We start from the raw sequence: 56,176 nt of genomic DNA, 5'->3' as shown, positions 1-56,176 counted from the left end.
CGACGATCGCGATGCGCCAACTCCACTGCGCTGCCACAAGGCGGCAGCGCAAATTTCGACCCAAGGAAATGTTCCGTCACGCGACCGGCGGAATTTCCTTAGAAGATTATCAGACAGATAGGGCGGGGACAATCGCCGCCGCCCCATCCATTTACCTTATCCCGCTTCGGCTTCCGACATCGTGTCGACGAGGCGGTTGAGCTGCGGCGAGCAGCCCTTCGCCATCAGCATGTCGACCGATCCTTCGACCGTGTCGGGCGCGTTTTCCATCGCGGCGAAGCGCACTGTTACCGGCTTGGCGAGGCCGCCGCCCGACAGGCGATAGTCGGTGCCATATTGCACCGGCAGCACATCGGTCGGCCATTTGCGGAAATTCGCGCCATCGACGATCGCGACCGTCGTCTTTTTGCCGGCGCTTTCGATCTCGAGCGCGGTGTCGCCTTCCATATTGGGGCGCCACAGCATCAGCACGGCGGGATCGAGGACGCAAAAAGTCCCCGCCTCGCGATAATCGAGCAGCCAGAGGTTCGGCGCGCGGACATTGGCGGGGGTTTCATCGCCCGGACCGCGCGAGAACCCACCGCGCGACCGCATCGTCGGCCCCTTGGCGAGCATGCGCGTGACGTTGCCGCCGAGCGACTGGCTCGCCTGCACGGTGCCGGTGGCGCCAAAGGTGCCTGGCCCCGACAGCGTGCGCGTCTTGCCCGCCTGCATCAGCACGATCTTGTCGCCCGCGACGAGGGTCAGCTTGTCGACGGACTTGAGCTTGGCACCGGCGGGATATTTGCTCGCCGACGGGCCGGTCGAGCGGACGACCATCGATTGGGCAGCAGCGGTGCCGACGCAGGCGATGGCGGCGATGGCCGCGGCGGCGGTGAGGCCGAGGCGGCGCATCCGGAAATCAGGAAAGGACATAGCTTTCTCCCTCTTTTGTCTCGTTAAGGCGTTCTATCAGAAACATGATGGCTGCATCCTGACCGAAATCCGCCTGTATTGCTGTGGCACAGGTCACATAGGTTTTTTTGTCGCCCGCAGTGTGTGCGGCGACCAGCGCGGCGATGCGCGCGCGCTGGTCGGGGGCAAGGTCGGGGCGCGGAGTGAAGACATCGACGGGTTGTGCGCGGCCGCGCAGCGTGACGCGGCCCATCGGCACAAGGTCGTCGCGGCCCGAGCGCGCGCCGGCCTCGGCGGAGATCAGCACGCCGGTTTTCAGCCCCTTGTTCGCGGCCTCGAGCCGTGACGCGGTGTTCATGCTGTCGCCGAGCGCGGTGTATTGGATGCGTCCTTCGCCGCCGAAATTGCCGACGATCGCGTCGCCGACGTGGAGGCCCACGCGCGTCATCCCGATCGGCGGGACGTCCTCGCCGGACAGGTCGACGCGATATTTCTCGCCCGCCTGATACATGGCGAGCGCGGCGGCGGCGGCCCGCGGGCCATCGTCGGGGCGGCTGAGCGGCGCGCCCCAGAAGGCGACAATCGCATCGCCGACGAATTTGTCGATCGTCCCGCCATGTTCGAGCACGATGTCGGACAGGCGATCGAGATATTCGTTGAGCAGCCGCGCGACGGTTTCCGGCGTCACCGCGTGGCTGAGCTTCGTAAAGCCTTCGAGATCGGTGAAGACGCAGAAAATATTGCGCCGCTCGCCGTGGAGCGAGAGCTGGTCGGGGTCGCGCATGATCTGCGCGGCGACGTCGGCGGGCAGATATTTGCCAAGCGCCGACTGCGCAAAGGCGCGCTGGCGCGACCCGATGGTGCGTGCGGCGGTGCCGACCGCGGCGTAACCGAACAGCCAGCCGACCGCCCAGCCGAAGGTCGGCAGCGTCGTCGTGTCGATGCCGCGTCCCTGCAGCCAGAAAGGGAAGGCGATGAAAAAGGCCATTTGCCCGAGGAAGGCGAGCGCGACCCAGCGTGCGCGCAGGTCGATAAGGCTCGTCAGCCCGCCCGCAAGAACGATCAGCACCGCGAGCACCCAAAGCGCCGGCGCGGCGATCGGCCGCGTCCATGCCTTGTCGAGCTGCTGCGCCAGCATATGCGCGTGGACCTCGAGCCCGATCATCGTTTCATGCTGGCCGGTGATCGCGTCGGGAAAGCGGCTGAGCGGCGTGTTGAACTGGTCGTTGTCGATGATGTCGCCGCCGATCAGGATATAGCGCCCTTTGACCAGCTCCGAAAAACCGGCGCGCATCTCGGCATCCATCGGCATCGCGAAGGTGTCGATCGGGATGTTGGCGAAGACGGGTTCCTCCTGCCCCGCCGCGGCGCGCGCGGGGACGAGGAAGCGGATATTGCCCTGGAAATTCGCATGCGCCGCGTCGACGGGAGCCATCGCATTGGACATCAAGGGCGGCAAATTCTTCGGCCGGTCGGGCCAGTTGCGGATCACGCTGTCGTCGTCGGTGCGGAACAAGACACTTGTCGGCTTCGTCTTTGCGGTCGTGACCTCGGCGATATAGGATTGGAGGAATTTCTGCTGTTCGTAGAAGATCGTGTTCGGGTTGCTCGCCTGTTCGGCATAGGCGAGCCAGGTCGGGGTCTTCATCGCGCGCAGCTGCGCCTTCAGCAGATCGTCGTCGGGGCGCGGCGAGTCGAAGGCAATATCGATGCCGATCGCTTTCGCGCCCATCTGGTCGAGATTGCCGAGCGCATTGGCGAGCAAAGTACGGTCGAGCGGCGAGCGGATGCCCGTGTTGAACAAGGTCTCGTCATTATAGGTGACGAGCGTGATGCGTTTATCCTGCTCGACATGCGGCGCCATCAGCGTCGCGCGCGCGTCGTAAAGTGCGCGCTCGGCGGCGTCGATCAGCGGCATCTGCCAGCTGAAACGGGCGATCAGTATTGCGACCAAGAGGAAGACGATTGTCGCCGCCATCCGCGACGGGCCGAGCTGCATGATCAGCCGGCGGACGCGCTTGCGCAGCGGCACCGCGGCCTGCCGGCCGTCCTGCGCGGGCGCGTCGGCCGCGGGAACAAGAACGTCGGGTGCGTTCATCGATTTAGCGGGCGGCGCGCCCGGCAGCCTCGCCGTTTCGGGCGGTCGTCGCGCCGTTGTGAAGCAGCGCCTGGCCGCCGTCGCCGATGATCGCAAAGCCCGCCCAATAATAGGGATGCGACGTCTGCTGGTCGTCCATCAGGCGCAGCTGCGTTCCCCACAGGGCGTCGGCGACGCTCGTGCCCTGATTGGCGGCGAACAGCCCGCCGATCAGCCGCTGGGTCGCATCGAAATCGTCGGGCGCGGGCCAGTGGCTTGCGATCACCGACCGGCCGCCCGCGCCGATGAAGCTGCGCACCAGCCCGTCGAGCGCATTGCCGCCGCCCGAGAGGCCGGCTTCGCGGGTCGCCGCGACGCTCGCCGCGCCGGCGGTGTCGCACGCCGACAGGATGACGAGGTCGGCGTCGATCTTGAGGTCGAAGATTTCCTGGAAGGTCAGCAGCCCGTCCGAATCCTGCCCGCCGAACGAGGTAACGAGCGCGGGGCGCGCAGGGCAGGCCGGGCGCGGCGCGGTGACAAGGCCGTGCGTCGCGAAATGGATGATGCGATAGTCGCCAAGGTCGGCGCGATTTTTCACCGCGGTGTCGGTGAAGGCGCCGCCGGTGAGCAAAGTGCCCGCCTCGCGGCCCATCGCGTTGCGCGCGGTCACCAGTTCGTCGGCCGAGATCGGGCGGGACCATTGCGCGACATCCCACAGGCAATCGCCATCGACGCCGCCCGCCACGGCGCCGCGGGTGCCGAGTGAGGGCAGCCGTCCACTGACCGGCAGATTCTCGCCGAGCCCGAAATATTGGTTGGCCGCCCTCGACGGTGCGGCCTGCCGCGCGTTGCGGAAGCCGAGTGTCGACACCGCGGTGCTCGGCCGCGACGTCCGGCCGAGCCAGGCGATCTGGCGCATGTCGAACGGATCGGCGTCGGGATCGAGCAGGCGCTTCTCATAGGCGGCAAGCCCGGTGTCGGTGGTGACGAGCAGGTTGATCGGCAGCCGCAGCATCGCGCCGTCGGGCTCGAAGATCAGGTGCGCGATGGTGGGAAGGCGCGCCGCTACGGGTGCGAACAACTGGCCATAAAGCTTGTACGAGGTGGCGGCGTCGAAGGGATAGGTGACGCGGCGGCCATTCTCGACGAGCGAAATGGTCGAACGGATCGTGTCGACCGCGGTGTCGAGGTCCGACGCGCTGATGTCCGATTTCCACAGCTGCGCCCCGCCTTGCTCGATCAGCATCGCATAAACGCCGTCGCCGACGACGAGCATCTTCAGATAGGCTTCGCCCGGACGCAGAACCTGCTGCAACTCGGCAAGGTCGAGCTTACCCGATGCAACGACGCGATATTGCGGAAAGGCCGACAGCGCGGCGACGGTTTCGGCCTGCTGGACCGACAAATTATCGAGTTGCGCCTTGATGTCGGCGCGCAAGGCGTTGACTTCGGGCGATTCCGGCAGCTGGGCAAGCCGGGCATCCTCGATCCGTGCGCGCTCCAGATCGCGATTTAGCGTCGTCGCCTGGCGGAACAGGCGGGCGCCGTCGCTGCTGCCGCTCGACAGTTCGCGCGCGAGCACCGCTTGCGTATCGGCGACGCCCGGGCGGATCTGGAGCTGGCTGGCGACGAAGAAATCCTCGATCGCCTTGGGTTCGGTCGCCGAACGCGCGGCGAGCAGCCGGTAATAGGGCGCCATCATGTTCGCCATGCCCGCGGTCGATCGCTGCGTGCTGGCGAGCGCGGTGACGACCTCGCGATAAATGCCCATCGCCTTGTCGTCCTGTCCCTCGCGGGTGAGGAAGGCGGCGTAGCGCGCGCGCGCCGAGGCGAGCGCGTTGGTTTCGGGATATTCGACGGCGAGCAGGTTCACCGATTCACGGAATCGTGCGTCGGCGGCCGCCTTGTCGCCGCTCGCCTCTTCGGCCAGCGCGAGCTCGCCGAGCATCTGCGAACGCAGGCGGATGATCGAGGTGACGCGGCCTTCGCGCACCGCGATCGCGTCGGTCAGCCCCTTGAGCTGCGCGGTTTTCGACGCCTGCGCATTGCCGCGCAGCCGCTCGACGGTGCCGAGCAGGTGGATCGCCTGCGCATCGATGATCTGCGCGCGTTCGAGCGGCGAAAGCCGCTCGCGATCGCCGGCCTGGCGGATGACGCGGGCATTGTCGCCGCTGTTGACCCCGGCGACGATCTGCGGCGTCAGCGTCACCGCGGTGCCCGCGACCGTCACGCCGGTCGTGAGCGGCGGGATCGGCGTCTGGAGCCGCGTGGCGGCCCCGTCATAATCGCGCTGGTTGAGCGCGTTGATCGCCCGGAAATTGCGGCGGAGGCGCAGCTGGACCGGGTCGCCGGTCGGGATCGCCTCGACCTCGGCGAACAGCCGTTCGGCTTCGGCGAATTCGCCAAGGTTCGAACGTTGCAGCGCGCGGTTCAGCGTGACTTCGGTCGGGTCGATGTCGGCCGCCGACTGTTCCTCGGCGGCGCGGCGCGACAGCGCTTCGAAAAATTCGGCCGCCTCGGCATAGTCGCCGCTGTGGTTGCGGCGGTATCCCTCCGCCAGCGCCTTGTCGACGTCGATCGTCCCGGCGATCGTCCGGGCAAAACCGTCGTTGCCGCCGACCGAGATGGTCGCGACCTTGATGACGCCGGGCACGACCTTGCGCTGGCGGATCGATTCGAGCGCGATGTCGAGCGCGTCGCCATAGGCCTCGAAGCCCTCGACGGCATAGGTCGTCTCGCCCGCCGCCTCGATCCGCGTCTTCCATGCGATATTGGTGTCGTGCACGGTGCAACCGCCATCCTTGACGCACGTGATCGCGCCCGTCCGTCCAATGGCGTTATTGATGCGCGCGCGCGCATCCTCGGGCGTGGCGCGCAGCATCCGGACATAGCCGACCGGCTGGCTCGCATCGCGGCAGACGATCGTCCAGGCGCGGTCGAACATGCCCTTGACGACCTCGTCGCGAACGGTGGCCTGCACCTCGCAGAGCGAGCCGCCCTGATCGCCGATCGAAAAACTGTCGCGCAGCGTCGGGTCCATGCCCTGCGCGAGTGCGGTTCCGGGCGCGGCGAAAGCCAGCAAGCCCAGAATCGACACAAGTTGCGGACGTCGAACGGTCATCACAAATCCCCCAAACACAGACGCAGAGACGCCATGCCGATTCGACGCCGGCAGGGCGGAAACTTTATTGCTGCGGTGCGACCCATTCCCTTGGGACGAAACCCTAAACCCTTCGTAAGCGAAAGGGAAGTGATCTGCCGCACAGGCGGCTTGCGCCGCGGGGACGCGCGACCTATCTGCAAGGGGACTTTCCCTTCGCACGAGGACAAAATGAGCGGATTCGACGATCGTGAACGCGCCTTCGAGGCAGAATTTGCACGCGACCAGGAGGTTCAGTTCCGGATCACCGCGCGCCGCAACCGGCTGGTCGGCGAATGGGCGGCCGAGCGCATGGGGCTGACCCCCGAGGAAACCGACGCCTATGCCAAGGCGGTGGTGCAGGCCGATTTCGAGGAAGCGGGCGACGAGGACGTCATCCGCAAGCTCGCGGGCGACCTCACCGCGGCGCAGGTCGAGATCAGCGATGCCGAGATTCGCGCGGCGCTGAACGACAAGGCGGTCGAGGCGCGGCGCCAGTTCATCGACAGCCAGAACTGAGGCGATAACGATGGGTATGCGCGAAGATGATTTGCGGGCGATGATCGTCGCGGCGTTTCCCGATGCCAAGGTCGCCATCACCGACCTTGCGGGCGACAACGACCATTATGCCGCGCATGTCGTCAGCGAATCCTTTCGCGGCATGACCCGTGTCGCGCAGCACAAGGCGGTCTATGCGGCGCTCGGCGGACGCATGGGCGGCGAACTTCATGCCTTGCAATTGACGACCGCAATCCCCTCATAAGGGGCATGCTTATTTGGGGCGCCAACGCGCCTGCCCGGAGACTGACAATGACCGACCCGACCACCCACGACCGCATCGCCAAGCTGGTTGCCGACAACCCCGTGCTGCTCTTCATGAAGGGCACGCCTTTGTTCCCGCAGTGCGGCTTTTCCTCGCGGGCGATCGCGATGCTCGACCGCCTCGGCATCGAATATGAAACGGTCGACGTGCTGCAGGACATGGAAGTCCGCCAGGGCATCAAGGAATTTTCCGACTGGCCGACGATCCCTCAGCTTTATGTGAAGGGCGAATTCGTCGGCGGATCGGACATCATGATGGAAATGTGGGAAGCGGGCGAGCTTCACACGCTGATGACCGGGATTCCGGCGCGCGCCGAATAAGCTGCGCGGCTTTCGAATGCAAAAAACCCGCCGGCGCTCAGGCTCCGGCGGGTTTTTTATTGGCTGAAGGGTTCAGGCCGCCTCGGCACCCTCATACGCCTGCGCTTCGGCGGCGATCAGGATGTCGGCGAGCATCCAATAGGCTTCGCCCCACGCCGCGAGCACCTCGTCGGTCGCGACCTCTTCGCCCAGCACGTCGCGGATCGCGGGCAGCAGGGCTTCTGCAACATGGGGATAATGTTCCGGCTTCACCCCGGTTTCGATATGCCGTGCGACCATGCGCGCCACCGCGGTTCCGAGGTTCTGCAGCTTGTCGATATTCTTCGCATAGGCGAGGATCGCCGCCGCGAGGCGCTTCGGCTGTTCGCCGCTCGTCTGCGCGGCGCGGTCGAACATCGCCTCGATGTCCTTATTCTCGAACAGCCGCGCGTACATCGCAGTGGTGATCGCAAGGCCATGCTTTTCGAGCGCCGGGGCGGTGGCCTTGACGATCGTCATCGCGTGGGCGGGAGCAGTACGCATGTCTTTTGGATTCCTCTTCTGGACGGTGGATGAAAAAAGGCGACGTTCAGGCCGCGCGGCGACCGGCGGGGTCGCCCAAGCGGAAGAAAAGCGCGAGCTGGAGGCTTTCGGCGATGCGCGCGGCCTTCGCCTGCAAAGCGGCCGCGGCGGCGGGCGCCAGAAACTCGTTCGTGGTGTCGGCCCAGATCGCGAGCCAGCGGTCGAACATCGCGGGATTGATCGCGGCCTTGTGCTTCAGATGCTCGGCAACCGGGCTGCCCTTGTAGCGGCCGCTGGTCAGCATCACCGACGACCAGAAGGCGACGAGCTTTTCGAGATGGTGGGGCCAGTCGTGCACCGCGGCGTTGAACAGCGGGCCGATGTCGGCGTCGGCGCGCACGCGGTCGTAAAAGGCCGGGATCAGGCGCTCAAGCGCCGCTTCATCGATCTGGTCACCCTGCGTCACGACTCGCTCCAATCATGCATTTGATGCGCATGTATGATCGCAATTTGAAACATGCAACAAAAATGCATATTATGGGATGGCGGACATTTTCGAAGGATCAGGATGCGCCTGACGCGCTACACCGACTATGCGATGCGCGTGCTCCTCTATGTGGGCGCGCAGGATGACGCGCGGCTGTGCCCGATTTCGGAGATTTCGCGTGCCTACGGCATTTCGCAGAACCATCTGATGAAGGTCGTCAACGACCTGGTGAACGCGGGTTATCTCGAAAGCGTGCGCGGGCGCTTCGGCGGGATCCGGCTGGCGCGGCCGGCGGCCGAAATCAACGTCGGCGCAGTGGTGCGCCACACCGAGGAAGGCTTCGACCTTGTCGATTGCGCCAGCTGCATCATCGCGCCCGCGTGCGGGCTGACCGGCGCGCTCGCCGAGGCGCTGGCGGCGTTTATGAAAGTGCTCGACGGCTACAGTCTCGCCGACCTGCTCGCGAAGCGCGCGAATTTCGCCGCGCTGTTCGGCATCGATCAGCCGGCCGGCATCTGAAAGATCGTCAGCGGCGCGCCCAGCCCTTGTCGCGGGCCTGCCGTTCGGCCGCGGCATCGAGCGGATCGCCCGCCATCATGGACGCCGCGGCGGCCGCGAGTTCTCCCGACGACGCCTGGCGATATTCGGTGCCCGCCTGTCCCTGCATCGTTCGTTCAAGGTGCCAGCCGCCGTCGTCCCGGCAGCCGATGCCGTCCAGCGACCGGCTTTCGAAACTGCGGCAATAGCGGCCGGCCTTGTCTTCAAAACTGAGACCGATCCGCACCGCTGTGTTTGTGGATTGACTGGAGGCAAGCTGCGTGTCGAGCGCCGCCGCAAGCGGACCCGCGGCGATCATCGTGCCATTGGCTTCGGTGACGCTCGCGGGGGGCATCCATGGCTTCAGCCCAAGCGCCAGCCCGAGCGCGAGCGAGGCCGCGATCGCCCCCCAATGGATCGGCGCAAAACGCATCCGCTTTGCCTCGCGGCGCCCGGCGAGGCTGGCATCGACCTTGTCGGACGGCGCAAGCAGCGCGCGGAGCCGTTCGGGCACCGCCTCGTCGATCACGGGGGCATAATGCGCCGTCAACTGCGCCTTCAACGCACGGTGCCGCGCGATTTCGGCGGCAAGCGCGGGGTCGCTTGTCGCTTCGCGTTCGATGCGGCGTGCGGTGAGGTCGTCGAGTTCGCCGTCGACAAAGGCGGCGACGGTGGCGGGATCGAAACTCATGCGGCCTCTCCCAGCAAATGCATCAGTGTTTCGCGGCCGCGGGCGAGGCGCGAGGTGACGGTGCCGATCGGCACTTCCAATATTTCGGCGGCCTCGCGGTACGCATAACCTTCGACGAGGACGAGCATCACGACCTCGCGCTGTTCGCCCGGCAGGCGCGCCATCGCGCCGTCGACATCGCCGCGTAGCGCTCCCGCCTCGACTTCGGCCGCGCCGTCGCCGGCGACCTGCGTGGCGGCCTCGTCGATCGGGGTGTGAACGCCGCGACGCCCGGTCGCACGGCGATCGTCGATCCAGAGGTTGCGGGTGATGCGGTACATCCAGCTATCCAGTCTCGTTCCTTGTTGCCACTGTTCCTGCGACTTCAGGGCGCGTTCAATCGCCGCTTGGCACAAATCGTCGGCGTCGCTGGCATCGCGCGCCAGTCCGCGCGCAAAGCGGCGCAGACGGGGCAGCAATTCGACCAGTTCCTCTTCGAAGCGCATTGTCGCCTCAGGGGCCGAACCCATCCATTGCGCATTCGAGGCGTCGAAATGGCGAAGATATCGGTTTCGCGTGGCCGCCGCGGATGGTGGTTCCATCTGCAAGGCCGCGCGGGGCCGAGATCGAAGCCATTTCGGCGTCCCTTCGGGATTTGACCGATTTTGCCCATGGCTGCGTCAGCGAGCCTTGGAATATATTCATATGCCTGCGCCTCACTTCCTTGCCCTGAACAAAATCGCTTCAAACCTCGAATGCGCAATGGATGGGTTCGGACCCTCATTGTTCGAGGAAGAAACGTCAGGCTTCTATCGTTTCTTCCGTACGATGCTAAATTTTTTCGGGAACCGGCCGCCGTGCCGGCCCTTGTGAGACTGATGATGCGATTCTGGACGATTTTTCTGGCGATGCTCTGCCTCCTGCTCAGCGGGACCGACGCGCGTGTCGCGGCGCAGATTGCGCTGCCGCAAGTGCAGCTTCCCGATGCCGCGCGCACGCTGCCGTCGCTGTCCGAGGTGGATACGGGGCGGCTGGCCGGGATCGGTGACCGGTTGCTGGATGTCCGGCTCGACCGCATCACAGCACTGGTCCGCCGCAATCGCGACAGCATCGAGCTCGACGAGCGCGGCGAACCCGCGGTGCGCGGCGTCCTTGTCGCGAGCGGGGTCGATAGGGCGATGATTGCGCGGGCGGGCGAGGCGGGGTTCGCGCTGATCGACCGCGAGCGCATCGAGGGGCTCGATCTCGATATCGCCCGCTTCCGTGTACCCGAGGGGCGCAGCCTTGGCCGGGCGCGCAAACAGCTTGCGAAGCTGCTTCCCGGTGCCGAGGTCGATGCCGACAATCTCTATTTTGCGAGCGGGCCGGGCGGCGCGTTGCCCGGGGCGATGCTCGCGGCCGCCCAAGGCAGCGGCAAGGCGAGCCTCGGCCTGATCGACGGCGGCGTCGCGGCGCATCCATCGGTTGCAGGGCGGGTCGAACAGCGCGGCTTTGCGAAAGGCGCGCCGTCGGCGAGCCGTCACGGCACCGCGGTCGCCTCGCTGCTCGTCGGGAGCGGTTCGGTGCAGGGCGCGGCCCCGGGCCAGCGCCTGCTCGCGGCCGATGTTTATGGGACCGACCCCGCCGGCGGCAACGCCAGCGCGATCGCGCGTGCGCTCGGGTGGCTCGCCCAAAACGGTGCCGCGGTGACGACGATCAGCCTCGTCGGACCCGACAACAAACTGCTTTCGACAGCCGTTTCGCGGGCGCAGCAGCGCGGGATGCTGATCGTCGCGGCGGTCGGCAACGACGGGCCCGCCGCGCCGCCCGCCTATCCGGCTTCCTACAAGGGCGTGTTTGCGGTGACCGGGGTCGACCAAAAAGCGCGCGCGTTGCCCGAGGCTGGGCGCGCGCTGCATGTCGATTTTGCTGCACCCGGCGACGCGGTGCTGGCGGCGACGGGGGCAGGAAGCAGCGACCGGCTGCGCGGCACGTCTTTTGCCGCACCGCTCGTCGCCGGACGGCTTGCGCTTCGCTATCCCGCCCCCGCGATCGATCGCATCGGGCCCGCCGTCGCGGCGCTCGTCATGGAAGCCCGCGATCTGGGCAAGAAGGGGCGCGACAAAATCTATGGTCACGGCCTGATTTGCGCGACTTGCGCGGGCCGCTGACCCCTCCCTCGAAATTATTCGGAAGAAAATCGAACGCGCCGTCGTTCTCTCTCCAGGCCCACCCCCTCCGGGCCGAAAATTCAGGAGAAGACCAATGGCAAATCGCATCTTCATTTCGGCCCTCGCGCTCGCCGCGTCGGCCATGGCTTTTTCGGCTCCGGCCAACGCGCAGCTGCTTGGCGGCGGCGGTGGTGGCGGTCTGGGCGGCAACCTCGGTGGCACGCTGGGCGGGACGCTCGGCAATCCGACCGGCCCCATCGGCGGAACGCTCGGTTCGGCGGGCGATCTGACCGGCTCAGGCCGCGGCGACGCCCAGGTCGATCGTCGTTCGGGCCGCGTCCAGGGCAAGGGCAACGCCGATGCGAACGGCAAGGGCTCGGTTGACGGCAACGGCAATCTGCTCGGCAACACGATCGGCGGCAACGCCAATGGCGCGGGCAATGCTTCGGGGGGCGGCAGCCTCGACGCGCAGGCGGTCGGCACCGATTTCGTCGGCAACACCGCGCGCGGCACCGTTGCTACTGCACGGGGCGCGGCTTCGACCGCAACCGGCACCGCGCGCGGTGCGGTCGGGACTGCCCGTGACCGGACCGGCGCCGCACTGTCGAACGTCTCAGGCAGCGCCAGCGGCGCCGGATCGGTTGCGGGCAGCTTCCAGGGCAGCCTCGGCCAGCTCGCCGCTGCGGGTAGCGGCGCGGCCAATGGCGCCGGGACGTTCGCGGTCGAACCCGGCATGGCGGTGACCGACGCGCGTGGCAAGGTGATCGGCCATGTCCAGGAATTGCGCCAGACGGGCGGCGGTGTCGTGCAGGCGGTGACGGTCGAGGTCGGTGACCGCGTCGCGACGCTGCCGGCGGCGAGCTTTGCCGGGTCGGGCGACGTCCTCGTCACCGGCATGACCAAGGGCCAGCTCAAGAAAGCGGCCGAACAGCAGGAAGCTGAATAAGCAAGATGGGGTGGCCGCCGTGCGCGGCGGCCATATTCTGGGCGGGCCGCCTTTGCGGTCCGCCCTTTTTTCGTTCGGGTGAAAAGCGTCCGGGGGGCGGGGCCTTTCGGCCGCTCCGCCCCCCGTCTGCATCAGGGGTAAGTGGGGTTTTCCCGGGTGGGGGCAGGGGACATCAGGGACCAGACTGATGCCCCCCACCGCTCCATTTGAGCGGAACACTCGGGAACATTTGGATACTATACAATTGCCGTGCCAATTTTCGGCATTTGCGGAATCCGGCGCGAGACGCTGGTTAGCGATTCCTTACCGGGATCGCGCACTGTCAAGAATCCCGACACTTCGCCCTGTTTCCTCCCGTCATTCCCGCGAAGGTGGATCCGTTCAGCTTCGTTCAGGAAGCGTTCAGCCCTTTGACTACATTTGTAGTCGCATCGGTGACGACGACGCCAATGGGAGGGGTCCGCATGGCAGAACGAGCAAGCGATTCGGAGATGCAGGTGCTGTCGGCGCTGTGGGAAAAAGCCCCCCAGACCGCCGCCGACCTGACCTCGCGCATCGGCAAGATCAACGGCTGGACGCAGGCGACGGTGAAGACCTTGCTCGCGCGGCTGGTCCAGAAGGGCGCGGTGACGGCGGAAGCCGACGGTCGGCGCTATCTCTATAGTCCCGCGATCGAACGCGCCGACGCCGTCGGCGAGGAATCGCAGCGCTTCGTTGATCGCCTGTTCGGGGGGCGAGTAAGCCCGCTGATCGCGCATCTCGCCGACCGCGAGGCGCTGACCGACACCGACATCGCCGAAATCGAGGCGCTGCTCAAGAGGCTGAAGTCGTGAGCGCCGCGGTGCTGCTCCAGGCGTGGGCCGATACGCTCGTGACCACGGGCCTTCTCGTCCTCTTGATCCTGATCGTCCGCAAACCCTTTGCGCGCCATTTCGGCCCGCGGCTGACCTATGCCTTGTGGGCGGTGCCCGCGCTGCGCCTGGTGCTACCGCCGCTGCCGTTTGCCGATCCGGTGGTTATCATGCCCGAGCCTGCGGCCGACATGGCGGTGATGGTGCCCGTTGGCCTGCCCATCGCAGCACCCGCTGCAGCCGAACCGCTCTGGACGCTCGCCGAGCTGGTGCCGCTCTTCTTCGCGCTGTGGGCGGCGGGCATGATCGCCGTTATCGCGACCGCGATGGTGTCGCATCGGCGGTTCCGCCGCGCGGTGCTGGGCGAGGCGGTCGAGCTCGAGCCGATCGGCAACATCCGGCTGGTGATGTCCGATGCGGTCGACGGTCCGGTAGCTTTCGGCCTGTGGCAGCGCTACGTCGCCGTCCCGCACGATTTCTTCGCGCGCTATGTCGCCGAAGAGCGTGCGCTCGCGATCGATCATGAGCTGTCGCACCACCGCCACGGCGATTTGTGGGCGAACAGCGCGGCGCTCGTGTTGCTCGCCGCCCAATGGTTCAACCCCTTCGCCTGGCGCGCGATCCGTGCCTTTCGTTTCGATCAGGAGGCGGCGTGCGATGCGCGCGTGCTGACGATGACCCATTGCGACGAGCGGCGCGAGCGGACCGCGCGTTATGCGACCGCGATCGTCAAGGCGGCGGTCGGGCCGCGCCTGTCGCTCGCCGCGCCGATGGCGGTCCACGATAATCTGCAGGAGAGGCTGACGATGTTGACGCAAGGGGATATTTCAAAGAAGCGCGGCCTTGTCGGCCGGTTGCTGATCGGCGGCGCGACGCTCGCGGTGCTCGGTGCGACCGCGACGCTCGTCCCCGCGGGGATCGTCGTGGCAAAGGCGCAGACCGCCGATCTCGGCGAACCGCCCGCGCCGCCGGCGCCCCCCGAACCGCCGCTGCCGCCCGAGGCGCCCGACGCGCCCGGCACGATGGTCTTCACCGAGCATAGCGACGACGCCGCGACCGACGACGGCAAGAAGAAGCGCGAGGTGCACCGCATCGTCATCCGCCGCGACGGCGACAGCGAAGGCAAGGCACTAGCCGAGGGCAAGGACAAGATGCGCCGCATCGAAATCCGGTCCCCAGGCGGCCTGTCGCGCGACGATGTCATCGCGACGCTGAAGGAACAGGGCATCGCCGGCAAGCGCGCCGAGGCGATCGCCGACAAGCTCGAGGCGAAGCGCAAGGAGCGCATCCGCACCGTCATGGCCCCGATGCACCCGATGCCGCCCATACCCCCAATGCACGGCACCTGGAGCACTCACGGCAAGGCGATGGTCCTGGGCAAATGCGGTGACGGCAAGGCGGCGCCGATCGTCAACCGCGACGAAAATAGCGGCAACAAGCGCAGCCACGTGATGATGTTCGCGTGCAGCGACGGACCCGAAACCAAAGCGGCGCGGCTCTCGGCGCTGAAGAAGGCACGCGAGGCCTTTGCCGATGGCGAACGCGCGCGGAGCCTGTCCGAAGACATGCGCGCCAAGGTCGCCGCCGACCTCGAAAAGGCGATCGCCGAGATCGAGAAATCGGGCCACTGAGCCCGAGCAGCTTCGACGCCGACCCTTACTCCCCGGTGGGGTCGGCGGCAGGGGCGGGGAAAGGGGGCGGCGCATGCTGCTCCCTTTTTCACGTGCGCTTTTTCGCACCCATCCCTTTTCCTTCGCGGTGCGCGATGCCACATGGGCGGTATGAGCGAAGAAAAGCCCTGGCCCGACAGCATCCGCGCCGGCGAATGCGAACAGCATGAACCGCTGGTGCGCCGCGTGCTCGCGCCGAACCCGTCGCCCTATACCTTCACGGGCACGCAGACGTGGATCGTTGGGGCGGGCAGTGACGTCGCGGTGATCGATCCGGGTCCGACCGGTTCGGGGCTCAGCATCGGCGACCCTGCCGACATCAACGGCACCGGCCATGTCGACGCGATCCTGCGCGCGACCGAAGGCCAGCGCGTCGCCGCGATCCTTTGCACGCATACGCACCGCGATCATTCGCCCGCCGCGGCGCCGCTGAAAGAAGCGACCGGCGCGCCGATCATCGGTTGCGCGCCGCTGGCGCTGTCCGACGACGGGCCGCGCGCTGATTCGGCGTTCGACCCCGATTATTCCCCCGACCGCGTGCTCACCGACGGCGAGCGCATTTCGGGCGACGGCTGGACCCTCGAAGCCGTTGCGACCCCCGGCCACACCTCGAACCATCTCTGCTTCGGCCTCGTCGAAAGCGGCGCGCTGTTCACCGGCGATCATGTCATGGCCTGGTCGACGAGCGTCGTCAGCCCGCCCGACGGCGATATGGCCGCCTATATGGCGAGCCTGTCGAAGCTCTATGAGCGTGAAGACCGTGTCTATTATCCCGCGCACGGCCCCGCCGTGACCAAGCCGCGGCAGCTGGTGCGCGGCATGCTCGGCCACCGCAGACAGCGCGAGCGGCAGATTTTGCGCGAACTCGAAAAGGGGACGAGCGTGATCCCCGACATGGTCAAGCATATGTACAAGGGACTCGACCCGCGGCTCAATGGCGCCGCCGGCCGCTCGGTGCTCGCGCACCTGATCGACCTTCGGACGCGCGGGATCGTGCGTGCGCATGACGAAGAATGGGAACTTGCCTGAATGACCTCTGCTTCCCCAGCGCGCCTTGCGCCCCGCCTGATCCTGCTTGCCGCCGCGGCGCTGCTGCTCGTCGCTGTCTGGTGGGCGGTTGCGGCGTGGCAGGACTGGCAAAAGGGCTATGATCCCGAAACCGTCGTCGCCGCCAGCCTGCAGGGCCTGCAGGAACAGAATGTCCTCGTCCCCTTCACCGCGCGCTATGTCGCCGTGGTGACCTCGACGCAGAGCCGGCTGGGGCTGAGCGCCAAGAAGACGCTGATCATGCCGGGCACGGTCCGCTACGAACTCGACCTCGGCAAATTGAAGCAATCCGACCTCGACTGGGATGCAGCGACCAACGCGCTCACCGTCACGCTGCCGCCGTTGCGGCTCGCGGGCCCCGAGATCGATATCGACGCGATCAGCGAATATCGCGACGGCGAGATCTTGCTGACGCTGACCGACGCTGAACGCACGCTCGACGCCGCGAACCGCAAGCGCGCGCAGGAGGAACTGATAGCGCAGGCCAAGGGCGCGACACCGATGCGCCTCGCGCAGGGTGCGGCGCGCACCGCGGTCGAGCAGAGCTTTGCAATGCCGCTGAAAGCCGCGGGGATCGATGCCAAGGTAACCGCGCGCTTCGCCGACGCGCCATCTGGGTAAATCCCCGCTTTCGGTAGATTCGAGGCTGCGCTATTCTCGCTCCCGGTCGGGCAGGGGGAACGGGCATGGCTAGTACCGCGGGGGGCGCCGCGCGCGCCGAACTTTTCTGGCATCGCATGGCGATCGGCCTCGCGATTTTTATCGTCTTCGGTTTTCTGCAATTCGCGCTGAGGGGCTTCGTCGATCCGGTCGCGGCGCCTTTCTGGGTGCATCTGCACGGGGTGGCGATGCTGGCATGGCTGGCGCTGCTGATCGTTCAGCCGACGCTCGTCTCGCGCGATAATCTCGCGCTGCACCGGCGGCTTGGGTGGATCGGCGCGGGGCTCGCGCTGTTCATCACCGGCCTCGGCATCTTCACCGGCCTCGCGTCGCTGGTGCTGAACCGCTTTCCGCCCTTCTTCGCGCCGCCTTATTTCTTCGCGCTCACGACTGTGGAATCGCTGGTCTTTGGTCTGATGGTGTGGGCGGCGATCCGGCGGCGCCATACGACCGCGTGGCACCGGCGGCTGATGATCGGCGCGACGATCGTCATTCTCGAACCCGCACTCGGCCGGATATTGCCGATGCCGCTGATGATCGGCTGGTCGGACATTCCGATCGGGCTGATCCAGCTGGGCGTTGTCGGCATCATCGCGCTGTACGACCGGCGAACGCTGGGCCGCATCCATCCCGCGACAAAAGCGATCGCGGCGATTGTCATCGCGGTGCGCATCACCATCTATCTTTTGGCGATGACGCCCCCTGTCATCGCGCTCGCGGAGCGGCTTGCCGGTTGATAGCCGAATTGCCCTGCCGCGGGCAGCGGTGTAGGGGGTGCGCCAAGGCTAAAGCCATATAAGGAAAAGCGATGACTGCTCCCATTCGCGAGAATCTCTCGGGCCTCGACCTGCGCGCCGAAATCGAGCGCCTGCGCAAGGAGCGCAATGCCGTCATCCTCGCGCATTATTACCAGAAGCCCGAGATTCAGGACCTCGCCGATTTCGTCGGCGATTCGCTTGAGCTGTCGCGCAAGGCCGCCGACACCGACGCCGAGGTCATCGCATTCTGCGGCGTGAAATTCATGGCCGAGACCGCGAAGATCCTCAGCCCCGAAAAGACCGTGATCCTGCCCGACATGGACGCGGGATGCAGCCTCGAGGACAGCTGTCCGCCCGAACAGTTCAAGCGCTTTCGCGAAAAGCATCCCGACCATATCGCGCTGACTTACATCAACTGCTCGGCGGCAGTGAAGGCGCTCAGCGACATCATCGTCACCTCGTCGAGCGCCGAGACGATCATCAGCCAGATCCCCGAAAGCCAGCCGATCATCTTCGGCCCCGACCGTCACCTCGGTGGCTATCTCAACCGCAAGTTCGGGCGCGAAATGCTGCTGTGGCCGGGCGTGTGCATCGTGCACGAGGCGTTCAGCGAAACCGAGCTGATCAAATTGAAGGCGCAGCATCCGGGTGCCCCGGTCGCGGCGCACCCCGAATGCCCGCCGCATATCGTCGACCATGCCGACTATGTCGGTTCGACGAGCGGCATCCTGCAGTTCGCCAAGAGCTTCCCCGGCGACACGCTGATCGTCGCGACCGAGCCGCACATCATCCACCAGATGGAGCTCGCGCTGCCCGAGAAGAAGTTCATCGGTGCGCCGGGGGCCGACGGCAACTGTAACTGCAACATCTGCCCGTACATGGCGCTCAACACGATGGAGAAGCTCTACATCGCGCTGCGCGATTTGAAGCCGCAGATCGAGATGGAAGAGGGCCTCCGCCTCGCTGCGCGCAAGAGCCTCGACCGGATGCTCGAAATGGCGTCGGGCACGATCGGCAAGGGCGATCTCGGCAAGCGATAGCCCCGATTTCCCGCCGCGATGTTTGCTTTCGCGGAAAATGATATAAGTTCCGCCTCCTAAGACGCGAGTCTCGCCCCCCGTGCGAGCGTCTGACGACGAACCCTTGCGTCTAAGCAGGAGGAAATCGCATGGCAGAAGATTGGCTGGCGGATGTCAGGAAATATGTCGAGGACGCCGACGAAAATGTGGTGTCGGCGATCGTCAAATATCTCGGCATCGCTCTCAGAAACCGCGATTCCTCGCTCGTTTCCTTTACCGACACAAAAGAAACCGACCGCGTCCGCGAAAACTTCCTCAAGAAAAAACTGGGGCTGACCGATGATGACGCCACGCTCGATGCGGCGATCGCCGGGGTCGGCGAACGGATGAAGGAAGACCGGACCAAGAACCGCGTCACCGTCTATTATCTCCTCGCGCAGCATTTCGGCCTGCTTACGCTCTTTGGCGGCGCGGCTGGTGCTGCGGGCGCCGCCGCAGGGCTCGCCGCCGTCGGCGGGCTGGACGGCGATTCCGGCAAGGATGATGACACGACCTCGGCCGTCCCGCTGGCTGCGGCGGGTCTCGCCGGTGCGTCGGCCATTCCCGCCGCTGCGGCCCCGCCGCCGGCGGCATCGCCCGCGGCTCCGGCGCCGTCGGCGGCAAGTCCGCAGACCGCCTATTCGGGCGGTGATGGCGAAAGCGAAAAGAGCGGCGGCATGGGCTGGCTGCCCTGGCTTCTGCTGTTGCTCGTTCTGGCGGCGCTGCTGTTCTTCGGCCTGCGCTATTGTTCGAAACAGGATGCGGCGGTTGCCCCGGCCACCGACGAGACCGCGATCAGCGAGACGGTCGCGCCCACCGATACGGGAGCCGCGCCCGTCGCCGCCATCCCCGAGGGTGCCGGCGTCGTCGCGGCGGACCGCGAGGGCAAGCCGATGCTGACGGTCTATTTCGACACCGGCAAATCGGAGGTGTCGAACGATCTGACAACCGCGGCATCGTCGGTGAAAGCCTATCTCGACAGCAACCCCGCCGCGACGCTTGCAGTGTCGGGCTATAACGATCCGACGGGCAATGCGGCCGCCAACGCCGAATTGTCGAAGAACCGCGCGCAGAGCGTCAAGGCGGCGCTCGAGAAGCTCGGCTTCGCGGCCGACAAGGTCGTGCTCGAAAAACCGGCCGAGGCGACGACGACCGGGACCGACAATTCGGCGGCGCGCCGCGTTGAGGTCACCGTGAAGGGCTGATCGTCCACCGAGCATGAAGAGAGCGGGGCCTCCGGGTCCCGCTTTTTTTTATGCCGAGTCGCGACTCGTGGGCAAGAAAATCGACGTAGATTGGATGGCGGTGCCCGCGAGCCGGTTCGGATTCTGAATCCGAAAATGCTGCAGGGCTGTTACAAAAATGCTGCAGCGAATCCGCTTGTTGCTAATGCCGGACTTATCCACAAGCGCAGGCCGCCCGAGCCGGTTTTTCGCGCATTTTTTGTTGGCGGCACGAAATCTTCATGTCAGCTTCAAATCATCGGACGACAGAGACGCAGACCACCGGGACATCAAGGGTAGTTGCAAGACTAGCCAGAAGAGAACGGACGGATTGGCGAGGAAATCGACCGGTAGCCTGATCACGGAACGTAGCGATTCCCACGAGTTGATACGGACCCGATTGGGTACAGGAAACGCAGTCCATCGCTTGGACAGCGACCGCTTCGGCGGACGCAAGAAGAGATGATGAAGGGCTTTCCAGGTGCGGCCGGCCCCCGAAAGGGGGCCGACCAAACCGTCGCCGGATTGTTCCGGCGTGCGCCGCAACGCATCGTTTTGCGGGCTGCTGATCGCAAGAGAAGCGGACCGGGATGAGGTGGAGCGAGGTACGTGGGGCAAAGCCGGATAGTGGGGGTTGGCAGCGATGTCGGCCCCCATTTCGCATGCGGCGGTCGGAGCGCCCGCATGGTGGCCGCGCATGTGCCGCGGACCCATCCCATTTATTTTCACCCCTGTGACTTTCGTCACATCAGCGTCAAACGCGGCTGCTTAGTGGCGTCTTGCGACCCGGAGACGTTCCCGATCAGGAACCGATCCCACTTTCCCGGCCGAGCCCACGCGGGCCGGCCGGGAACCTTTCGCTCCCGACCCGCATTCTTTGGTCATCGTTGAAACGATGTCCGGGCGCGACCGGACGTTCGCATGATCGCCGGGCATCGGCGCTTGCCCGGCCGGTTCAGGAAGGGAAATATCATGGGTCTGATCATTACATTGATCGTCGGCGGCATTATCGGCTGGTTGGCGAGCATCGTCATGCGCACCGACGCGCAGCAGGGCATCATCCTGAATGTCGTTGTCGGCATCGTCGGCGCGTTCCTCGGGAATTTCCTCGGCAGCTTTTTCGGCATGGGGGCGAGCCTCGATGCCTTCAGTCCGATCGGGCTGCTTTGGGCCTTCATCGGCGCGGTGGTGCTGCTGGGCATCGTCAACCTGGTTCGGCGCGGCAGCGTCCGCTGAACGATGTGGCGGCGGCGTGATCGCGCCGCCGCCATTCTGCTAGGCGATATCAGATATTTGGGTTACCAAGTGATGCCTGCAGGGTCAGGCGCCAACATCGATCGTAGGGGGTCATCTTATGACTTGGATTATCGCTATCATCATGGGCGGCATCATCGGCTGGCTCGCCAGTATCGTGATGCGCACCGACGCGCAGCAAGGCATTTTCCTCAACATCATCGTCGGTTGTGTCGGGTCGATCCTCGGCCGCTTGCTGTTCGGCAGTTTCCTGGGCGGCGGACATCTGCGCGGCAACGCCTTTGATCCGATGACCTTGCTCACCGCCTTCATCGGCGCGGTGATCCTGCTTGGGATCGTCAACCTCGTGCGGCGCGGCCGGGTCCGCTGACCGCCTGCCGATAACGGCTGGCCGTTCGGACCGGCCGGAAGAAAAGGGTGGCCGCCGCAGGGCGCGCCGCCCTTTTTCATGGCGGTAAGCACTGGAAATTGAACGAAGACAAGCCTATGAGCCGCGATCCGGGGCGCAGGGGGGATGGCGAAGTTTCGCCTCTTGCCAGTGGTGATTTAATTAGGTAATACACCTCGCAGTGGATTGATCCTGTCGTGCGGGGTCGAGGGGACAGGCGCGTCTGCGCCTGCCGCAGCATGATGCCGCGCAAGGCAGGGAGGGTTTTCGGCGTGAACTACGAGCGGAAAGTGGATGTGATGGACAGCCTGGCGGGCACGCAAAGCTTTTATGAAGACGCGGGCGACAGCCGTCGCAAGCGCACCTGGCTGATCGTCGCGCTGGTGCTGATCGCACTCGCCCTGGCGGCGACCTATTATGCCTTCACGAGCGGCAAGGCGGCTGCCGATGCCGACGCGGGTACGGCTGCGGCGCCCAACGTCACCGTGATCATTCCAGGCCGCGTTTCGGTCGAGGCGGCGATCTCCGCCAACGGCACGATCGCGGCGCGCCGCGAAATGCCCGTCGGCGTCGCGGGAGAGGGCGGACAGGTCCTTCGCGTCCTTGTCGAACCCGGCCAGTGGGTCGGTGCGGGGCAGACGCTCGCGGTCATCGACCGCTCGGTTCAGGCGCAGCAGGCCGCGAGCCTTGCCGCGTCGATCCGCGTCGCGCAGGCCGATGCCAAACTGGCGCAGGCCGAACTCGAGCGCGCGCAGGCGCTCGTCGGGCGCGGGTTCATTTCCAAGGCCGACATGGATCGCAAGCGCGCGACGCGCGACGCCGCCAACGCACGCGTTCGCGTCGCGCAGGCGCAATATGCCGAAGCGACCGCGCGCAACGAGCGCCTCAATATCGTCGCGCCCGCCGCGGGCCTCGTGCTGACGCGTGACGTCGAGCCGGGCCAGATCGTCGGCGCCGGCAGCGGGGTCCTGTTCCGCATGGCGCGCGACGGCGAGATGGAAATGCTGGCCCAGATGGCCGAGGCCGATCTGGCCCGCGTCAATGTCGGCACGCGCGCGACGATCACCCCGGTGGGCAGCAACCTGAATATCGCGGGACAGGTTTGGCAGAAGTCGCCGGTCATCAACATGGAAACGCGGCAGGGCACCGTCCGCATCGCGATTCCGTACAGCGAGGCGCTGCGTCCGGGTGGCTTTGCCGACGCGCGCCTGATCGCGGGCACGGCGGAAGCGCCGCTCCTCCCCGAAAGCGCCGTGCAAAGCGGCGTCGAAGGCAATTTCGTGCTGGTGGTCGATGCCAATAACACGGTCCAGCGCCGTCCGGTGAAGGTCGGGACCGTGACCGACGGCGGCGTGTCGATCGCGTCGGGGCTTACCGGCACCGAAAAGGTCGTCGCGCTCGCGGGCGCTTTCCTCAACCCCGGCGACAAGGTGAAGCCGGTGGTACAGAAATCGTCGCAGTAACCGGCCAGCGGCGCATTAGAGATTCAGTGCACAAGGGCGTTTGATCATGAGCTTTCGCAACATTTCCGCCTGGTGCATTCGCAATCCGGTGCCGCCGATTGTGATGTTCATCCTGCTTCTTCTGGCAGGTGTCGTCAGCTTCAACCGGATGGACGTCAACGACAATCCCGACGTCGAATTTCCGATGGTCCAGGTCGTCGTGGTGCAGCCCGGCGCGGCGCCGTCCGAACTGGAGACGCAGGTCACCCAGCGTGTCGAGGCCGCGGTGCGCGCGGTCAGCGGCGTCGACGAACTGTCGTCCTATGTCGCCGAGGGCAACAGCCGGACGATGGTGCAGTTCGCGATCGGCACCCCGATCGACCGCGCCTATAACGACGTCAACCAGGCGGTACAGCAGATCCGCAGCGACCTGCCCGACGGCATCCTCGAACCGCAGGTCGTGCGCGTCGACGCCGCGGGCGGCCCGATCACCTATTTCGCCGTCGAAACGTCGGACATGACGCTCGAACAATTGAGCTGGTTCGTCGACAATACGATCGCCAAGGAACTGCTTTCGATCCAGGGCATGGCAAAGGTCAGCCGGTCGGGCGGGGTCAATCGCGAAATCCGCGTGATCCTCGACCCCGCGCGCATGCAAAGCTATGGCCTCACCGCGAGCCAGGTGAACCAGGAATTGCGCCAGGTGAACGTCAATGCCGCGGGCGGGCGTACCGAAATCGCCGGATCGGAGCAGGCGGTGCGCGTGCTCGGCAACGCCGAAAACGCCTTCCAGCTTGGCGAAACACGCATATCGATCGGCAGCGGCCGCACGATCCGCCTCGCCGATGTCGCGACCGTGACCGACGGCTACGCCGAACAGCGCAACCTCGCGAAGATCGGCAACCGCCAAGTGTTGAGCTTCTCGATCGAAAAGGCGAAGGGCGCCTCGGACGTCACGATCCACGACGAGGCGATGAAGAAGCTCGCCGAGATCAAGAAGGCGAACCCGCAGGTCGAATTCAAGATCCTCTTCACGCGCACCGAATATACCAAGGAACAATATCGCAGCTCGATGCTCGCGATGATCGAAGGCGCGATCCTCGCGGTGGTCGTCGTGTTCCTCTTCCTGCGCGACTGGCGCGCGACGCTGATCAGTGCGCTCGCGATCCCGCTGTCGGCGATCCCGACCTTCTGGTTCATGGACATGATGGGCTTTTCGCTGAACAGCCTGTCGCTGCTCGCGCTCAGCCTTGTCGCCGGCGTGCTCGTCGACGATGCGATCGTGGAGATCGAGAATATCGTCCGGCATATGCGAATGGGCAAAACCGCCTATCAGGCGTCGATCGATGCCGCCGACGAAATCGGCCTCGCGGTTGTCGCGACGACGATGTCGATCGTCGCGGTCTTCCTGCCCGTCGCGCTGATGCCTGGCATTTCGGGGCAGTTCTTCATCCAGTTCGGCATGACCGTTGTCTTCGCGGTGCTCGTCAGCCTGGCGGTCGCGCGCATGATCACGCCGATGATCGCCGCCTATTTCCTGTCGGCGCAGGGCGAGCAGGATCATGCCTCGGGCCCGTGGGTCGACCGCTATGAGCGCCTTCTCAAATGGACGCTCGACAACAGAAAGCATCATGCGATCCGCGCGCGTTACGAAGCGCATCGGACGAAGATCGCCTATCTGGCAGTGCCGCTGATCCTCGCCGGTCTGTCGGTCCTTTATGCGATCTACGCCTATTTTCAGCCGGTCCCGGTCGGGCAGGATGCGCCCAATACGGCGATGTACTTCCTGCTGAAGACGCCTGTCGATGCGATCCTGACGTATCTCGGCGTCAGCCTGATCGCGATCCTGCTCGGCGCCCTCGCATGGCTCATCGGAATGCGCGAATGGGGCTTCACCAACTGGGCGAAGTTCATGGTCCAGCGTGGCTATGCCCGCCTTTTCGACCATCGCGTCTGGATTGTCGGCATCGGCTTCCTGTCGCTGGGGTTGAGCGTCGCCTTGCTGATGATCCTGCCGCAGCAGTTCCAGCCGACGATCAACAGCGACTACAGCCAGATCCGTTATGAATTGCCGCCGGGCTCCACGCTCGCGCAGAGCGAGCATATCTCGAACCAGATCAACGCGATCCTGTCGAAGGACAAGAATGTCGCAAACGCCTTTTACGAGGTCAACGTCAACGACGGCGGCGTCTATATCACGCTGAAGAAGAAGCGCGAAGTTACCAGCGTCGAATGGGAACGCAGCCTGCAGCCGCAAATGGCGGCGATCCCCGATGCGCGCGTGACCTTCCAGAGCCAGTCGGGCGGCTTTTCCGGCCGCGATATCACGATGGTCATCGGCAGCGACGATCCGGTGGCGCTCGAGAAGCATGCGCGCCTGATCGTGTCGCAGATGGAAAAGCTCAAGGAAGTGCGCTCGCCGCGGATCGAGGGCGATATTCCGCGCCCGGAAATCATCGTCAGCCCGCGGATGGACCTCGCCGCCGAACTGGGCGTGACCACGTCGGCGCTCAGCCAGACGATCCGCATCGCGACGATCGGCGATATCGACCAGAATGCGGCGAAATTCTCGCTGTCCGATCGCCAGATCCCGATCCGCGTGCTCCTGTCCGAAGATTCGCGTCGCGCGCTGGCGACGATCGAGAATCTGCCTGTGCCGACCGCGCGCGGGACGACGGTGCCGCTGAAGTCGGTCGCCTCGATCGGCTTTGGCGCGGGGCCCACCGAACTGCGCCGCTATAACCAGACGCGGCGCATCGTGATCGGTGCCGATCTGGCACCGGGCCTGGTGACCGGCGAAGCGCAGAAAAAGATCGATGCGTTGCCCGCGATCACCACGATGCCGCAGGGCATTCGCAAGGTCGTGCAAGGCGATCAGAAGTGGCAGGCCGAACTGATCATGAACTTCATGATTGCGGTGGTGTCGGGGCTCTTGCTGGTCTTCTCGACCCTGGTGCTGCTCTATCGCCGCTTCCTGTCGCCGCTGGTCAACATGTCGTCGTTGCTGCTCGCGCCGTTGGGCGGCCTGCTCGGCTTGTTGATCACCGGCATGGAAATCTCGATGCCCGTTTATATCGGCCTGCTCATGCTGCTCGGCATCGTCGCGAAGAACTCGATCCTGCTCGTCGATTTCGCGATCGAGGAAATGGACCATGGCGTCGAGAAGAATGCGGCGCTGCTCGACGCGGGGCGCAAGCGCGCGCAGCCGATCGTAATGACCACGGTAGCGATGGTCGCGGGCATGGTGCCGACCGCGCTGTCGCTGTCGGGCGACGGCGCCTGGCGCGCGCCGATGGGCGTCGTCGTGATCGGCGGCCTGATCCTGTCGACGCTGCTGACGCTGCTGATCGTTCCCGCGGGCTTCAGCCTTGCCGACAGCATCGAAAAGCGCCTCGGCCGCTTCTTCTCGAGCAACCTGCTGACCTATCGCAAGGGTGACGATACCAAGCCGCACGGCGCGCCCGCGCCCGAACCGGCGGAATAATGGGAGCGCGCCGGCGCGGTAAGCGACTGCGCCGGTTGCAACCTTTGCGGCATTTCGCCATTTGGTTCATATGACCGACCGCACGCTTTCCCGGCCGATTGGCGTCGCCATCCCGGCAAGAGGATCGAACATTCGCGTCGTCGCGACGGGTCTGCTCATCGTCATGGCGTTCGTTTTCCTCGGCGCGAAATATTTTCAGGACGTCCATCCCGCGATCGGTTTTATCCGCGCCTTTGCCGAGGCGGCGATGGTCGGCGGGCTTGCCGACTGGTTCGCGGTTACCGCGCTGTTCCGCCACCCGATGGGGCTGCCGATCCCGCACACCGCGATCATCCCGCGTAACAAGAACCGGATCGGCGACACGCTCGCGCGCTTCCTGCTCAACAATTTCCTGCTGCCGCGCCTGATCGCGCGCAAGATGCAGACGGTCGATGTCGCGGGCGCGGTCGGAAAATTCCTGTCCGAACCGGGCGAGGGCGGCGGGCGCCTCCGGCTCGGCGCGTCGCGGATCATCGCCGACGGTTTGGGCGCGCTCGACCAGCAGCGCCTCGGCGGCATCGTCAAATCGGCGATCGCCGATCGCCTCCGCGAACTCGACGTCGCGCCTTTGCTCGGCCAGGCATTGCAGGCCGCACTCGCCGAGGGGCGGCACCAGCCGCTGCTCGACGCGATGGTCAAATGGGGGTCGAAGACGCTCGAACTCAACGAGCATCTGATCCATCAGATGGTGCACGACAATTCGAACGCGATCGTGCGCTTCACCGGGCTCGACGAAAGCATCTCGAACCGCATCGTCGCCGGGCTGTCGAAGCTGCTCAGCGAAATGGCGGTCGACGAGACGCACCCGCTGCGCATCCGCGTCGAGGAAGGGCTCGCCAAAATAGCGCTCGACCTGCAGCACGACCCCGAGGTGAAGGCGAAGGTCGCCAAGGTTCGCGACGAGCTGCTCGAAAACAAGGCGGTCAAACGCTGGCTCGACGGTTTGTGGGAACAGGGCCGGACCGCGCTGCTCAAGGCCGCGCGCAACCCCGACACGATGCTCGCGGGCCGCATCGGCGAACTCGTCACCCAGTTCGGCGCGATGCTCGGCGAGGATGCGGGGATCAAGCGCACGCTCAACCGCTATGCGCGCCGCGCGGTGGTCGGCGTCGTCGACAGCTATGGTGAGACCGCGCTCAGGCTGGTGTCGGACACGATCCGTGGCTGGGACGCCAAGACGATCACCGACCGGCTGGAAAATGCCGTCGGCGACGACCTGCAATATATCCGCATCAACGGCACGCTGGTGGGCGGGCTTGTCGGCGTGCTGATCCATACGGTGGACGTGTTGATCTAGCTGCTTTCCCCGTCATTCCCGCGAAGGCGGGAATCCCGCTTTCAACCGCGCAGAAGCGGGACCCCCGCCTTCGCGGGGGTGACGGATTAGACCAGGCAGGCGGCCAGCCCATCGCGAAAACTTGGATAGCGTGGCGTCCAACCAAGCAACCGTTTCGCCTTGTCATTCGCAACGCGGCGGTTCTCGGCATAGAAGGCGCGCGCGGCGGGAGAAAGGCCCGCGTCATCGAGCGATTGCAACGGCGGCAACGGCGCGCCGAGCATCGCACAGCCCCATTCGACCAACTCATTCTGATGGCACGGCTCGTCATCGGCCAGATTATAGACACCCGCCGGTCCCCTGAACGATGCCATGACCCCGCCCGCGATGTCATCGACATGGACGCGGCTGAAAACCTGTTCGGGCAAGTCTATCCGATGTGCCCGGCCCTCGGCGATGCGATCGAGGATCGAGCGACCGGGGCCATAGATGCCGGGGAGACGAAAGGTGCGGACATCGCTGCGCAGCATGCCCCAAGCCGCGTCGGCCGCGTTGCGGTCGGGACGACGACCCTTGATGGCGGCACTTTCATCGACCCACGCGCCGCCCGTATCGCCATAGACGCCGGTCGACGACAGATAGCCGACCCAGCCCGCCGGGGCGAGAGCAACAGCCTCGCCATAGCGCGCGAGCACCGGGTCGGCGCCCTCGGCGGGCGGCACTGATGACAATATGTGCGTCGCGCTGCGCAGCGCGCCGAGCACCGCGGCCTCGTCGGCAAAGGCAATACTGCCCTCGCGCCCGTCCTGCGTCGTCCCGGTCACCTCCCAGCCGCGCGCGCGGAGGCGGCCCCCGAGGTGGCTCGCCGCATAACCCATCCCGAAAATCAGCATCTGTCCCATCGCGCGCCTTATTGCGCGTCGGCGGCGCTGTGCCTAGATCGATCACATGACCGACGCCTCCTCAACCCCCGCCATCCCCGTCACCATTCACCGCAGCGACTATCGCGCGCCCGATTGGTCCATCCCAGACATCGCGCTCGATTTCGCGCTCGGGGTCGATGCGACGAAGGTCGGCGCGGCGCTGTCGGTGGTGCGCGATGCCGACGCTCCCGTGCCGCTCACGCTGCGCGGCGACGGGCTGGCCCCCGCGGCGGTGCGCGTCGATGGCGAGGTGTGGAACGACTGGCGGATGGAGGGCAGCGACCTGATCGTCGACCTGGGCGAACGCACCGCGGCGACGGTCGAGGTCGACACGGTGATCGACCCCGCGTCGAACACCCAGCTTTCGGGGCTCTATGCCTCGGGCGGCCTGCTCTGCACGCAGTGCGAAGCCGAAGGCTTCCGCCGCATCACCTTCCACCCCGACCGCCCCGACGTGCTCAGCCGCTACAAGGTGCGGATGCAAGGCGACAAGGCCGCGTTCCCGATCCTGCTGTCGAACGGCAATTGCGTCGATCAGGGCGAAGATGGAAGCGATCATTGGGCGCTGTGGGAAGACCCATGGCCGAAGCCTTCCTATCTCTTCGCGCTCGTCGCCGGTGACCTCGTCGTCAACAAGGATAGCTTCACGACGATGTCGGGGCGCGAGGTCGAACTCGGCATCTGGGTTCGGGGCGGCGATCAGGATCGCACCGGCCATGCGATGCAGGCGCTGAAGGACAGCATGGCGTGGGACGAGCGCGTCTACGGCCGCGAATATGATCTCAACCTGTTCAACATCGTCGCGGTCAGCGATTTCAACATGGGCGCGATGGAGAACAAGGGTCTCAATATCTTCAACACCCGCTATATCCTCGCCGATCCCGACACCGCGACCGACGTCGATTATGACGGGGTCGAGGGCGTCGTCGCGCACGAATATTTCCACAATTGGTCGGGCAATCGCGTCACCTGCCGCGACTGGTTCCAGCTTTCGCTGAAAGAGGGCTTCACCGTCTTTCGCGACCAGAGCTTTTCAGCCGATATGGGCTCGCCCCCGGTCAAGCGGATCGAGGATGTCCGTCTGCTCCGCGCCGCGCAATTCCCCGAGGATGCGGGGCCGCTCGCGCATCCAATCCGCCCCGACAGCTTTCAGGAAATCTCGAATTTCTACACCGCGACCATCTATAACAAGGGCGCCGAGATCATCCGCATGATGGCGACGATGGTCGGCCCCGAGCGCTTCCGTAAAGGCACCGATCTCTATTTCGACCGCCACGACGGCGAGGCTGCGACGTGCGAGGATTTCGTGCGTGCGATCGAGGACGGCGCGGGGCTAGACCTCGCGCAATTCCGCCGCTGGTACGAGCAGGCGGGCACGCCGCGGCTCAAGCTGTCGCTAGCCGAAGAGGGCGACGACTGGTCGCTCGACATCGTGCAGACGGTGCCGCCGACGCCCGGGCAGCCCGAAAAACAGCCGATGATGATGCCGCTCCGCCTCGCGGCCTTTGCGATGGACGGCAGTGGCGATGCGCTCGCCGACACGCTCGTCACCGTGACCGGCGCGACGCAGCGTATCGCGCTCGGCAAATTTGCGGCGCGTCCGGCGCTGTCGGTCAATCGCGGCTTCTCGGCGCCGATCATCGTCGATTTCGAGCGCGGTCCCGGCGAACTCGCGTGGCTCGCCGCGCACGACGACGACCCGTTCGCGCGCTACGAGGCGTTGCAGCAGCTGATGCTCGACACGCTCGTTGCCGCGGTTTCGGGCAAGACGGGCGATACTCGGGCGGTGATCGACGCGGTCGGTCAGACGCTCGCCGGCGCGGCAAGCGACCCCGCCTTCGTCGCCGAGGCGGTGCTGTTGCCCAGCGAAGCCTTTATCGGCGACCAGATGGTCACCGTCGATCCCGACGCGATCCGCCGCGAGCGGCTCGCCTTGCAGGCCGCGATCGGCACCGCGCTCGAAAGCGAATGGCGCGCGATCCTTGCCGGCAGCGCGCCGCCCGCGACCGACCTGTCGAGCAACGCCAAGGGCGGCCGCCGCCTCCGCGGCGTCGCGCTCGCCTATCTCGCCGCAACGGGGGCCGACGATGCCCCGGCGCTGGCATTCGGCATCTTCTCCGATGCCGACGGCATGACCGAACGGCAGGCGGCGCTCGCGACGCTCGCGCATGGCGACAGCGACGAGCGCATCGCCGCGCTCGACATCTTCTATCAACGCTATCGCGACAACCCGCTCGTGCTCGACAAATGGTTCCAGGTGCAGGCGTGGTCGCTGCGCGGCGACACCGTCGATGCGGTGAAGGCGCTCGCGCAGCACCCCGACTTCACGCTCGCTAACCCCAATCGCGTGCGCTCGCTTTACGGCGCGCTGACGGGCAATCAGGCGGCGTTCCATCAGGCCGATGGTGCGGGCTACCGGTTGATCGCCGACCTCGTCATAGCGCTCGACCCGAAGAACCCGCAGACGTCGGCGAAGATGATCCCGCCGCTCGGCCGCTGGAAACGGTTCGACGAGGGGCGGCAGGCGCTGATGAAGGCCGAACTCGAGCGCATCCTCGCGCAGCCCGGCCTGTCGCGCGATGTAACCGAACAGGCGTCGAAGAGCTTGTTGGGGTGAGAGCGGCTTAGGGGTGGGGAGCCGTCGATGCTTCCTTACCCTTCGTCATCCCGGACTTGATCCGGGATCCCGCTTTTTGAGGCATCGGCAGGCTTTGATCTCAAGCGGGACCCCGGATCAAGTCCGGGTGACGAGAGTGTTGGAGGCGGCACCCGGTCGAAAACCGCCCCACGGTCTCGATCAGGCCGTCGAAAACAGCTTGGTCCCGGCGACGCCGATGACGATCAGCGCCATGAAGCCGATCTGGACCGCGTTCACCTTCTCGCCGAACCAGAATATGCCGCCGATGATGACGCCGACCGCGCCGAGGCCGGTCCAGATCGCATAGGCGGTCCCGGCCGAGATCCCGCGCATCGCGAACGCGAGCAGCGCCATGTTCAAAAAACTGAGCGAGACGGGAACGACCGATGCCTGCCAGGTCCCGAGCGTCGCGGCCCATTTCAGGCTGAGCGCCCAGATGATTTCGGTAACGACGGCGATCGCGAGGATGACCCACGCCATGGCATAGTCCTTTCAAGTCAACGGGCTCGAAAGGAAAGGGCACAGCCGGAAACCCGGAAGAGGCTGCGCGGATACAGGCGATATGATGCGGCGCCCTCTAGGCGCAGCGGCACGAAATGGCAATGGGCAGGCCGGTCTAGGTTCTGACCCTAGCCGCCCAGCCAGCCCGTAACTTCGACCGCGACCTTGTTCGCGGCGCGGGTCAGCGCCTCGCCGACGGGCTTCGCCTCGACCTTGCCGCCGATCGCCTCGCGCGCTTCGAAGCGGCGCTGCGTCACGGTCTTGCCGCCCGCCGACACCAGCATCGCCTGATAGACGACGACGACCTCGTTCGTCGCGGCGTCGACGCCGAACTCCATCAACTGCCCCGCGAGCTGTTCGCCCGGCGCGGTCAAATATTGCCCCTCGTCGAGTACGACGCGCGACGTGCGCGCCGACACGGTTTCGGACACCAGCCGCTGGAACAGGCGCGAGGGTGCCTCGACCCATTGCGCGTCCTTCACATAGGCGACACTCGATCCGTCCTGCTGCACCGGGATGCGCGTCGTGCGCAGCTTTTGCGGTGCGGTCGGGATCAGGATCGTCAGTGTCGCCGCTTCGGCCGCGGTGCGCGCACCGCCCGCGCTCGGCGCCGCGTCGGCGTCGAGCGTCAGCAGGAAGGGCGGTGTCTTGCCGCCGAGTCCGATGCAGCCCGAAAGCGTCACAGCCGCGATGACGGCAACCAGCGGGGCGCGGAATGTTCGCATCATGGGCATCCTCATTTCTTGTAATCGGGCAGCTGGCTGCCGCCGAGAACCGCGCCCGCGCCCTGCTGGTCGAGCTTGTCGGTCAGGCTGGACAGCGAGGCAGAGGTACGGCGCAGGTCGCGGATCAGCGCATTGGCTTCGGGGATCGTCGTTTCGCTGAACGTCTTGAGCCCCGGCCGCGCGTCGCTGATCGCGGCCTCGAGCGTCGCCATCGAGGCATTCGCCGATTTCAGCGTATCGCGCAGGTTCGCCATCGCGGGGTCGACGTTGCGGTCGATCGTGCCCTGCGCCGACGCCGCGAGGTTGCCGACCTGTTCGGCGGCGTTGCCCGCTTGCTGGATGGCGATGCGTGTATCGGCGAGCGCGCGTTCGAGCGCCGGCCCGTTGCGCGCGAGCGTCGCGGTGGTCGCTTCGACATTGGCCAGTATCTTGGCAAAGCTCTCCTGATTCTTGTCGTCGGCAAGTTCGGCGAGGCGTTCGCTCAGCGTCGACAGGCGTTGGAGCAATTGCGGCGCGGTGTTGAGCAGTTCGCCGAGGCCGCCGACGCGCGTCGGGATGACGGGCTTGCCCGCGGGCCCTTTGTCGGCGATCGGCGGCGCGCCCTTGACCGCGCCATCGAGCGAGATTTGCGACACGCCGGTAAAGCCGACGCCTTCGAGCGCGGCGGTCGTTCCCTGCAGCACCGGGACGCCCTCGTTCACCTCGATCCGGACGCGGACGAATTGCGGATCTTCGGGCCACAGCGCGATTTCGCGCACCTGCCCCGCGGGAACGCCGGAGAATTGCACCTGCGCGCCCTTGTTCAGCCCGTCGACCGATTGCTTGAAGAAAATGTCATATTCGCGCTTGTCGCCTCCGCTGTCGTTCGCCAGCCAGACGACGAAAAAGGCGAGCGCCGCGGTGAAGAGGAGGACAAAAGCGCCGACGAGGACGTTGTTTGAGCGTGTTTCCATCAGCTGTTCCTATCGCGGCTTCGCGGTTTGGTTCCCGCTTGCCGCAGCACGGCCGCGTGGCCCGTTGAAATAATCCTGTATCCACGGATGCTCGGTGGCAAGCAGTTCCGGGATTGTGCCGACCGCGATCACCTTCTTTTCGGCCAGCACCGCGACCCGGTCGCAGGTGGCATAAAGCGAGTCGAGGTCGTGGGTAATGAGGAAGACGGTAAGGCCCATCGTGTCGGCCAGTTCGCGGATAAGCTCGTCGAACTTCGCCGCCCCGATCGGGTCGAGCCCCGCGGTCGGCTCGTCGAGAAAGAGCAGCGCGGGGTCGAGTGCCAGCGCGCGCGCGAGGCCGGCGCGCTTGACCATCCCGCCCGACAGCTCGGCGGGATATTTCGGGCCGGCATCGGGGGGCAGGCCGACCATCGCGACCTTGTATGCCGCGATCTCGTCGAGCAGCCGCTGGTCGAGGCGCGGATAATATTCGCGCAGCGGGACCTGGATATTCTCGGCCACGCTCAGCGTCGAAAAGAGCGCGCCGCCCTGAAACATCACGCCCCAGCGCCGGCGCAAATCGCGCGATTCCTCTTCGTTGGCGATCGTGTCGAGCGTCTTGCCATACACTTCGATCTCGCCCGCGGTCGGCGTTTGGAGTCCGATGATCGAGCGCATCAGCACCGACTTGCCGGTGCCCGATCCGCCGACGACGCCCAGAATCTCGCCCGAACGGACGTCGAGGTTCAGATCCTCGTGAACCACGGCATCGCCGAACTGGTTCTTGAGCCCGCGGATGCAAATGGCGGTTTCGAACTTTTCGGGCCGCACCGCATCGGCGGCGGCAAGCTCTTCCTTGATCTCCTGCTCGATCTCTTCGCTCATCAATTCCATCCCAGCGAAGAGAAGAAGACGGCGAACATCGCGTCGAGGACGATGACGAGGAAGATCGCGGCGACCACCGCCGATGTCGTGCGCTGGCCGACCTCCTCGGCATTCTGGCGCACCTGCATGCCTTCGTAACAACCGGTGACGCCGATCAATATGCCGAACACGGGCGCCTTGATCAGCATGATGTAAAAATCGGTCATCGGAATAATTTCGCGCAGCCGCTGGATATAGGTGAGCGGCGGGATGTCGAGCCCGATCCAGACAAAGGCGCCGCCGCCCGCGATCGCGCACAGGCTGGCGTAGAAACCGAGCAGCGGCATGGTGATCGTCGACGCGGCGACGCGCGGCAGCACGATCGCTTCCATCGGCGACACCCCGATCGTGCGCATCGCGTCGATCTCTTCGGTCAGTTTCATCGTGCCAATCTGGGCGGCAAAGGCCGATCCCGAGCGGCCCGCGACCATGATCGCGGTCATCAGCAGGCCAAGTTCGCGGATCGAGGCGCGGCCGACGAGGTTGATCGTGAACACCTCCAGCCCGAATTGTTCGAGCTGCACCGCGCCCTGCTGCGCGATGACGATCCCGATCAGGAAGCTCATCAGGCCGATGATCGGCAGGGCGTCGACGCCGACGGTCTGGAAACGGGTGACAACGGCATTCCAGCGGAGGCGGCGGCGCGCGCGGATCTGGATGCCCAGCGCGACGATCATCGCACCGAAAAAGCCGACGATGCCCAGCAGTTCGTGCCAGATCGCGACGCTGGCATGGCCGACCTGTTCGAGCATCCGCGCCCAGCCCGGGCGGCGATCGCGGTGGACGCGATATTCGCTCTTGTCGCTGGCGAGCGCCTCGAGCAGGCGCTGCGCTTCTTCGCTCGCGCCGACGACCTTCGAACCATGTTCCTTGGCGGTGCGTGTCACGATCCAGGCGCCGACGGTGTCGATGCGCTCGAGCGCCGACAGGTCGAGCGTCGCGATCGGACCCAGCGCATCGAGACGCGCGGGAACGTCACCCAGACGCGCGAGCGTCAGACGGCCAGTGAAGCGAACTTCGGCACCATCGGCACCGTCGCTATGTTCGAAATCCGCCCTGGCAACCATCGTGCGGGAACATTGTCTTATTTGCCCCATGACGGCAAGTGAATCCATGGTTTAGTTTGCCGGGCCTTGGCCGCCATGCCGGGCCACACTATGGGTGGGGGATGGAAGACCCGCTCGCCACGCCGATCCCCGACTATGCGCACCGCGTCGCGATGTACGACATGGACCGGACGATAACGCGTTCAGGGACTTACAGCGGCTTCCTGATGCATGTCGCGCGGCGGCGCCAGCAATGGCGGCTCTTGTTGCTGCCGCTCGTCGGGCTTGCGGGGGCGGCCTATTCGCTCCGCCTGATTGACCGCTCGCGGCTGAAGGCAATCAACCTCCGGCTGCTTGTCGGCAAGCGCTTTCGCCGCACAGAAATCGCGCCGCTCGCCGAAAGCTATGCCGACAAGGTCGTAGCGCGCGGGCTGCACTCCGCAGCGCTCGAGCAGATCGCCGCCGACCGCGAGGCGGGGTATCGGCTGCTGCTCGCGACCGCGTCGTTCCACCTCTACGTCGATGCGATCGCGCGGCGGCTCGGGATCGACGATGTGCTCGCGACGCAGCTCGACGAGCCCGACGGCGCCGACCATATCCACGCGCGGCTCGCGGGCGACAATTGCTATGGCGAGGCGAAGTTCGCGCGGATCGACGACTGGATGGCGGCCAACGACATCACCCGCGATCGCGCGCATATCCGCGCCTATTCGGACCATGTGTCCGACCACCCGATGCTGCATTTTGCCGACGAGGCGGTCGCGGCGACGCCATCGCGCAGGCTGAAATTGCTCGCCCCGCAAATGGGCTGGCAGGTCGTCGACTGGCGCGCGCGGCGCTGATTCTCCCCTCCCGTTTACGGGAGGGGTCGGGGGAGGGTCTGTTTTTCAGAGAGCGCCGTTTCCGACATGCCCTCCCCTAACCCCTCCCACAAGTGGGAGGGGGATTTTTAAACCGCGTCCAATGCCTGCGCGAAGTCGGCGATCAGATCGTCGGGATCCTCGATGCCGATCGACACGCGCACCAGATTGTCGGTGATGCCGAGCGCCTTCTTGCGCTCGATGGGAACCGACAAATGCGTCATCGCGGCGGGATGGCTCGCGAGCGTCTCGGTGCCGCCAAGGCTGACCGCGAGCTTTGCGATCTTGAGCGCGTCGAGGAAACGGAAGCTTTCTTCCTCGCCGCCCTTGATGAACAGCGAGAAGGTTGATCCGGCGCCGGTGCAATGGCGGTCGAAGATGTCCTTCTGGCGCGCGTCCTGAATGAAGCCGAGATAGCCAAGGCCTTCGACCTTGGGATGATCGCGGAGGAAAGTGCAGACCTTCAGCGCATTTTCGCCCGCGCGGTTCATGCGCAGTTCGAGCGTTTCGAGGCTGCGCAGCAGCATCCACGCGGTGTTGGGGTCGCAGATCGTGCCGATCGTGTTGCGCATCGGTCGGATGATGTTGAGCAGCCGCTGGTCGCCCGACACGCCGCCCGCGACGAGGTCCGAATGGCCGCCGGCATATTTGGTGAGGCTGTAGACGACGAGTTCGGCGCCCTGGCGGATCGGCTTTTGCCACAGCGGGCCGAGGAAGGTGTTGTCGATCGCGATCGGCGGCTGCTGCTCGCCGGGGAAGGCGGCATCGCGCGCGCCGCGCACCGCTTCGACGTCGACGAGCGCGTTGGTCGGGTTCGCCGGGCTTTCGAGATAGACGAGCGCGACCTTGCCGCCCTTCTCGTCGGCGAGCGATTTCGCACGCGCCAGAATGTCGTCGATTTCCTCGCGCGTCGCGCCGGCGGGGAAGTCGAGGAAGCTGACCCCGAAGCGCGACAGGATGCGCGCGATCAGCGTTTCGGTCGCGGCATAGAGCGGACCCGAATGGACGATTACGTCATTCTGGCCGACGAGCGCGAGGAGCAGGGTCGCGATCGCCGACATGCCGCTCGAAAAGACGAGGCTGTCGTCGGCGCCGTCCCACACAGCGAGGCGGTCCTCGAGGATTTCCTGGTTCGGGCCGTTGAAGCGCGAATAGACGAGGCCGTCGGCCGGGCCTTCGCGCTTGCCGGTGATATGTTCGAAGAAGCGCTTGCCCGCCGCTGCGCTTTCGAACGCGAAGGTCGAGGTCAGGAAGATCGGCGGCTTCAGCGATCCTTCGGAGAGCACGGGGTCATAGCCGAGTCCCATCATCAGCGTGGCGGGACTGAGGTCGCGATCGCCGATTTTCTTGGTGTTGTTCTTGGGTTTGCCGCGCATGGCCATGGGAATGCTCCTTGAGGTGTTGGGGCCCTGTATAGCACGCAGGTTTCGTTTGAAACTATATTGCGCGGTTCATCCGACCATCGCGATGGTCCAGATCACCCCGATCAACAGCGGAACGCCGATGATGTCGAGCGCGAACCCCGCCTTCAATATGCGCGGCAGCGCGATATGGCCCGTCGCCCAGGCGAGCGCGTTCGGACCGGTCCCCGACGGCAGCATGAAGCCCCAGCTCGCCGCCATCGCAACGGGAAGCGCCAGCAGAATCGGGTCGACGCCGGTCGCCGCGATCAGCGCCGCGAGCACGGGCATGATCCCGCTCGCGGTCGCGACGTTGCTCGCGAATTCGGTGATCAGGATGGTGAGCGCCACGATAGTCGCGGCGAGGACGATCGTCGGCACGCTGCCGAGCGGTGCGAGCACCGCGCCGAGCCAGGCGGCGAGCCCGCTCGCGGTGATCGCGGCGGCGAGCGCGAGGCCGCCGCCGAACATCATGATGACGCCCCATGGCGCGCGGTCGGCTTCCTTCCAGAGCAGCAGCGGCCGGCCGGTGCCATCGGGCAGGATGAAGAGCAACAGGCTGCCCGCAACGGCGATCGTGCCGTCGGTCAGCGCGCCCTTGGGCAGCATCGGTTCGAGCCAGGGCTGCGCGATCCACGCGATGAGGACGATCAGGAAGATCGGGACGACGCGGCGCTCGGCGGTCGACCATGTTGCCTGCTTGCCGAGCGCCGCTGCCGCCGCACTGCCATCGAACGGATGGTCGGCAAGCCGCTGGACGCGCGCGAGAATCCACATGGCGATCGGGACCGACAGCAGCACGATCGGCACGCCATAGATCGCCCAGTCGAGGAACGAGATGCGCAGCCCGAGCGCCTTTTCGATAAGGCCCGCGGCGATCGCGTTGGTCGGGCTGCCGACGAGCGTGCCAAGCCCGCCGAGCGAGGCGGCGAAGGCGATGCCCATCATCACCGCGCCCGCGAAACCGCCGGTCTCACCCTCTTGCACGCCGCCCGCGCGCACGACCGCGAGGGCGATCGGGATCATGATCAGCGCGGTCGAGGTGTTCGAAATGAACATGCTGAGCAGCGCGGTCGCCGTCATGAAGGCAAAGAGTAGGCCGCTCGCGGTCGGTGAGGCGCGTTTCAGAAGCGCCAGTGCGAGCCGCCGGTGCAGCCCGACGCGCTCGATCGCGAGCGCCAGAAAGGCGCCGCCGAGGATCAGGAACAGGATCGGCGAATAATATTCCTTCGCGATCGCATTCGCATCCATCACGCCGAAGGCTGGCACGGTGAGGAAGGGCATGAGTGCGGTAACGGTGAGCGGCAGCGCCTCGGTCATCCACCAGATCGCCATCAACACGGTCAGCGCCGCGACGCGCCATGCGGTGACTTCCATCCCGGCGGGTGCCGGGAGCAGAAGCATGATACAAAAGACGACGAGCCCGCCGATCAACCCCAACCAGCGCGTGCGCGTCATCGGCCCCTCATCCTCCCGCCAGTCCGATCACCGACAATTGGCGGCCATAGGAGTTCTCTCCCTTATGGCACGCGCGGCGATAGCTGAAATAATCTTGCCCTTCGGCATAGGTGTCCTGTCCGCCGATGGCAATTCGCGTCACGCCCGCCGCGGTGAGCCGCGCCGCGACATAGGCGGCGATGTCGAACATCGCATGGCCGGGCTTACCTGCGGCGAAGAAACGTTCGTTCGCCGGATCGTCGGCGACGAAGCGCTGCACGAAATTCTCGTCGACCTCATAGGAGGCGCGCGCGATGCACGGCCCGATCGCAACCGCGATATTGGCGCGGCTGGCGCCGAGGCTCTCCATTGCGCCCAGCGTCGCGTCGGTGATCCCGGCGATCGCGCCCTTCCACCCCGCATGCGCCGCGCCGACAACCCCGGCCTCGCGGTCGGCGAACAGCACCGGAACGCAGTCGGCGGTCAATATGCCGAGCAATATGCCGGGTGTGCGCGTCGCGAGCCCGTCGGCCTCGGGCCGCGCGGCGAGGTCGGTTTCGCTTTCGATGATCATACAGCGGTTGCCATGCACCTGGTACAGCCCGGTCAACGTCGCGCCCGGAAGCGCCGCGTCGGCCACGCGCCGCCGGTTCTCGGCGATCAACGCCGGATCGTCACCCGAACCGAGGCCGCAGTTGAGCGAGGCGAGCTCGCCCGCCGACACCCCGCCACGGCGGCCGAAAAAGCCGTGCGCGACGCCCGCCAGCGTTGCCGCGCTCGCAAAGGGCGCGCTCACAGGTCGAGCCGGAAGATGCGGTCCTCGTCGATATGGTTGCCGACGCGAAAGGCGTTGCGGCCGACATCGACAAAACCATAGCGGCGGTAAAAGGCCTGCGCGCGGGGGTTCTCGGTAAAGACCGAAAGATAGAGGATCGACGCGCGTTCGCGCGCCCATGCGATGCCCCAGTCGGTCAGCGCCACCGCGATACCTTTGCCCTTCGCGGCCTCCCCGACATAAAGCTGGTGGAGCTCGGTCGCGTCTTCGAGCGGCTGGCCTTCGGGCAGATCGAAATCGATCGGGCCCATCTTGATGAAGCCGGTGATCGCACCGGTGTCGTCGTGGGCGAGGGCGATCGCCCAGGCGGGGTCGGCGATTTGTGCGCGGAGGCGCTCGGGCGGATTCCAGCTGGCGAGGAAGGCCGCGAGGTCGGCCGGGTCATAGATATGCCCGAAAGTGTGGGTGAAGGATGTGCTCGCGAACAGGGTCAGTTCGCCGACATCTTCGTCGCGCGCGAGGGTGATGGTCGTCATGCTGCTGCCTTTGCCCCGAAACCTTCGGGTCGCGGCCAGCCGGGGGCGGAGGCAGCCATGACCTTGAACAATTCGCCCATCGCTTGCGGCTCGACAAGCCGGTCGCGTTGGCCCGCGAGTTCGCCGGCGCGGTCGGGCGCCGCGTTCGTCAACGCCTTCAGCCGCGCGTCGATGCCGAGCGCCTGAAGCCATGCGCCTTGGCCGACCGGGCCGGCGATGGCGACGCCGGCGCGCCTGGCTGCATCGGAAAGCGCGGTGAAGTCGACATGCGTCGTAAGGTCGACCTCGCCCGGATCGGCGAAAGGATCGGTGAATTGATGCGCCTTGACCGCCTGCAGCGTGTCGCCCGCGGCGGGCCCCTGGTAGCCATAGTCGATCACCAGCATCGCGCCGCCCTGCCGCGCGAGGCGGAAAGCGCAACGCTGCATGATCGCGGCCGACACGGGCGCGGTCTCGACGATGCTTCCCACGCGGCCGGTGCGCAGCATCGCGGGGACGCTGTCGTCGGCAGGAACATTGCCCGGCATCGCGGCCAGCTTTCCGTCGGTGCGTTCGACCATTCGCTCGCGCCAGCCGTCGATGGTGCGGATATATTGATGCACCGGCAGGGCGTCGAAAAATTCATTGGCGACGATGATCGCGGCGCCGTCGTCCGGCAGGTCGTCGATATCGTCGTGATGGATCGCGGCGGGCAGGCGTGCCAGCTGCGCCGCGCGGAGCATCGGGCTTGTCTCGACCAGATGGACGCCCTGCGGCGTGCAACCGAAGCGCGCCATGGTGCGCAGCGCATCGGCGGCGAGCGTGCCGCGGCCCGGGCCGAGCTCGATATAACGAAACGCCGGGCTGCCCGCGCGCGACCAGAGGTCGGCGATCCAGACACCGACCATCTCGCCAAACATCTGGCTGATTTCGGGCGCGGTGGTGAAATCGCCCGCGGCGCCGAGCGGGTCGCGCGTCGCATAATAATGGCTGTTCGCCGCCGCCATATAATCGGCGATCGTCGTCCGTCGCGCCGCCGCGATTTCGCCGATCAGCTGCTCGGGGTTCGGCGGTCCGTCACGCAACGCTGTCGAGTCCGGCGACCGGTTCGATCCGCTGGCGGCGGCCCTTCGCGGTGGCGACGAGCCACACACCGATCAGCAGCATCGGCACGGTCAGCGTCTGCCCCATCGTCAGCCCCCACGACAGCGTGCCGAGCTGGACATCGGGCTCGCGCACGAACTCGACCGCAAAGCGGCTGAGGCCATAGATGACCGCCGCCATGCCGAACAGGAAGCCGGGCTTGTAGCGTGCATCGGTGCGCCAGAAGAAGAAGGCGAGGACTGCCATCATCAGCAGGCCTTCGAGCCCGGCCTCGTAAAGCTGGCTCGGGTGGCGCGGGTCCATCGTGCCGCTGTCCGGGAAGATGATCGCCCAGGGGACGGTGGTCGCGCGGCCCCACAGCTCGCCGTTCACAAAATTGGCGAGGCGGCCGAAGAAGAGCCCGAACGGGACGACGCACGCGACATAGTCGCAAAAGCGCAGGAAACTCAGCTTTTCCTTGCGTGTCACATACCAGATCGCGATCAGCACGCCAATCACGCCGCCGTGCAGCGACATGCCGCCGTCCCACAGTTTGAAAATCTCGAGCGGCTTTTCGATGTAATTGCCGAGGTTGTAGAAGAGCACATAGCCGAGCCGGCCGCCGAGGATGATCCCGAGCATCGCATAGAAGATCATGTCGTCGGCGTGGCGCCGCGCCATCGGGGCGCCGGGCTGCGCGATCAGCTTGAGCAGATACCAGTAACCGACGAAAATGCCGGCAAGATAGGCGAGCGCATACCAGCGGATCGGCAGGCCAAAGACGCTGAACGCGATCTCGGAGTTCTCACCCATGAGATCGTGAAAGTTCACATATTGCGTTGCTTCGGCTAAGGTTGCAAAAAGAAACATATCGTCGCGCTGTCCTTCCCCAGGAGAGGCCTCCCCATAAGGGGTTAGGCGAGCGAGACCAAGAGGAGAGATAGAAGATGCCATCTGCGCTCGATTTGCGCCTGGAAGCCGCCTATAATCTGATCACCGGTCCGGGCGGACCGATCCAGCTCGGGTCCGTCGAACGTTTCGGCCACCAGCTTCCCTTCATCTCCAACGCGCCGACCAACCTTGCCGATTATGTGGCGTTTTTTGCCGCGCAGCATGGCGATGCGACCTTCCTCGTCGAAGGCGATGAGCGGCTGTCGTTCAAGCAGGTCTATATGGCGGCGCGGCAGGTCGCGGCGGGGCTGGTCGAAGGTCATGGCGTCCAGCGCGGCGATCGCGTCGGGCTCGCGATGCGCAACGCCAATGCGTGGTGCGTTTCCTATATCGGCATTTTGATGGCGGGCGGCTGCGCAACCTTGCTCAACGGCTGGTGGCAGGGCGGCGAACTCGCGGCAGGCATCCTCGACAGCGAAGCGAAGTTGGTGATCGCCGACGTCCAGCGCGCGGCGCGGCTCGAGGGTGTCGAGCATGGCGCGAAGATCGTCACACTCGACCTGACCCAGCCGATCGATCTGGCGGTCGCGCCGATCACCGGCGCGGGCGGCAGCGCCGCCACCGTGCTGCCGACGCTGACCGGGCAGGATCTCGCGACGATCCTCTTCACTTCGGGCTCGACCGGCCAGTCGAAGGGCGCCTATTCGCGCCACGAAGCGGTGTGCCAGGCGATCTTCAACTATGTCACGCAGACCGCGAGCATCGTTCACCTCTTGACCGAAGACGGCCAGATGTCGGACATCCAGCCCGCGACGCTGATTTGCACGCCGTTGTTCCACGTCACCGCCGAAATCCCCGTCTTCCTGCAAAGCTTCGCTCTCGGCCGCAAACTGGTGCTGATGCCCAAGTGGAACGCCGACGAGGCGATGCGGCTGATCCAGGACGAGCAATGCAATTATTTCGTCGGCGTCCCGCTGATGAGCTATGAAATTCTCGTCAGCCCGAACCGCAAGAATTACGACCTCTCGACGTGCAAAAGCTACGCCGGCGGCGGCGCGCCGCGCCCGCCCGAACATGTGCGGCGCCTTGCGTCCGAGATGGGCGAGGCGAAGCCTTTGCTCGGTTACGGTCTCACCGAAACCAACGCGGTCGGCTGCGGCATCATCAACGAAAATTATGTTGCGAAGCCGATGTCGACCGGCCCGGCGTCGAAGCCGCTCGTCGATCTTGCGATCCTCGACGACAATGGCGAGCCGGTTGCCCAAGGCGGCGTCGGCGAAGTCTGCATCCGCTCGGTGTGCAATTTCGAGGGCTATTGGAACAATGAGGCCGCAACGAAGGCGGCCTTCTTCGACAATGGCTATTTCCGCTCGGGCGACCTCGGTTATCTCGACGAGGACGGCTATCTGTTCATCGTCGATCGCAAGAAGGACATCATCATCCGCGGCGGCGAGAATATCAGCTGTCAGGAAGTCGAGGCGGCGATCTACGAGCATGCCGAGGTCAACGAATGCGCCGTCTTCGGCCTGCCCGACGAGCGATTGGGCGAGTGCGTCGGCGCGGTCGTGTGGACGAAGCCGGGCAGCAGCGTGACCGCCGACGATCTGGTTTCCTTCCTCGGCGCGCGGCTCGCGCCGTACAAGGCGCCGTGCCAGATCTGGATGTCGAACGATGCGCTGCCCAAGCTTGGCAGCGAAAAGATCGACAAGGTCAGCTTGCGGAGCCAGTATCGCGAGGAATATGCAGCGAAGGCCGTCGCGTAACCGGAAGCAGAAAAGGAGCGAACCGGGATCATGGCCGAGGCTGAAACTCCCGTCGCTCCCATCCAGCCGGAGCCGGTGCGCGTCTATCGCCACCGGTTGCCCGCGCGCATCTGGCATTGGGTGAATGCCGTCACTCTGCTCATCCTCCTGATGAGCGGGCTGATGATCTTCAATGCGCATCCGCGGCTCTATTGGGGCGAATATGGTGCGAATTTCGACCGCGCCTGGCTGGTGATCGGTTCGACACCGGACAGCGGCTATTTGCGCATCGGCGATTATCGGGTCGAGACAACGGGCGTGCTTGGCCGCTGGACCGATGCGGAAGGCGCCCAAAAGACATGGGCTTTTCCGGGCTGGGCGACGATTCCGACCAGCTACAGCCTGGCCGACGGGCGGCGTTGGCATCTGCTGTTCGCGTGGGTGCTGTCAATCGGGCTGACGCTCTACATGGTCTGGACGCTGCTGGGCGGGCATTTGCGCAAGGATCTGCACATACGCCGCGCCGAATGGTTGCCTCGCCATATCTGGCACGATGTGAAAGAGCATGCGCGGCTGCGCTTTCCACGCGGCGAGGCGGCGGCGCGCTACGGCATCCTCCAGAAGCTCAGTTACATCGGGGTGATCTTTGTCCTGCTGCCGCTGATGATCGCGACCGGCCTCACCATGTCGCCGGGGATGAACGCCGCGTGGCCGTGGCTCCTCGATGTTTTCGGCGGGCGGCAGTCGGCGCGCTCGATCCACTTCATCGCCGCCTGGGCGCTCGTCGCCTTCTTCCTCGTCCATATCGCGATGGTGCTGCTGGCGGGACCGATCAACGAGGTCCGCTCGATGGTCACCGGCTGGTTCCGCCTGCCGCCCGAGAGGGGGGAGCGCGCATGAGCGAGATCGTCCTGCCGCGGCGTCAACTCATTGCGCGCGCCGGCGGACTGGTTGCCGCAGCGGGTGCGTTGCCGTTGCTATCGGGATGCGACGTGATCAATGACGCCCCCGCGGTACGCAAGATCCTGTCGATGGGCGAGGAGATGAACCGTGCGAGCCAGCGCGCGCTGATCGACCGCAATGCGCTCGCGCGCGAGTTCGGCAAAAGCGACCTGTCGCCCTATTTCCGCCCCAACGGTACGCGCCTGCCCGCGGGCGCTGCCTATGCCGCGCACGCGTCGAGCGGCTTTGCCGATTGGCGCGTCAAGGTGACGGGGCTCGTTGCGCGACCGCTGTCGCTGTCGATGGCCGACATCCGCACGATGCCGCAGCGTACGCAGATCACGCGCCATGACTGCGTCGAGGGGTGGAGCGCGATCGGGCAATGGACCGGCCCGCAGCTGAGCGATATCCTCGCCGCGGCGGGGGTGCGCGACAGCGCGCGCTATATCGTCTTCCGCTGCGCCGATCGGCTCGGCGATGCGCTCTATTATGAAAGCTGCGACATGGTCGACGCGCTGCATCCGCAGACGATCATGGCGTGGGCACTCAATGGCGCGGTGCTGCCGATCGCGAACGGCGCGCCGCTACGCCTGCGGATCGAGCGCCAGCTCGGCTACAAGCACGCCAAATATGTGAACGCGATCGAGGCGGTCGCCAGCCTCGATCAGATCGGCGCGGGCAAGGGCGGCTATTGGGAAGACCGGATCGATTATGAATGGTATGCCGGGATCTGACGGCAACCATTTGACGCGATGGAGGTTTTTGGCGTTGCAGACATGTCGATCCTAGCTCCGTTTCTTTCCCGCGTGGTGCGTCAGGGGCGGCTGACCGTCATTGCACCCGATGGCGCCGAGGAGCGTTTCGGCACGCCGACACCGGGATTTCCCGAGCTCGTCCTTCGCTTCAAGACCCGCGCCGGCATGCGCCGCATCATCCTCGACCCGCGGCTTGGCGCCGCCGAATCCTTCATGGACGGCGACATGCGGATCGAGGGCGGCGACATCATGGACCTCATCGGCCTGATCCGCATGAACACGCCATGGGATCGCGGCGCCGCGCTCAAGGACAAGACCTGGCTGGGCCAGCGCGCCGACTGGGTGAAAACGCGGATCGGGTCGATCAATCGCCAGCGCCGGTCGCGCGCCAACGTCAGGCATCACTATGATATCGGCAACGACCTCTACCGCCTCTTCCTCGACGACGACATGCAATATAGCTGTGCCTACTGGCCGCGCCCGGACATGACGCTGGAGGAAGCGCAGGTCGCAAAGAAGACGCATATCGCCGCCAAGCTCGCGCTCAAACCGGGGCAACGCGTGCTCGACATCGGTTGCGGCTGGGGCGGGATGGCGATTACGCTGGCGAAGCTCGAGCAGGTCGAAGTGCTCGGGATCACGCTATCGGAGGAGCAGTTCGCTCTCGCGCGCCAGCGCGCCGAAGCGGCGGGGGTCGCCGACCGCGTCAAATTCGAACTGGTTGACTATCGCGACCTCGCCGCGCGCGAGCCGGGGCGTTTCGACCGCATCGTCTCGGTCGGCATGTTCGAGCATGTCGGCGCGCCCAATTTCGAAACCTTCTTTCGCGCCGCTGCCAACCTCATGACCGCCGACGGGGTGATGCTGCTCCACACGATCGGCCGCTTCGGCAGACCGGGGGCGACCGACGCCTTCACGCGCAAATATATCTTCCCCGGCGGCTATATCCCCGCGCTGAGCGAGACGCTCGCGGCGAGCGAGAAGAGCCGGCTGATCGCCACCGATATCGAGACGCTGCGGCTGCATTACGCGCTGACCTTGCGCCAATGGTATGCGCGAACGCTCGCACACGAGGCCGAGATCGTCGCCATGATGGGCGAGCGTTTCTTTCGTATGTGGACCTTCTATCTCGCGGGCGCGACGTCGGCTTTCGAAAGCGGCGGGATGGGGAATTATCAGATCCAGTTCGCGCGCAGCCGCCACGCGCTGCCGCTGACGCGCGATTATATCGCGGCGACCGAGGAGGATTTTGGCGCACGCTGGGTGTGACATCAAACACAGTCGCCGCCGTCATAATTCCCCATGGGACCGGCCCGAAGGAGGGCGGAATGGCTGACAAAGACATGGGCGCCGGGCGTGACCGGATTGGGGTTCACCGGATCAGGAATTGCTGGGCGCTGCGCCGCGAAGGTCTGAAAGGCTTGTGGGTCGACGCGGAAGTCGCAGCAGGCGACTCGCCGGCGCTGGTCCTGACCGGTTCGCGGCGCGGGCGCGCCGAAATTCCGCTCACCGATATTCGTCGAATCCGCGCGAGTCTCGACGAAGGCAAATTCCGCTGGCTCGATTCCTTTCGCTGCCTGATCTGGTGCGACGACGGGCGAAAGTTCGTGCTGGTCCCGAAATCCCTCGGGAACGTCAGCTATCGCGATCTCATCCTCGAAATCGCGCGAGAGATGAAGCGCGTCGGGCGGTTCGACCGGGTCGAGCGCGGGCAGCAAGTTTGGGAAGCCGCCTTATATTCGGTGTTCATGGTCGCGATGGCCCTGCTGATCGCCTACGCCGGCTACGACTCGCTGAAGATTTACGGCTCGACGAGGACGAGCGATATCGTCTTTGCCTGCATCACCGGGGGCTTTAGCCTATTGCTGCTTGTCGGCAGCGTCGCGATATGGGGAGACAAGAAGCGGCCTCGCCCAGTTCGCAGCTTCAAGGATTTACGGGGCGTGCTGCCCTGATCGCCGTCAATCCGGATATCTTTCGTTCATCACGTCCCAGCTCAGCACGACGAGCTTTTCGAGAACCGCCAGGTCCACGTCGGCGAGCTTGTTGATGTAGAGGCACGATTTGCCGTTCTTATATTTGCCCAGCTTGGCTAGCAGCGCGTCGGCCTCGGGCTGGCGGTTGCCGTAATGGCCCATCAGATAGAGCGTCATCGCGGCCTTGCGCGGGCTGAACCCGGCACGGCACATCGTCCCCGAACGGCCGCTGTCGTATAGATAGTCGTAGCTGCCATAGCCGATGATCGACGGCCCCCACATTTTCGGATCGAGCCCGGTGACGCGGCGGTGCATCGCGTCGATCGCCTCGGCTTCCTCGCGGCGGCGCGCGTCGGGGACGTCGGCGATGAAATCGGCGACGGCAACCTCGGTGGCTTTGGTCTTGATCTCGGTTTTGCCCATGGCCTGTCTCCCGAGGTGCGAGGATAGCGTTTCGGGAGGGCGAAGCCAATCAGCCGTGCCGTGCGGCGATCGCGCAGGCGAGTGCAGCGATACGGCGGCGGAAGCTGAAGGGCGAGATCACTTCGACCTCGGCGCCGAGCGCGAGCATGTCGCGTGCGCCATGATCGCTGTCCTCGACCCGCATCGTCATTTCGCGCCAGCCATCGATGGCTGGTACGCCTGCCCGCGCGACCGCTTCGGCGCCGCGCGGCGACTGTGCGGCGAGCCGTTTGCAGCCATCGGGCGAGGCACGGACGGTCGCGGTCGCCCCGAACAGTTCGGCCTCGAACCGCACCTGTTCGGCCTGCCACCAGCTTGCGAGATGGAAATCGGCAGGGCGCTCGAAGGACGTATCGCCGACTGTTAGCTCGTCGATATTCGCGATCCGGAAGATGCGGATCTTTCCGCCCCCGCGCGCTGCGAGATACCAGATGCCGCCTTTCAGCACGAGGCCTAGCGGCTCGACCGTCCAGTCGCGCACGTCCTGCCAGCTTTCGTAGCGCATCGTCAGCGCCTGCTGATCGAGTACCGCGCGCGCGATCGCGGGAAGGTGCGGCAAGGCTTCGCCGCTGCGATACCAGTCGACCGCGTCGAGGTGGAAGCGCGCCGCCATCCGGTCGGCGAGCGCGCCGCCGCCGCCGGGGAGCGCGACGAGCAATTTGTTGCGCGCGGCGTTTGCTGCGGCACCGATCCCCAGCTCCGCCGCCGGGCCGGGAAGGCCGATCATCGCCATCGCCTCGGCCTCACCGGCCGATAGCCCGGTGAGGCGCGTGCGATAGCCGCCCAGCAGTTCGAAGCCGCCGCCGGGTCCGCGGTCGCCATAGACGGGCACCCCCGCCGCGGAGAGCGCGTCGATATCGCGGTAGATCGTGCGTTCGGAGACTTCGAACTCGGCCGCGAGATCGGCCGCGGTCAGCCGTCCGCGCAATTGCAGCAGCATCAGGATCGAGAGGAGGCGGCTCGCGCGCATTTTTTCGCTGTAGCCGAAAATAGCTGACAGAAAATGTCAGGATGGGGCGCGTAGGGCAAATGCGTCACGAAGGGAGCAAGTCATGACCCACATCGAACGACGCACCATCATCGCCCTTTCCGCAGGAGCCCTTATGTCCAGTCTCACCCCCATTGCCGTCGCCGCCGCGATCAATCCCGCCCCTGTCGGCAAGCCCGGCGATTTCGATTTTCTCACCGGCGAATGGCGCATCCACAACAAATTCCGCGAAGGCGAAAAGTGGATCGAATTCCCCGCCGAAGCCACCGTCGTCGGCATTCTCGGCGGTATCGCGAGCGTCGAGGAACTGCGCATCCCGGCGCGCGGTTTTTCGGGCATGGGCCTCCGCCTGCTCGACGTCGAAAAGAAGATCTGGTCCGATCATTTCGTCAACGCCAAGTCGGGCGTCGTCGCGGTGCCGGGCGAGCTCGGCGTATTCGAGGACGGCGTCGGAACCTTCCTGTCCGAAAGCGAGGGCGAAAAGGGGGCCGAACTTTATCGCGGCGTGTGGGACCGGATCACGCCGAAAAGCTGCCGCTGGTTCCAGGGCACCTCGCGCGACGGCGGCAAGACGTGGGACGACAACTGGTTCATGGACTGGACGCGCGTCGCCTGAGGAGGGCCAAGCCGGTTGCACCTTTGGCGGCGGACTGCTAGCCGCGCCCGCGTCTTTCCCTCGCCAAAGGTGCCATCATGTCCGAGTCCTTCAAGCGCGTCGTCCTCGCCTATTCGGGCGGCCTCGATACCAGCGTCATCCTGAAGTGGCTGCAGGTCACCTATGGCTGCGAGGTCGTGACCTTCACCGCCGACCTCGGGCAGGGCGAAGAGATCGAGCCCGCGCGCGCTAAGGCCGAGCTGATGGGCGTGAAGCCCGAACATATCTATATCGACGATGTGCGCGAAGAATTCGTCCGCGATTTCGTCTTCCCGATGATGCGCGCCAATGCGCGGTACGAGGGCGACTATCTGCTCGGCACCTCGATCGCACGCCCGTTGATTTCGAAGCGTCTCATCGAGATCGCCAAGGAAACCGGCGCCGACGCGGTCGCGCACGGCGCGACGGGCAAGGGCAATGACCAGGTGCGCTTTGAGCTCAGCGCATATGCGCTGAACCCCGACATCAAGGTGATCGCGCCGTGGCGCGAATGGGACCTGACCAGCCGCACCGCGCTGATCGATTTCGCCGAAAAGAACCAGATCCCGGTGCCGAAGGACAAGCGCGGCGAAAGCCCGTTCAGCACCGACGCGAACCTCCTCCACACCTCGTCGGAGGGCAAGGTGCTCGAGGACCCGTGGGAAGAAACCCCCGACTATGTCTATTCGCGCACGGTGAATCCCGAGGATGCACCCGACACGCCCGAATATATCACGATCGATTTCGAGCGCGGCGACGGCGTCGCGCTGAATGGGCAGGCGATGTCGCCCGCGACCTTGCTCGCGGCATTGAACGACCTCGGCCGCAAGCATGGCATCGGCCGCCTCGATCTCGTCGAGAACCGCTTCGTCGGCATGAAGTCGCGCGGCATGTACGAAACGCCCGGCGGCGAAATCTATGCCCGCGCCCATCGCGGCATCGAAAGCATCACGCTCGACCGCGGCGCAGCGCACCTCAAGGACGAGCTGATGCCGAAATATGCCGAGCTCATCTACAACGGCTTCTGGTTCGCGCCCGAGCGCGAGATGCTGCAGGCGGCGATCGACCACAGCCAGGCGAATGTCACCGGCACCGTCCGCCTCAAGCTCTACAAGGGCAACGCCAGCGTCGTCGGCCGCAAGTCGCCGCTCAGCCTGTACAGCGAACGCCATGTGACGTTCGAGGACGATGCCGGCGCCTATGATCAGAAGGATGCGGCGGGCTTCATCAAATTGAACGCCTTGCGCTTGAAATTGCTCGCGAAACAGGGTCAATAAGACGGCCGGGCACGGACCCGGCTGCGACAGGAGCCTTGGTCCATGTTCTCGCTTTTGCTGGCCGCCGCCGGCTTGACGCCCGCGTTCAACGACGCCTCTTATGTTGATCTCGGCTATGTGAACCGCACCGCGGGTGAATGTGTCGCGAGCTTCGGCACCGGTTCGATCGAGATTCGCCAAGCGTTCAACGAGGCCGACCGCACGATGATCAATGTCGCGGTCGTCACCGGCAAACCGACGCGCGCGCTGCCTTTGGGCGCGAAGCTGTGGGCGAAGTCGAGCTATGGCCCCGCGTGGCGCGCGGTCGTGATCGAATCCTCGCCGCAGCGGCTTCGTTTCGTGGCGCACAATCGTTTCGTCGGCGATCTGTTCAGCGAAGACTCGCTGACGATCGCACTTCACGAGCGGCTCGATGCGGGCGATGCGGTGCTCGTCGACGCGGGATCGGACACCACCGGTTTCCGCGAAAAGCTCGCCTCGGCATTCGACTGCTCGGACGGCCTCGGCATCTGATTTTGACGCCGATGAACGGCGACGCGGCGCCGGGCAGAAAATCGGTGGCGCCCGCGGGTGATCGTCGGCACATTCGGTAGCATGCGCTTCTTCGACTTCTCATCGTGGCAAAGCATCGGAACGACGCTGCTCGGCCTCGCGCTCGTCACGCTGATCGGCGTCGGCATCCGGCTGATGGTGATGATGACGATCCAGCAGCGCCGCGAACGGATGAACCGCCAGATCAACGAGCGGCTGCGCACGCTGATGGCGGCGTACAAGACGCTCGGCGGGTCGTTTACCGGCGATCTGATGGTCGATCCGCGCCATCTTCGCGACATCCGGCGTCAGGCGGGCGAGACGAAAGTGGAGCCCGCGATCGACCTGTCGGACGAGGCGGCGCCGGAGGATGACGAGCCAGGCGAATCGGATCGCCCGCGCCGCATTCGCGACGCCGTCGAGGCCGCGCTCTCCGACATCATCCTGCTCGGCACCGAGACGCAGGTGCGGCTCGCCAGCCGCGCGGCGCAGGAGCTTGCCGAGGGGCGGCCGGTGCATGTCCACGAACTCGTCGTCGAACTGCGCAATTTCATCCGCAAGGCGCTCGACCTCGATCCGGTCCCCGCCGACGTTATCATCCCCGCGCAGGGTCCGACGCGTCCGTCGGGCAGCGGCGGCAAGAGCGGCGGCCGCGGCAGCGAAGCGCGCGGCGGCGCTGGCGGCGGGCGCGGCGGCGGAGGAGGCGGCGGAATGGGCATGGCGGGCGGTCTCGGTGTCGCCGGCGGCGCGAGCCTTGCGCGCGGATCGACGCCGGGCGAGGCTGCAGACGTATCCGGTGAAGCGCAACAGAAATGAGGGGTTAGCAAGCGGCCCGCTCCTGCGCTAAGGCGCGGTCCATGACTGCGACCCGCTTTTTCTCCGACAATGCCGCGACCGTCCATCCCGTGGTGATGGAGGCGATGGCGGCCGCGAACCAGGTCGACACCGCCTATGACGGCGATGCGCTCAGCCAGTCGCTCGACGCGACATTCTCGGAGCTTTTCGAGACGACATGCGAAGTCGTCTGGATCCCGACCGGGACCGCGGCGAACAGCATCATCCTCGCGCATTTCGTGCGGCCTTGGCAGGGCATCCTCTGTTACGAGGAAGCGCATATCGAAGTCGACGAATGCGGCGCGCCGACCTTCTATTCGGGCGGCGCCAAGCTGATGCCGCTCCCCGGACGCGGCGCAAAGATCGATACCGAAGCCCTGAAAACCCGCATCGCCGGCATTCGGCAGGATGTGCATCAGGTACAGCCCGCGGCGGTCAGCATCACCAACGCGACCGAATATGGCCTTGCCTGGCGCGCCGAAGAAATCGGCGCGATCAGCGAGATCGCCAAGGGCGCGGGCATGAAACTCCACATGGACGGCGCACGCTTCGCCAATGCCGTCGCTTTCCTCGGCTGCGCGCCCGCCGATGTGACGTGGCGGGCGGGGGTCGATGCGCTGTCGTTCGGTTTCACCAAGAACGGCGCGATGATGGCCGAGGCGATCGTCTTTTTCGGCGGCAGCGGCGGGGCCGGGGTGCGCGAACTCAAGAAGCGCGGCGGCCATTTGCTCAGCAAGGGGCGGTTCGTCGCGGCACAGATCCGCGCGATGCTCGCGAACGACCTGTGGCTCGCCAACGCGCGCGCCGCCAACGCCGGCGCCGCCAAGCTCGCGGCCGCGTGCGGCGGCCGGCTGATGCATCCGGTCGAGGCGAACGAGCTGTTCGTGCGCCTGACCGCCGAGGAAGCGGCGAAGCTGCGCGGCGCCGGGTTCGATTTCTACGACTGGGGCGAAGGCGCGGCGCGCCTCGTCGTCAGCTGGGATCAGGACGCCGAGGCGGTCGCACCGCTGGCGGCCGCGATCGGCGCATTGTGAGTAGCGAGCAGCCACCCACGCTGCTCAGCCCGCGCGTTTTGTTGCCCTTCATGCTGGTGACGCTGATCTGGGGCTCGACCTGGATCGTCATCACCGGGCAGCTCGGCGTGGTCCCCCCCAGCTGGTCGGTGACCTATCGTTTCGCGGTCGCGGCGATCGCGATGTTCGCCTTTGCCGCGATCCGCCGCGAACCGCTTCTGCTCGCGCCGCGCGCAATGCTCTTTGCGGTTGCGCTCGGCATCGCGCAGTTCGCCTTCAACTTCAACTTCGTCTACCGCGCCGAGCAGCACATTACTTCGGGCCTTGTCGCGGTGCTGTTCGCGCTGCTGATCGTACCCAACACGCTGCTCGGCCGTGCCTTCCTCAAGACCCCGCTCGAAGGGCGCTTCCTTGCGGGAGCGGGGATTGCGATTGTCGGCGTCGGGCTGATGATCCTTCAAGAGTATCGCGCCGCCGCGGTCGGCGCGGGCGAGGTGCTGCTCGGCACGATACTGACCCTCGCCGGGGTGATGGGCGCGTCGACCGCCAACGTCATGCAGGGAACGCGTATCGCGCGCGCGCAGTCGATGGTGGTGATGATAGCGTGGGCGATGCTCTTCGGGGCGCTCGCCGACGGCAGCTATGCGTGGATCACCACCGGGCCGCCGGTGATCGAGGCGACCGCGACCTACATCGGCGGCGTCCTCTATCTTGGCGTGATCGCCAGCGCGGTGACTTTCCCGCTCTATTTCAACATCATCCGCGCGGTCGGGCCGGGGCAGGCGGCGTGGTCGAGCGTGCTGATTCCGATCATCGCGATGGGCTTTTCGACCGCGTTCGAGGGCTATCGCTGGGCGACGCTGTCGATCGCCGGCGGGGTTGTTGCGCTGATCGGGCTGGTGATCGCGGTCGCGAAGCGGCCCGATCGGCCGTCGGTCAGCGGCAATATGGTTTCGGTCCCGGTCGAGCCCGAGAGCTAGTTGCCATTGGTGTGTTGTTTCAGTAGGACGCTCCCATGAAACATCTCCTCGGCACCTTTCTCCTTCTCGCTACGCTTCCGGCGGCGCCCGCCTTTGCGCAGACCGCCTGCACACCCGGCACCTATGCCGCCCCCGACGGCGATTTCGTCGTGCTGGTGAAGTCGCCCGCGGTCGCGGCGCCGGGGCTGCGCTATATGTTCCACGACGGCCGCCGCGGCGCGACCACCGATGCCGACGTGCCGCTGACATGCGGAACGGGCGACGTGGCCGTCGGCGGCAAGCGCTGGGCACCGATCGCCTTTCGCGAAACCCCCGCGACGTTCGACAGTGTCGGCACGAAGATGACCGGTGTGCTGATTGAACCACCGGGCAACGACGCCAAGCGGCCGCTCGTCGTGATGGTGCACGGATCCGAACGCACCTCGCCGATCGGCGGCGTCTATGGCTATGCGATGGCAGCGCAGGGGATTTCGGTCTTCGTCTACGACAAGCGCGGCACCGGCGGCTCCGAAGGCGAATATACGCAGAATTTCGAACTGCTTGCCGAGGATGCGGCGCACGCGCTGGGGCGGGCGCGCAGCATGACGGCGGGCCGTCACGGTCGCGCGGGCTTCTTTGGCGGCAGCCAGGGCGGCTGGGTCGCGCCGCTCGCCGCGACGCGGACGAAGGCCGATTTCGTCGCGATCGGTTTCGGCCTCGTCGCCTCGCCGATCGAGGAAGACCGCGAGCAGATGGTGTCGGAGGTCCGCGCGGCGGGGCTTGGCCGCGACGCCGAGGCGCTCGTCGAGCGATTGTCGGACGCGACCGGCAAGCTGCTGCTGTCCGGTTTCGCCGAAGGCTACACCGAACTCGACGCGGTGCGCGCCGAGATGGCGGGCCAGCCGTGGGCGGCGAAGATCGCGGGCGAACATAGCGGCGCGATCGCGCGGATGTCCAACGGCGAGCTGCGCCGGGTCGGGCGCGCGCGTTTCGACAATCTCGAACTCATCTGGAATTATGACGCGCTTGCGGCGCTGAAGAAACTCGACGCGCCGCTGCTCTGGGTGCTCGCGGGCGAAGATCGCGAGGCGCCGATCGAAACGACGCGCGGCGCGCTGCTCGGGCTCGCCAAAGCGGGCAAGCCCGTCGACGTCTATCTCTTTCCGCAGACCGACCACGGCATGTGGGAATTCACCACCGACGCCAGCGGCGAACGCCAGATCACGCGCATCACCGACGGCTATCTGAAACTGCTCGCCGACTGGATCAAACGCGACGTGCGCGGCACCTACGGCCGCGCGGAGCGGCTTACCCCGCGCTGATACGTTCGATATCGGCGCCGACGGCCTGGAGCTTCTCTTCGAGCCGCTCATAACCCCGGTCGAGGTGATAGACGCGGTTGACCTCGGTCGTGCCCTGCGCGGCGAGGCCGGCGATGATCAGGCTCATCGAGGCGCGCAAGTCGGTCGCCATCACGGGCGCTCCGACCAGCTGATCGACCCCGCGCACCACCGCGCTGCGGCCGCGCACGTCGATGTCGCAGCCCATGCGCGCCAGTTCGGGGACGTGCATATAGCGGTTCTCGAAGATGGTTTCGGTGAATAGCGAGGCGCCCTTGCCGAGCGTCGCCATCGCCATGAACTGCGCCTGCATGTCGGTCGCGAAACCCGGGTAGGGCGCGGTCGACAGCGTGACGGGTTCGGCGCGGCCCGACATGGC

General features: G+C 65.7%; 54 protein-coding genes (1 of these 54 only partly in view). 32 read left to right on the top strand and 22 right to left on the bottom strand.

Going from position 1 to position 56,176, the window contains the following annotated elements:
- Positions 1-156: 156 nt before the first annotated feature.
- From ATE70_RS04520 to ATE70_RS04510, 3 genes are read right to left on the bottom strand one after another with little or no spacing between them, the layout of a single operon-like run.
- Positions 157-915 carry a hypothetical protein gene (locus tag ATE70_RS04520; RefSeq protein WP_058536748.1) on the bottom strand — a complete coding sequence of 253 codons (759 nt, stop codon included), beginning with the start codon at positions 913-915 and terminating at the stop codon, positions 157-159.
- The gene (locus tag ATE70_RS04515) at positions 902-2,992 is read right to left on the bottom strand and encodes an adenylate/guanylate cyclase domain-containing protein (RefSeq protein WP_058536747.1); all 2,091 of its coding nucleotides are present in this window, start codon (positions 2,990-2,992) and stop codon (positions 902-904) included. The genes ATE70_RS04520 and ATE70_RS04515 overlap by 14 nt, the downstream gene beginning before the upstream one ends.
- Before the next feature lie 4 nt (positions 2,993-2,996).
- A complete protein-coding gene (locus tag ATE70_RS04510) occupies positions 2,997-6,092 on the bottom strand; it encodes a CHAT domain-containing protein (protein WP_058536746.1) in 3,096 nt (1,031 codons plus the stop codon).
- A gap of 210 nt (positions 6,093-6,302) precedes the next feature.
- Here ATE70_RS04510 and ATE70_RS04505 point away from each other — a divergent pair, with 210 nt between their 5' ends.
- From ATE70_RS04505 to grxD, 3 genes are read left to right on the top strand one after another with little or no spacing between them, the layout of a single operon-like run.
- The gene (locus ATE70_RS04505; RefSeq protein WP_058536745.1) at positions 6,303-6,629 is read left to right on the top strand and encodes a DUF1476 domain-containing protein; all 327 of its coding nucleotides are present in this window, start codon (positions 6,303-6,305) and stop codon (positions 6,627-6,629) included.
- A 10-nt stretch (positions 6,630-6,639) separates the two neighbouring features.
- Positions 6,640-6,873 carry a BolA/IbaG family iron-sulfur metabolism protein gene (locus ATE70_RS04500; protein WP_058536744.1) on the top strand — a complete coding sequence of 78 codons (234 nt, stop codon included), beginning with the start codon at positions 6,640-6,642 and terminating at the stop codon, positions 6,871-6,873.
- A 47-nt stretch (positions 6,874-6,920) separates the two neighbouring features.
- Entirely contained in the window at positions 6,921-7,253 is a 333-nt protein-coding gene (gene grxD / locus ATE70_RS04495; protein ID WP_037514675.1) for a Grx4 family monothiol glutaredoxin, read from the top strand.
- A 72-nt stretch (positions 7,254-7,325) separates the two neighbouring features.
- Here the strand turns inward: grxD and ATE70_RS04490 are convergent, their stop codons facing one another.
- The gene (locus ATE70_RS04490) at positions 7,326-7,775 is read right to left on the bottom strand and encodes a globin domain-containing protein (protein WP_058536743.1); all 450 of its coding nucleotides are present in this window, start codon (positions 7,773-7,775) and stop codon (positions 7,326-7,328) included.
- A gap of 46 nt (positions 7,776-7,821) precedes the next feature.
- Positions 7,822-8,220 carry a group III truncated hemoglobin gene (locus ATE70_RS04485; protein WP_058536742.1) on the bottom strand — a complete coding sequence of 133 codons (399 nt, stop codon included), beginning with the start codon at positions 8,218-8,220 and terminating at the stop codon, positions 7,822-7,824.
- 102 nt (positions 8,221-8,322) lie between these two features.
- On the opposite strand from ATE70_RS04485, the gene ATE70_RS04480 reads away from it, so the two are divergent.
- On the top strand, positions 8,323-8,760 hold the full coding sequence (locus tag ATE70_RS04480; RefSeq protein ID WP_058536741.1) for an RrF2 family transcriptional regulator: 438 nt from the start codon (positions 8,323-8,325) through the stop codon (positions 8,758-8,760).
- Positions 8,761-8,767: 7 nt separating this feature from the next.
- On the opposite strand, the gene ATE70_RS04475 is transcribed toward ATE70_RS04480, so the two are convergent.
- Positions 8,768-9,469, bottom strand: coding sequence for an anti-sigma factor family protein (locus ATE70_RS04475; RefSeq protein ID WP_058536740.1), 702 nt, complete (start codon positions 9,467-9,469; stop codon positions 8,768-8,770).
- A complete protein-coding gene (locus ATE70_RS04470) occupies positions 9,466-9,954 on the bottom strand; it encodes an RNA polymerase sigma factor (protein ID WP_058536994.1) in 489 nt (162 codons plus the stop codon). Before ATE70_RS04470 ends, ATE70_RS04475 begins: the two co-directional genes overlap by 4 nt.
- Before the next feature lie 372 nt (positions 9,955-10,326).
- Here ATE70_RS04470 and ATE70_RS04465 point away from each other — a divergent pair, with 372 nt between their 5' ends.
- From ATE70_RS04465 to ATE70_RS04400, 14 genes are all read left to right on the top strand, one after another.
- Positions 10,327-11,598: a S8 family serine peptidase gene (locus ATE70_RS04465; protein WP_231732739.1), complete on the top strand. Its 1,272-nt coding sequence runs from the start codon at positions 10,327-10,329 to the stop codon at positions 11,596-11,598.
- A gap of 94 nt (positions 11,599-11,692) precedes the next feature.
- Entirely contained in the window at positions 11,693-12,544 is an 852-nt protein-coding gene (locus tag ATE70_RS04460; protein WP_058536739.1) for a hypothetical protein, read from the top strand.
- Positions 12,545-13,008: 464 nt separating this feature from the next.
- Positions 13,009-13,377 carry a BlaI/MecI/CopY family transcriptional regulator gene (locus tag ATE70_RS04455; protein ID WP_058536738.1) on the top strand — a complete coding sequence of 123 codons (369 nt, stop codon included), beginning with the start codon at positions 13,009-13,011 and terminating at the stop codon, positions 13,375-13,377.
- Positions 13,374-15,026, top strand: coding sequence for a M56 family metallopeptidase (locus ATE70_RS04450; RefSeq protein ID WP_058536737.1), 1,653 nt, complete (start codon positions 13,374-13,376; stop codon positions 15,024-15,026). The genes ATE70_RS04455 and ATE70_RS04450 overlap by 4 nt, the downstream gene beginning before the upstream one ends.
- A 150-nt stretch (positions 15,027-15,176) precedes the next feature.
- Positions 15,177-16,094: an MBL fold metallo-hydrolase gene (locus ATE70_RS04445; RefSeq protein ID WP_058536992.1), complete on the top strand. Its 918-nt coding sequence runs from the start codon at positions 15,177-15,179 to the stop codon at positions 16,092-16,094.
- Positions 16,095-16,733 carry a DUF4230 domain-containing protein gene (locus ATE70_RS04440; protein ID WP_058536736.1) on the top strand — a complete coding sequence of 213 codons (639 nt, stop codon included), beginning with the start codon at positions 16,095-16,097 and terminating at the stop codon, positions 16,731-16,733.
- Between the two features lie 65 nt (positions 16,734-16,798).
- Positions 16,799-17,509, top strand: a complete 711-nt coding sequence (locus tag ATE70_RS04435) for a hypothetical protein (RefSeq protein WP_058536735.1) — start codon at positions 16,799-16,801, stop codon at positions 17,507-17,509.
- Positions 17,510-17,580: 71 nt separating this feature from the next.
- Positions 17,581-18,570 (top strand): quinolinate synthase NadA, encoded by a 990-nt coding sequence (gene nadA / locus ATE70_RS04430; protein ID WP_058536734.1) that lies wholly within the window; start codon positions 17,581-17,583, stop codon positions 18,568-18,570.
- A gap of 128 nt (positions 18,571-18,698) precedes the next feature.
- Positions 18,699-19,793, top strand: coding sequence for a DUF2853 family protein (locus ATE70_RS24105; RefSeq protein ID WP_082639637.1), 1,095 nt, complete (start codon positions 18,699-18,701; stop codon positions 19,791-19,793).
- Positions 19,794-20,783: 990 nt separating this feature from the next.
- Positions 20,784-21,047 carry a GlsB/YeaQ/YmgE family stress response membrane protein gene (locus ATE70_RS04420; protein ID WP_058536733.1) on the top strand — a complete coding sequence of 88 codons (264 nt, stop codon included), beginning with the start codon at positions 20,784-20,786 and terminating at the stop codon, positions 21,045-21,047.
- A gap of 118 nt (positions 21,048-21,165) precedes the next feature.
- Positions 21,166-21,435 (top strand): GlsB/YeaQ/YmgE family stress response membrane protein, encoded by a 270-nt coding sequence (locus tag ATE70_RS04415; protein WP_058536732.1) that lies wholly within the window; start codon positions 21,166-21,168, stop codon positions 21,433-21,435.
- 290 nt (positions 21,436-21,725) lie between these two features.
- On the top strand, positions 21,726-22,916 hold the full coding sequence (locus tag ATE70_RS04410; RefSeq protein WP_082639653.1) for an efflux RND transporter periplasmic adaptor subunit: 1,191 nt from the start codon (positions 21,726-21,728) through the stop codon (positions 22,914-22,916).
- 46 nt (positions 22,917-22,962) lie between these two features.
- A complete protein-coding gene (locus tag ATE70_RS04405; RefSeq protein WP_058536730.1) occupies positions 22,963-26,379 on the top strand; it encodes an efflux RND transporter permease subunit in 3,417 nt (1,138 codons plus the stop codon).
- A 70-nt stretch (positions 26,380-26,449) separates the two neighbouring features.
- Entirely contained in the window at positions 26,450-27,715 is a 1,266-nt protein-coding gene (locus ATE70_RS04400) for a DUF445 domain-containing protein (protein ID WP_058536729.1), read from the top strand.
- Positions 27,716-27,801: 86 nt separating this feature from the next.
- Here the strand turns inward: ATE70_RS04400 and ATE70_RS04395 are convergent, their stop codons facing one another.
- The gene (locus ATE70_RS04395) at positions 27,802-28,596 is read right to left on the bottom strand and encodes a hypothetical protein (protein ID WP_058536728.1); all 795 of its coding nucleotides are present in this window, start codon (positions 28,594-28,596) and stop codon (positions 27,802-27,804) included.
- 46 nt (positions 28,597-28,642) lie between these two features.
- Here ATE70_RS04395 and pepN point away from each other — a divergent pair, with 46 nt between their 5' ends.
- Entirely contained in the window at positions 28,643-31,234 is a 2,592-nt protein-coding gene (pepN, locus tag ATE70_RS04390) for an aminopeptidase N (RefSeq protein WP_058536727.1), read from the top strand.
- A 180-nt stretch (positions 31,235-31,414) separates the two neighbouring features.
- Here pepN and ATE70_RS04385 read toward each other — a convergent pair whose 3' ends face one another.
- From ATE70_RS04385 to ATE70_RS04365, 5 genes are all read right to left on the bottom strand, one after another.
- Positions 31,415-31,735 carry a DMT family transporter gene (locus tag ATE70_RS04385; RefSeq protein WP_058536726.1) on the bottom strand — a complete coding sequence of 107 codons (321 nt, stop codon included), beginning with the start codon at positions 31,733-31,735 and terminating at the stop codon, positions 31,415-31,417.
- Positions 31,736-31,884: 149 nt separating this feature from the next.
- The gene (locus tag ATE70_RS04380; RefSeq protein ID WP_082639652.1) at positions 31,885-32,484 is read right to left on the bottom strand and encodes an ABC-type transport auxiliary lipoprotein family protein; all 600 of its coding nucleotides are present in this window, start codon (positions 32,482-32,484) and stop codon (positions 31,885-31,887) included.
- Between the two features lie 8 nt (positions 32,485-32,492).
- Positions 32,493-33,434, bottom strand: coding sequence for an MlaD family protein (locus tag ATE70_RS04375; RefSeq protein ID WP_058536725.1), 942 nt, complete (start codon positions 33,432-33,434; stop codon positions 32,493-32,495).
- 9 nt (positions 33,435-33,443) lie between these two features.
- Positions 33,444-34,298, bottom strand: coding sequence for an ABC transporter ATP-binding protein (locus ATE70_RS04370; RefSeq protein WP_231732738.1), 855 nt, complete (start codon positions 34,296-34,298; stop codon positions 33,444-33,446).
- A complete protein-coding gene (locus ATE70_RS04365) occupies positions 34,298-35,404 on the bottom strand; it encodes an ABC transporter permease (RefSeq protein ID WP_058536724.1) in 1,107 nt (368 codons plus the stop codon). Before ATE70_RS04365 ends, ATE70_RS04370 begins: the two co-directional genes overlap by 1 nt.
- A 101-nt stretch (positions 35,405-35,505) precedes the next feature.
- On the opposite strand from ATE70_RS04365, the gene ATE70_RS04360 reads away from it, so the two are divergent.
- On the top strand, positions 35,506-36,225 hold the full coding sequence (locus ATE70_RS04360; protein WP_082639636.1) for an HAD family hydrolase: 720 nt from the start codon (positions 35,506-35,508) through the stop codon (positions 36,223-36,225).
- 107 nt (positions 36,226-36,332) lie between these two features.
- On the opposite strand, the gene ATE70_RS04355 is transcribed toward ATE70_RS04360, so the two are convergent.
- The 6 genes from ATE70_RS04355 to lgt all read right to left on the bottom strand — a co-directional run bounded on the left by ATE70_RS04355 (position 36,333) and on the right by lgt (position 42,266).
- A complete protein-coding gene (locus tag ATE70_RS04355; protein WP_058536723.1) occupies positions 36,333-37,625 on the bottom strand; it encodes a cystathionine gamma-synthase family protein in 1,293 nt (430 codons plus the stop codon).
- Positions 37,626-37,694: 69 nt separating this feature from the next.
- Entirely contained in the window at positions 37,695-39,101 is a 1,407-nt protein-coding gene (locus ATE70_RS04350; RefSeq protein WP_058536722.1) for an SLC13 family permease, read from the bottom strand.
- 7 nt (positions 39,102-39,108) lie between these two features.
- Positions 39,109-39,876, bottom strand: coding sequence for a peptidoglycan editing factor PgeF (gene pgeF, locus ATE70_RS04345; RefSeq protein ID WP_058536721.1), 768 nt, complete (start codon positions 39,874-39,876; stop codon positions 39,109-39,111).
- Positions 39,873-40,391 carry a GNAT family N-acetyltransferase gene (locus ATE70_RS04340; RefSeq protein ID WP_058536720.1) on the bottom strand — a complete coding sequence of 173 codons (519 nt, stop codon included), beginning with the start codon at positions 40,389-40,391 and terminating at the stop codon, positions 39,873-39,875. The genes pgeF and ATE70_RS04340 overlap by 4 nt, the downstream gene beginning before the upstream one ends.
- The gene (locus tag ATE70_RS04335; protein WP_058536719.1) at positions 40,388-41,455 is read right to left on the bottom strand and encodes a class I SAM-dependent methyltransferase; all 1,068 of its coding nucleotides are present in this window, start codon (positions 41,453-41,455) and stop codon (positions 40,388-40,390) included. The genes ATE70_RS04340 and ATE70_RS04335 overlap by 4 nt, the downstream gene beginning before the upstream one ends.
- Complete coding sequence (gene lgt / locus ATE70_RS04330; protein WP_231732908.1) at positions 41,448-42,266, bottom strand: prolipoprotein diacylglyceryl transferase; 819 nt, start codon at positions 42,264-42,266, stop codon at positions 41,448-41,450. Before lgt ends, ATE70_RS04335 begins: the two co-directional genes overlap by 8 nt.
- A 134-nt stretch (positions 42,267-42,400) precedes the next feature.
- Between lgt and ATE70_RS04325 the strand changes: the two genes are divergently transcribed.
- The 5 genes from ATE70_RS04325 (at position 42,401) to ATE70_RS04305 (ending at position 47,738) form a co-directional block, all read left to right on the top strand.
- On the top strand, positions 42,401-44,107 hold the full coding sequence (locus ATE70_RS04325; RefSeq protein WP_058536717.1) for a class I adenylate-forming enzyme family protein: 1,707 nt from the start codon (positions 42,401-42,403) through the stop codon (positions 44,105-44,107).
- A gap of 30 nt (positions 44,108-44,137) precedes the next feature.
- Positions 44,138-44,986, top strand: coding sequence for a cytochrome b/b6 domain-containing protein (locus ATE70_RS04320; RefSeq protein ID WP_058536716.1), 849 nt, complete (start codon positions 44,138-44,140; stop codon positions 44,984-44,986).
- Positions 44,983-45,762 (top strand): molybdopterin-dependent oxidoreductase, encoded by a 780-nt coding sequence (locus ATE70_RS04315; protein WP_058536715.1) that lies wholly within the window; start codon positions 44,983-44,985, stop codon positions 45,760-45,762. The genes ATE70_RS04320 and ATE70_RS04315 overlap by 4 nt, the downstream gene beginning before the upstream one ends.
- 42 nt (positions 45,763-45,804) lie before the next feature.
- A complete protein-coding gene (locus ATE70_RS04310; RefSeq protein ID WP_058536988.1) occupies positions 45,805-47,052 on the top strand; it encodes an SAM-dependent methyltransferase in 1,248 nt (415 codons plus the stop codon).
- A gap of 74 nt (positions 47,053-47,126) precedes the next feature.
- Positions 47,127-47,738, top strand: a complete 612-nt coding sequence (locus ATE70_RS04305) for a hypothetical protein (RefSeq protein ID WP_058801227.1) — start codon at positions 47,127-47,129, stop codon at positions 47,736-47,738.
- 6 nt (positions 47,739-47,744) lie between these two features.
- On the opposite strand, the gene ATE70_RS04300 is transcribed toward ATE70_RS04305, so the two are convergent.
- Together ATE70_RS04300 and ATE70_RS04295 are read right to left on the bottom strand one after the other, a co-directional pair.
- Positions 47,745-48,182 (bottom strand): DUF1801 domain-containing protein, encoded by a 438-nt coding sequence (locus tag ATE70_RS04300; protein ID WP_058536713.1) that lies wholly within the window; start codon positions 48,180-48,182, stop codon positions 47,745-47,747.
- A gap of 49 nt (positions 48,183-48,231) precedes the next feature.
- Positions 48,232-49,191, bottom strand: a complete 960-nt coding sequence (locus ATE70_RS04295; protein ID WP_058536712.1) for a helix-turn-helix transcriptional regulator — start codon at positions 49,189-49,191, stop codon at positions 48,232-48,234.
- Positions 49,192-49,324: 133 nt separating this feature from the next.
- Here ATE70_RS04295 and ATE70_RS04290 point away from each other — a divergent pair, with 133 nt between their 5' ends.
- The 7 genes from ATE70_RS04290 to ATE70_RS04260 all read left to right on the top strand — a co-directional run bounded on the left by ATE70_RS04290 (position 49,325) and on the right by ATE70_RS04260 (position 55,779).
- A complete protein-coding gene (locus ATE70_RS04290; RefSeq protein WP_058801020.1) occupies positions 49,325-49,825 on the top strand; it encodes a hypothetical protein in 501 nt (166 codons plus the stop codon).
- Positions 49,826-49,902: 77 nt separating this feature from the next.
- Positions 49,903-51,120, top strand: a complete 1,218-nt coding sequence (locus ATE70_RS04285; protein WP_058536710.1) for an argininosuccinate synthase — start codon at positions 49,903-49,905, stop codon at positions 51,118-51,120.
- 42 nt (positions 51,121-51,162) lie between these two features.
- A complete protein-coding gene (locus tag ATE70_RS04280; RefSeq protein ID WP_058536709.1) occupies positions 51,163-51,633 on the top strand; it encodes a hypothetical protein in 471 nt (156 codons plus the stop codon).
- 81 nt (positions 51,634-51,714) lie between these two features.
- A complete protein-coding gene (locus tag ATE70_RS04275) occupies positions 51,715-52,467 on the top strand; it encodes a hypothetical protein (RefSeq protein ID WP_058536708.1) in 753 nt (250 codons plus the stop codon).
- A gap of 41 nt (positions 52,468-52,508) precedes the next feature.
- Positions 52,509-53,519: a threonine aldolase family protein gene (locus ATE70_RS04270; protein WP_058536707.1), complete on the top strand. Its 1,011-nt coding sequence runs from the start codon at positions 52,509-52,511 to the stop codon at positions 53,517-53,519.
- Positions 53,520-53,569: 50 nt separating this feature from the next.
- Complete coding sequence (locus ATE70_RS04265) at positions 53,570-54,478, top strand: DMT family transporter (protein WP_082639650.1); 909 nt, start codon at positions 53,570-53,572, stop codon at positions 54,476-54,478.
- A 35-nt stretch (positions 54,479-54,513) separates the two neighbouring features.
- Entirely contained in the window at positions 54,514-55,779 is a 1,266-nt protein-coding gene (locus ATE70_RS04260) for an alpha/beta hydrolase family protein (protein ID WP_058536706.1), read from the top strand.
- On the opposite strand, the gene murA is transcribed toward ATE70_RS04260, so the two are convergent.
- Positions 55,766-56,176 carry the final stretch of a UDP-N-acetylglucosamine 1-carboxyvinyltransferase gene (gene murA, locus ATE70_RS04255; protein ID WP_058536705.1) on the bottom strand. The gene runs 876 nt beyond the window's last position, so only the last 411 of its 1,287 coding nucleotides appear in the window; the start codon falls outside the window, past its right edge — the gene reads right to left on this strand; the stop codon is at positions 55,766-55,768. The two genes, ATE70_RS04260 and murA, sit on opposite strands and share 14 nt — an antisense overlap.

Origin of the sequence: Sphingopyxis sp. H053 (assembly GCF_001468225.1) — a bacterium.
Classification (GTDB): domain Bacteria; phylum Pseudomonadota; class Alphaproteobacteria; order Sphingomonadales; family Sphingomonadaceae; genus Sphingopyxis.
Note: the sequence above shows the minus strand (reverse complement) of the source record. Positions and strands in the feature narration are given on the sequence as shown.

Coding starts and splice junctions, on each gene's coding strand:
- ATE70_RS04445 (WP_058536992.1), top strand. CDS start 15,177: ATGAGCGAAGAAAAGCCCTGGCCCGACAGCATCCGCGCCGGCGAATGC.
- ATE70_RS04295 (WP_058536712.1), bottom strand. CDS start 49,191: ATGCGCGCGAGCCGCCTCCTCTCGATCCTGATGCTGCTGCAATTGCGC.
- ATE70_RS04460 (WP_058536739.1), top strand. CDS start 11,693: ATGGCAAATCGCATCTTCATTTCGGCCCTCGCGCTCGCCGCGTCGGCC.
- ATE70_RS04370 (WP_231732738.1), bottom strand. CDS start 34,298: ATGAGCGAAGAGATCGAGCAGGAGATCAAGGAAGAGCTTGCCGCCGCC.
- ATE70_RS04500 (WP_058536744.1), top strand. CDS start 6,640: ATGGGTATGCGCGAAGATGATTTGCGGGCGATGATCGTCGCGGCGTTT.
- ATE70_RS04375 (WP_058536725.1), bottom strand. CDS start 33,434: ATGGAAACACGCTCAAACAACGTCCTCGTCGGCGCTTTTGTCCTCCTC.
- ATE70_RS04455 (WP_058536738.1), top strand. CDS start 13,009: ATGGCAGAACGAGCAAGCGATTCGGAGATGCAGGTGCTGTCGGCGCTG.
- ATE70_RS04270 (WP_058536707.1), top strand. CDS start 52,509: ATGACTGCGACCCGCTTTTTCTCCGACAATGCCGCGACCGTCCATCCC.
- ATE70_RS04400 (WP_058536729.1), top strand. CDS start 26,450: ATGACCGACCGCACGCTTTCCCGGCCGATTGGCGTCGCCATCCCGGCA.
- ATE70_RS04350 (WP_058536722.1), bottom strand. CDS start 39,101: ATGACGCGCACGCGCTGGTTGGGGTTGATCGGCGGGCTCGTCGTCTTT.
- ATE70_RS24105 (WP_082639637.1), top strand. CDS start 18,699: ATGGCAGAAGATTGGCTGGCGGATGTCAGGAAATATGTCGAGGACGCC.
- ATE70_RS04340 (WP_058536720.1), bottom strand. CDS start 40,391: ATGACGACCATCACCCTCGCGCGCGACGAAGATGTCGGCGAACTGACC.
- lgt (WP_231732908.1), bottom strand. CDS start 42,266: ATGGGTGAGAACTCCGAGATCGCGTTCAGCGTCTTTGGCCTGCCGATC.
- ATE70_RS04465 (WP_231732739.1), top strand. CDS start 10,327: ATGATGCGATTCTGGACGATTTTTCTGGCGATGCTCTGCCTCCTGCTC.
- ATE70_RS04395 (WP_058536728.1), bottom strand. CDS start 28,596: ATGGGACAGATGCTGATTTTCGGGATGGGTTATGCGGCGAGCCACCTC.
- ATE70_RS04365 (WP_058536724.1), bottom strand. CDS start 35,404: ATGGTTGCCAGGGCGGATTTCGAACATAGCGACGGTGCCGATGGTGCC.
- ATE70_RS04355 (WP_058536723.1), bottom strand. CDS start 37,625: ATGGCCATGCGCGGCAAACCCAAGAACAACACCAAGAAAATCGGCGAT.
- ATE70_RS04440 (WP_058536736.1), top strand. CDS start 16,095: ATGACCTCTGCTTCCCCAGCGCGCCTTGCGCCCCGCCTGATCCTGCTT.
- ATE70_RS04520 (WP_058536748.1), bottom strand. CDS start 915: ATGTCCTTTCCTGATTTCCGGATGCGCCGCCTCGGCCTCACCGCCGCC.
- ATE70_RS04470 (WP_058536994.1), bottom strand. CDS start 9,954: ATGCGCTTCGAAGAGGAACTGGTCGAATTGCTGCCCCGTCTGCGCCGC.
- ATE70_RS04280 (WP_058536709.1), top strand. CDS start 51,163: ATGTTCTCGCTTTTGCTGGCCGCCGCCGGCTTGACGCCCGCGTTCAAC.
- ATE70_RS04315 (WP_058536715.1), top strand. CDS start 44,983: ATGAGCGAGATCGTCCTGCCGCGGCGTCAACTCATTGCGCGCGCCGGC.
- ATE70_RS04300 (WP_058536713.1), bottom strand. CDS start 48,182: ATGGGCAAAACCGAGATCAAGACCAAAGCCACCGAGGTTGCCGTCGCC.
- ATE70_RS04380 (WP_082639652.1), bottom strand. CDS start 32,484: ATGATGCGAACATTCCGCGCCCCGCTGGTTGCCGTCATCGCGGCTGTG.
- ATE70_RS04510 (WP_058536746.1), bottom strand. CDS start 6,092: ATGACCGTTCGACGTCCGCAACTTGTGTCGATTCTGGGCTTGCTGGCT.
- ATE70_RS04475 (WP_058536740.1), bottom strand. CDS start 9,469: ATGAGTTTCGATCCCGCCACCGTCGCCGCCTTTGTCGACGGCGAACTC.
- ATE70_RS04265 (WP_082639650.1), top strand. CDS start 53,570: ATGCTGGTGACGCTGATCTGGGGCTCGACCTGGATCGTCATCACCGGG.
- ATE70_RS04325 (WP_058536717.1), top strand. CDS start 42,401: ATGCCATCTGCGCTCGATTTGCGCCTGGAAGCCGCCTATAATCTGATC.
- nadA (WP_058536734.1), top strand. CDS start 17,581: ATGACTGCTCCCATTCGCGAGAATCTCTCGGGCCTCGACCTGCGCGCC.
- ATE70_RS04275 (WP_058536708.1), top strand. CDS start 51,715: ATGCGCTTCTTCGACTTCTCATCGTGGCAAAGCATCGGAACGACGCTG.
- ATE70_RS04480 (WP_058536741.1), top strand. CDS start 8,323: ATGCGCCTGACGCGCTACACCGACTATGCGATGCGCGTGCTCCTCTAT.
- ATE70_RS04320 (WP_058536716.1), top strand. CDS start 44,138: ATGGCCGAGGCTGAAACTCCCGTCGCTCCCATCCAGCCGGAGCCGGTG.
- ATE70_RS04420 (WP_058536733.1), top strand. CDS start 20,784: ATGGGTCTGATCATTACATTGATCGTCGGCGGCATTATCGGCTGGTTG.
- ATE70_RS04285 (WP_058536710.1), top strand. CDS start 49,903: ATGTCCGAGTCCTTCAAGCGCGTCGTCCTCGCCTATTCGGGCGGCCTC.
- ATE70_RS04360 (WP_082639636.1), top strand. CDS start 35,506: ATGGAAGACCCGCTCGCCACGCCGATCCCCGACTATGCGCACCGCGTC.
- grxD (WP_037514675.1), top strand. CDS start 6,921: ATGACCGACCCGACCACCCACGACCGCATCGCCAAGCTGGTTGCCGAC.
- ATE70_RS04385 (WP_058536726.1), bottom strand. CDS start 31,735: ATGGCGTGGGTCATCCTCGCGATCGCCGTCGTTACCGAAATCATCTGG.
- ATE70_RS04305 (WP_058801227.1), top strand. CDS start 47,127: ATGGGCGCCGGGCGTGACCGGATTGGGGTTCACCGGATCAGGAATTGC.
- ATE70_RS04490 (WP_058536743.1), bottom strand. CDS start 7,775: ATGCGTACTGCTCCCGCCCACGCGATGACGATCGTCAAGGCCACCGCC.
- ATE70_RS04310 (WP_058536988.1), top strand. CDS start 45,805: ATGTCGATCCTAGCTCCGTTTCTTTCCCGCGTGGTGCGTCAGGGGCGG.
- ATE70_RS04435 (WP_058536735.1), top strand. CDS start 16,799: ATGGCTAGTACCGCGGGGGGCGCCGCGCGCGCCGAACTTTTCTGGCAT.
- ATE70_RS04260 (WP_058536706.1), top strand. CDS start 54,514: ATGAAACATCTCCTCGGCACCTTTCTCCTTCTCGCTACGCTTCCGGCG.
- pepN (WP_058536727.1), top strand. CDS start 28,643: ATGACCGACGCCTCCTCAACCCCCGCCATCCCCGTCACCATTCACCGC.
- ATE70_RS04415 (WP_058536732.1), top strand. CDS start 21,166: ATGACTTGGATTATCGCTATCATCATGGGCGGCATCATCGGCTGGCTC.
- ATE70_RS04515 (WP_058536747.1), bottom strand. CDS start 2,992: ATGAACGCACCCGACGTTCTTGTTCCCGCGGCCGACGCGCCCGCGCAG.
- ATE70_RS04505 (WP_058536745.1), top strand. CDS start 6,303: ATGAGCGGATTCGACGATCGTGAACGCGCCTTCGAGGCAGAATTTGCA.
- ATE70_RS04405 (WP_058536730.1), top strand. CDS start 22,963: ATGAGCTTTCGCAACATTTCCGCCTGGTGCATTCGCAATCCGGTGCCG.
- ATE70_RS04290 (WP_058801020.1), top strand. CDS start 49,325: ATGTCCAGTCTCACCCCCATTGCCGTCGCCGCCGCGATCAATCCCGCC.